The organism is Sphingomonas sp., from assembly GCF_013816785.1.
GTDB lineage: Bacteria > Pseudomonadota > Alphaproteobacteria > Sphingomonadales > Sphingomonadaceae > Sphingomicrobium.
On the sequence record NZ_JACDDV010000010.1, the window covers coordinates 1 to 48,248 of the forward strand.

Annotated in this window: 52 protein-coding genes; 19 read left to right on the top strand and 33 right to left on the bottom strand. The window is 65.9% G+C overall.

What is annotated here, in order from left to right; genetic code table 11:
* The 10 genes from H0W65_RS03770 to H0W65_RS03815 all read left to right on the top strand — a co-directional run.
* Positions 1–654, top strand: a 654-nt coding sequence (locus tag H0W65_RS03770) for a CpaE family protein (protein WP_367120117.1), incomplete at its 5' end; no start/stop codon positions are given.
* A gap of 80 nt (positions 655–734) precedes the next feature.
* Positions 735–2,045, top strand: a complete 1,311-nt coding sequence (locus H0W65_RS03775) for a CpaF family protein (RefSeq protein WP_367120119.1) — start codon at positions 735–737, stop codon at positions 2,043–2,045.
* Positions 2,042–3,043, top strand: a complete 1,002-nt coding sequence (locus H0W65_RS03780) for a type II secretion system F family protein (protein ID WP_294004027.1) — start codon at positions 2,042–2,044, stop codon at positions 3,041–3,043. Before H0W65_RS03775 ends, H0W65_RS03780 begins: the two co-directional genes overlap by 4 nt.
* 5 nt (positions 3,044–3,048) lie before the next feature.
* Positions 3,049–4,023 (top strand): type II secretion system F family protein, encoded by a 975-nt coding sequence (locus H0W65_RS03785; protein ID WP_294004030.1) that lies wholly within the window; start codon positions 3,049–3,051, stop codon positions 4,021–4,023.
* Position 4,024: 1 nt separating this feature from the next.
* Positions 4,025–5,026 carry a LytR C-terminal domain-containing protein gene (locus H0W65_RS03790; RefSeq protein ID WP_294004033.1) on the top strand — a complete coding sequence of 334 codons (1,002 nt, stop codon included), beginning with the start codon at positions 4,025–4,027 and terminating at the stop codon, positions 5,024–5,026.
* The gene (locus H0W65_RS03795) at positions 5,026–5,877 is read left to right on the top strand and encodes a tetratricopeptide repeat protein (RefSeq protein ID WP_294004036.1); all 852 of its coding nucleotides are present in this window, start codon (positions 5,026–5,028) and stop codon (positions 5,875–5,877) included. The genes H0W65_RS03790 and H0W65_RS03795 overlap by 1 nt, the downstream gene beginning before the upstream one ends.
* Positions 5,874–6,362: a prepilin peptidase gene (locus tag H0W65_RS03800; protein ID WP_294004039.1), complete on the top strand. Its 489-nt coding sequence runs from the start codon at positions 5,874–5,876 to the stop codon at positions 6,360–6,362. Before H0W65_RS03795 ends, H0W65_RS03800 begins: the two co-directional genes overlap by 4 nt.
* 8 nt (positions 6,363–6,370) lie before the next feature.
* Complete coding sequence (locus H0W65_RS03805; protein WP_294004042.1) at positions 6,371–6,844, top strand: hypothetical protein; 474 nt, start codon at positions 6,371–6,373, stop codon at positions 6,842–6,844.
* 25 nt (positions 6,845–6,869) lie between these two features.
* Positions 6,870–8,066: a 23S rRNA (adenine(2503)-C(2))-methyltransferase RlmN gene (gene rlmN / locus H0W65_RS03810; RefSeq protein WP_294004045.1), complete on the top strand. Its 1,197-nt coding sequence runs from the start codon at positions 6,870–6,872 to the stop codon at positions 8,064–8,066.
* 43 nt (positions 8,067–8,109) lie between these two features.
* Positions 8,110–9,330: a cyclopropane-fatty-acyl-phospholipid synthase family protein gene (locus tag H0W65_RS03815; protein ID WP_294004048.1), complete on the top strand. Its 1,221-nt coding sequence runs from the start codon at positions 8,110–8,112 to the stop codon at positions 9,328–9,330.
* Between the two features lie 21 nt (positions 9,331–9,351).
* Here the strand turns inward: H0W65_RS03815 and H0W65_RS03820 are convergent, their stop codons facing one another.
* A complete protein-coding gene (locus tag H0W65_RS03820) occupies positions 9,352–11,406 on the bottom strand; it encodes a S46 family peptidase (RefSeq protein WP_294004051.1) in 2,055 nt (684 codons plus the stop codon).
* Between the two features lie 96 nt (positions 11,407–11,502).
* Positions 11,503–12,147, bottom strand: a complete 645-nt coding sequence (locus H0W65_RS03825) for an EF-hand domain-containing protein (protein ID WP_294004054.1) — start codon at positions 12,145–12,147, stop codon at positions 11,503–11,505.
* Between the two features lie 127 nt (positions 12,148–12,274).
* On the opposite strand from H0W65_RS03825, the gene H0W65_RS03830 reads away from it, so the two are divergent.
* The gene (locus H0W65_RS03830; RefSeq protein ID WP_294004057.1) at positions 12,275–13,495 is read left to right on the top strand and encodes an argininosuccinate synthase; all 1,221 of its coding nucleotides are present in this window, start codon (positions 12,275–12,277) and stop codon (positions 13,493–13,495) included.
* Positions 13,492–15,123: a hypothetical protein gene (locus H0W65_RS03835; protein WP_294004060.1), complete on the top strand. Its 1,632-nt coding sequence runs from the start codon at positions 13,492–13,494 to the stop codon at positions 15,121–15,123. The genes H0W65_RS03830 and H0W65_RS03835 overlap by 4 nt, the downstream gene beginning before the upstream one ends.
* Here the strand turns inward: H0W65_RS03835 and H0W65_RS03840 are convergent.
* The 3 genes from H0W65_RS03840 to H0W65_RS03850 are packed head-to-tail and all read right to left on the bottom strand — an operon-like array spanning position 15,044 to position 17,170.
* The gene (locus H0W65_RS03840) at positions 15,044–15,790 is read right to left on the bottom strand and encodes a class I SAM-dependent methyltransferase (RefSeq protein WP_294004062.1); all 747 of its coding nucleotides are present in this window, start codon (positions 15,788–15,790) and stop codon (positions 15,044–15,046) included. The genes H0W65_RS03835 and H0W65_RS03840 overlap by 80 nt on opposite strands.
* Positions 15,790–16,737, bottom strand: coding sequence for a glycosyltransferase family 2 protein (locus H0W65_RS03845; RefSeq protein ID WP_294004065.1), 948 nt, complete (start codon positions 16,735–16,737; stop codon positions 15,790–15,792). The genes H0W65_RS03840 and H0W65_RS03845 overlap by 1 nt, the downstream gene beginning before the upstream one ends.
* Positions 16,738–16,747: 10 nt before the next feature.
* On the bottom strand, positions 16,748–17,170 hold the full coding sequence (locus H0W65_RS03850; RefSeq protein WP_294004068.1) for a GtrA family protein: 423 nt from the start codon (positions 17,168–17,170) through the stop codon (positions 16,748–16,750).
* A 60-nt stretch (positions 17,171–17,230) separates the two neighbouring features.
* Between H0W65_RS03850 and H0W65_RS03855 the strand changes: the two genes are divergently transcribed.
* On the top strand, positions 17,231–19,045 hold the full coding sequence (locus H0W65_RS03855) for an AcrB/AcrD/AcrF family protein (protein WP_294004070.1): 1,815 nt from the start codon (positions 17,231–17,233) through the stop codon (positions 19,043–19,045).
* Here the strand turns inward: H0W65_RS03855 and H0W65_RS03860 are convergent.
* From H0W65_RS03860 to gluQRS, 9 genes are read right to left on the bottom strand one after another with little or no spacing between them, the layout of a single operon-like run.
* A complete protein-coding gene (locus H0W65_RS03860; protein ID WP_294004073.1) occupies positions 19,042–19,674 on the bottom strand; it encodes a MarC family protein in 633 nt (210 codons plus the stop codon). The two genes, H0W65_RS03855 and H0W65_RS03860, sit on opposite strands and share 4 nt — an antisense overlap.
* Positions 19,671–20,312, bottom strand: a complete 642-nt coding sequence (locus H0W65_RS03865) for a hypothetical protein (RefSeq protein WP_294004076.1) — start codon at positions 20,310–20,312, stop codon at positions 19,671–19,673. The genes H0W65_RS03860 and H0W65_RS03865 overlap by 4 nt, the downstream gene beginning before the upstream one ends.
* Positions 20,309–21,181, bottom strand: a complete 873-nt coding sequence (folD, locus tag H0W65_RS03870; RefSeq protein WP_294004079.1) for a bifunctional methylenetetrahydrofolate dehydrogenase/methenyltetrahydrofolate cyclohydrolase FolD — start codon at positions 21,179–21,181, stop codon at positions 20,309–20,311. The genes H0W65_RS03865 and folD overlap by 4 nt, the downstream gene beginning before the upstream one ends.
* Positions 21,178–21,480, bottom strand: coding sequence for a YggT family protein (locus H0W65_RS03875; RefSeq protein WP_294004082.1), 303 nt, complete (start codon positions 21,478–21,480; stop codon positions 21,178–21,180). The genes folD and H0W65_RS03875 overlap by 4 nt, the downstream gene beginning before the upstream one ends.
* A 56-nt stretch (positions 21,481–21,536) precedes the next feature.
* Entirely contained in the window at positions 21,537–22,496 is a 960-nt protein-coding gene (egtD, locus tag H0W65_RS03880) for an L-histidine N(alpha)-methyltransferase (protein WP_294004085.1), read from the bottom strand.
* Positions 22,480–23,715, bottom strand: a complete 1,236-nt coding sequence (gene egtB, locus H0W65_RS03885; RefSeq protein ID WP_294004087.1) for an ergothioneine biosynthesis protein EgtB — start codon at positions 23,713–23,715, stop codon at positions 22,480–22,482. Before egtB ends, egtD begins: the two co-directional genes overlap by 17 nt.
* Positions 23,685–24,257 carry a cob(I)yrinic acid a,c-diamide adenosyltransferase gene (locus tag H0W65_RS03890; protein WP_294004155.1) on the bottom strand — a complete coding sequence of 191 codons (573 nt, stop codon included), beginning with the start codon at positions 24,255–24,257 and terminating at the stop codon, positions 23,685–23,687. The genes egtB and H0W65_RS03890 overlap by 31 nt, the downstream gene beginning before the upstream one ends.
* A 16-nt stretch (positions 24,258–24,273) precedes the next feature.
* Positions 24,274–24,480, bottom strand: a complete 207-nt coding sequence (locus H0W65_RS03895; RefSeq protein WP_294004090.1) for an HIG1 domain-containing protein — start codon at positions 24,478–24,480, stop codon at positions 24,274–24,276.
* Positions 24,481–24,492: 12 nt separating this feature from the next.
* On the bottom strand, positions 24,493–25,329 hold the full coding sequence (gluQRS, locus tag H0W65_RS03900) for a tRNA glutamyl-Q(34) synthetase GluQRS (protein WP_294004158.1): 837 nt from the start codon (positions 25,327–25,329) through the stop codon (positions 24,493–24,495).
* 188 nt (positions 25,330–25,517) lie between these two features.
* Between gluQRS and H0W65_RS03905 the strand changes: the two genes are divergently transcribed.
* Together H0W65_RS03905 and H0W65_RS03910 are read left to right on the top strand one after the other, a co-directional pair.
* Positions 25,518–26,084, top strand: a complete 567-nt coding sequence (locus H0W65_RS03905; protein ID WP_294004093.1) for an HNH endonuclease — start codon at positions 25,518–25,520, stop codon at positions 26,082–26,084.
* Positions 26,085–26,128: 44 nt separating this feature from the next.
* A complete protein-coding gene (locus H0W65_RS03910) occupies positions 26,129–26,680 on the top strand; it encodes a PleD family two-component system response regulator (RefSeq protein WP_294004096.1) in 552 nt (183 codons plus the stop codon).
* Here H0W65_RS03910 and H0W65_RS03915 read toward each other — a convergent pair.
* The 3 genes from H0W65_RS03915 to argH are packed head-to-tail and all read right to left on the bottom strand — an operon-like array spanning position 26,677 to position 29,236.
* Positions 26,677–27,534: a UTP--glucose-1-phosphate uridylyltransferase gene (locus H0W65_RS03915; RefSeq protein WP_294004099.1), complete on the bottom strand. Its 858-nt coding sequence runs from the start codon at positions 27,532–27,534 to the stop codon at positions 26,677–26,679. The genes H0W65_RS03910 and H0W65_RS03915 overlap by 4 nt on opposite strands.
* On the bottom strand, positions 27,531–27,857 hold the full coding sequence (locus tag H0W65_RS03920; protein WP_367120118.1) for a hypothetical protein: 327 nt from the start codon (positions 27,855–27,857) through the stop codon (positions 27,531–27,533). Before H0W65_RS03920 ends, H0W65_RS03915 begins: the two co-directional genes overlap by 4 nt.
* Positions 27,854–29,236 (bottom strand): argininosuccinate lyase, encoded by a 1,383-nt coding sequence (gene argH / locus H0W65_RS03925; RefSeq protein ID WP_294004160.1) that lies wholly within the window; start codon positions 29,234–29,236, stop codon positions 27,854–27,856. The genes H0W65_RS03920 and argH overlap by 4 nt, the downstream gene beginning before the upstream one ends.
* A gap of 16 nt (positions 29,237–29,252) precedes the next feature.
* Here argH and H0W65_RS03930 point away from each other — a divergent pair, with 16 nt between their 5' ends.
* On the top strand, positions 29,253–29,801 hold the full coding sequence (locus H0W65_RS03930) for a TlpA disulfide reductase family protein (protein ID WP_294004102.1): 549 nt from the start codon (positions 29,253–29,255) through the stop codon (positions 29,799–29,801).
* Here H0W65_RS03930 and H0W65_RS03935 read toward each other — a convergent pair.
* The 3 genes from H0W65_RS03935 to H0W65_RS03945 all read right to left on the bottom strand — a co-directional run bounded on the left by H0W65_RS03935 (position 29,798) and on the right by H0W65_RS03945 (position 32,379).
* Positions 29,798–30,793 carry a DMT family transporter gene (locus H0W65_RS03935; protein WP_294004105.1) on the bottom strand — a complete coding sequence of 332 codons (996 nt, stop codon included), beginning with the start codon at positions 30,791–30,793 and terminating at the stop codon, positions 29,798–29,800. The genes H0W65_RS03930 and H0W65_RS03935 overlap by 4 nt on opposite strands.
* 99 nt (positions 30,794–30,892) lie before the next feature.
* Entirely contained in the window at positions 30,893–31,711 is an 819-nt protein-coding gene (gene dapD / locus H0W65_RS03940; protein WP_294004108.1) for a 2,3,4,5-tetrahydropyridine-2,6-dicarboxylate N-succinyltransferase, read from the bottom strand.
* Positions 31,708–32,379 (bottom strand): pyrimidine 5'-nucleotidase, encoded by a 672-nt coding sequence (locus tag H0W65_RS03945; protein WP_294004110.1) that lies wholly within the window; start codon positions 32,377–32,379, stop codon positions 31,708–31,710. Before H0W65_RS03945 ends, dapD begins: the two co-directional genes overlap by 4 nt.
* Before the next feature lie 109 nt (positions 32,380–32,488).
* Here H0W65_RS03945 and H0W65_RS03950 point away from each other — a divergent pair, with 109 nt between their 5' ends.
* A complete protein-coding gene (locus H0W65_RS03950) occupies positions 32,489–34,822 on the top strand; it encodes a S8 family peptidase (RefSeq protein ID WP_294004113.1) in 2,334 nt (777 codons plus the stop codon).
* 39 nt (positions 34,823–34,861) lie between these two features.
* Here H0W65_RS03950 and H0W65_RS03955 read toward each other — a convergent pair whose 3' ends face one another.
* The 8 genes from H0W65_RS03955 to H0W65_RS03990 all read right to left on the bottom strand — a co-directional run bounded on the left by H0W65_RS03955 (position 34,862) and on the right by H0W65_RS03990 (position 40,630).
* A complete protein-coding gene (locus H0W65_RS03955) occupies positions 34,862–35,227 on the bottom strand; it encodes an iron-sulfur cluster assembly accessory protein (RefSeq protein WP_294004116.1) in 366 nt (121 codons plus the stop codon).
* On the bottom strand, positions 35,224–35,679 hold the full coding sequence (locus H0W65_RS03960) for an SUF system Fe-S cluster assembly protein (RefSeq protein ID WP_294004163.1): 456 nt from the start codon (positions 35,677–35,679) through the stop codon (positions 35,224–35,226). Before H0W65_RS03960 ends, H0W65_RS03955 begins: the two co-directional genes overlap by 4 nt.
* Positions 35,680–35,681: 2 nt before the next feature.
* Positions 35,682–36,872, bottom strand: a complete 1,191-nt coding sequence (locus H0W65_RS03965) for a cysteine desulfurase (RefSeq protein WP_294004119.1) — start codon at positions 36,870–36,872, stop codon at positions 35,682–35,684.
* The gene (locus H0W65_RS03970; RefSeq protein WP_294004122.1) at positions 36,869–37,603 is read right to left on the bottom strand and encodes a SufD family Fe-S cluster assembly protein; all 735 of its coding nucleotides are present in this window, start codon (positions 37,601–37,603) and stop codon (positions 36,869–36,871) included. The genes H0W65_RS03965 and H0W65_RS03970 overlap by 4 nt, the downstream gene beginning before the upstream one ends.
* A gap of 136 nt (positions 37,604–37,739) precedes the next feature.
* Positions 37,740–38,483 carry a Fe-S cluster assembly ATPase SufC gene (gene sufC / locus H0W65_RS03975; RefSeq protein ID WP_294004125.1) on the bottom strand — a complete coding sequence of 248 codons (744 nt, stop codon included), beginning with the start codon at positions 38,481–38,483 and terminating at the stop codon, positions 37,740–37,742.
* Positions 38,470–38,745 (bottom strand): hypothetical protein, encoded by a 276-nt coding sequence (locus H0W65_RS03980; RefSeq protein ID WP_294004128.1) that lies wholly within the window; start codon positions 38,743–38,745, stop codon positions 38,470–38,472. Before H0W65_RS03980 ends, sufC begins: the two co-directional genes overlap by 14 nt.
* Positions 38,742–40,229 (bottom strand): Fe-S cluster assembly protein SufB, encoded by a 1,488-nt coding sequence (gene sufB / locus H0W65_RS03985; protein WP_294004131.1) that lies wholly within the window; start codon positions 40,227–40,229, stop codon positions 38,742–38,744. The genes H0W65_RS03980 and sufB overlap by 4 nt, the downstream gene beginning before the upstream one ends.
* Positions 40,226–40,630: an SUF system Fe-S cluster assembly regulator gene (locus tag H0W65_RS03990; RefSeq protein WP_294004134.1), complete on the bottom strand. Its 405-nt coding sequence runs from the start codon at positions 40,628–40,630 to the stop codon at positions 40,226–40,228. The genes sufB and H0W65_RS03990 overlap by 4 nt, the downstream gene beginning before the upstream one ends.
* A gap of 67 nt (positions 40,631–40,697) precedes the next feature.
* Between H0W65_RS03990 and H0W65_RS03995 the strand changes: the two genes are divergently transcribed.
* Entirely contained in the window at positions 40,698–41,729 is a 1,032-nt protein-coding gene (locus tag H0W65_RS03995) for a quinone-dependent dihydroorotate dehydrogenase (RefSeq protein WP_294004137.1), read from the top strand.
* On the opposite strand, the gene H0W65_RS04000 is transcribed toward H0W65_RS03995, so the two are convergent.
* Complete coding sequence (locus tag H0W65_RS04000; protein ID WP_294004140.1) at positions 41,726–43,468, bottom strand: gamma-glutamyltransferase family protein; 1,743 nt, start codon at positions 43,466–43,468, stop codon at positions 41,726–41,728. The two genes, H0W65_RS03995 and H0W65_RS04000, sit on opposite strands and share 4 nt — an antisense overlap.
* A gap of 137 nt (positions 43,469–43,605) precedes the next feature.
* On the opposite strand from H0W65_RS04000, the gene H0W65_RS04005 reads away from it, so the two are divergent.
* Positions 43,606–45,327 (top strand): long-chain fatty acid--CoA ligase, encoded by a 1,722-nt coding sequence (locus H0W65_RS04005; protein WP_294004166.1) that lies wholly within the window; start codon positions 43,606–43,608, stop codon positions 45,325–45,327.
* 3 nt (positions 45,328–45,330) lie between these two features.
* On the opposite strand, the gene H0W65_RS04010 is transcribed toward H0W65_RS04005, so the two are convergent.
* The 4 genes from H0W65_RS04010 to H0W65_RS04025 all read right to left on the bottom strand — a co-directional run.
* Positions 45,331–45,756 carry a hypothetical protein gene (locus H0W65_RS04010; RefSeq protein WP_294004143.1) on the bottom strand — a complete coding sequence of 142 codons (426 nt, stop codon included), beginning with the start codon at positions 45,754–45,756 and terminating at the stop codon, positions 45,331–45,333.
* A 55-nt stretch (positions 45,757–45,811) separates the two neighbouring features.
* Positions 45,812–46,534 carry a hydroxyacylglutathione hydrolase gene (gene gloB, locus H0W65_RS04015; protein WP_294004146.1) on the bottom strand — a complete coding sequence of 241 codons (723 nt, stop codon included), beginning with the start codon at positions 46,532–46,534 and terminating at the stop codon, positions 45,812–45,814.
* Positions 46,535–46,544: 10 nt separating this feature from the next.
* Positions 46,545–47,603, bottom strand: coding sequence for a nitronate monooxygenase (locus tag H0W65_RS04020; protein WP_294004149.1), 1,059 nt, complete (start codon positions 47,601–47,603; stop codon positions 46,545–46,547).
* A 2-nt stretch (positions 47,604–47,605) separates the two neighbouring features.
* Positions 47,606–48,248 (bottom strand): hypothetical protein (locus H0W65_RS04025; RefSeq protein WP_294004152.1); only part of this gene is annotated, 643 nt, incomplete at its 5' end.

The following is a 48,248-nucleotide window of genomic DNA, read 5'->3' on the forward strand; positions in this document are numbered from 1 at the left end:
CGCGAAGCCTGCCTGATCGATCTCGACATCCAGTTCGGCGACGCCGCCTTCCAGCTCGGCCTGCGCCCTCATTTGACCTTCAGCGACCTACTCGAGGCCGGCAAAAGGCTTGACGGCGAACTGATGCGGTCGATCGCCGCGACCCATGCCAGCGGGCTCAAGGTGATCGCCGCGCCGCGCGACATCATGCCGCTTGAATCCCTATCGAGCGACCAACTGCTCGGCATCGTCGACCTCGCCACTTCGCAATTCGGGACGGTGTTCGTGGATTTGCCCATGAACTGGGCCAACTGGTCGCTGTCGCTGCTGGCGCGATCCGATGTCGTGCTGCTGGTGACCGAATTAAGGGTGCCGAGCCTGCACCGCGCGCGGCGCCAGATCGACCTTCTGGAATCGCAGGAAATGGGCAACCTCGACGTGCGCATCGTGCTCAACCGAACCGAAAAGGGTCTGTTCAAGACGATCGACGCGAACGACGCCGAACGCGTGCTCCGGCGGCCGATCGCCTTCACCATCGCCAATGATCACGCGACCATGACCCAAGCAATTGGCCGCGGTATTCCGGTTGCGGAAGTGCGTCGGAAGTGCGCGCTCGGCCGCGATCTCGACGCGATGGACAAGGGTCTCACCGCGGCCCTCGGGCTGGAGCATTAATCATGTGGCAAATCCGCAAACCAAATGTTGACGGCGCCCCCGAGGACGGACCCGAACGGGCGGAGCAAGATCGTAAGCTGATGACCGTCGGCGACGCCGGAGCCTTTGCGACGGCCGACCTGCACACCGACCTGAAGGTCGAGCTTCATCAGCGGTTGCTCAGTCTGATCAACCTGTCGGCCCTAGAGAATATGTCGCACGCGCAGATCGCCGACGAGGTCGGCGACATCGTCCTCGAGGAGCTCGACAAGCAACGGCACGCTCTTAATCACGGCGAGCGGCGGCAGTTGGTCGACGACGTGCTCGACGAATTGCTCGGCCTCGGCCCGCTCGAGCCTCTGCTCAAGGACGGTACGATCACCGACATTTTGGTCAACGGCCACGACACGGTGTTCGTCGAACGATACGGCGTGCTCGAACCATCGGCGGTGCGGTTCAAGGACGAGCGCCATCTCATCCGCATCATTCAGAAAATCGTCTCGGCGGTCGGGCGCCGGGTGGATGAATCGGCGCCGATGGTCGATGCCCGGCTCGCCGACGGCAGCCGCGTCAACGCCGTCGTGCCTCCGCTGGCGCTCGACGGCGCGCTGTTGTCGATCCGCAAATTCGCCAAGACCCCGATCAGCATGGGCCGGCTGGTCGAGATCGGGTCGGTCCCGTCGCAGGTATCGGATGTTCTCAAGGCGGTCGTTTCGGCACGGTTGAACGTGCTCATTTCGGGCGGCACGGGTTCCGGCAAGACGACCATGCTCAACGCCATGTCGGCGTTCATCGACAATCGCGAACGGATCGTGACGATCGAGGATTCGGCGGAGTTGCAGCTGCAGCAGGAGCATGTCGCGCGATTGGAAACGCGCCCACCCAATATCGAAGGCAAGGGCGAAATCGCCCAGCGCGACCTGGTCAAGAATTCGCTGCGCATGCGTCCCGACCGGATCATCGTTGGCGAAGTCCGCGGCGGCGAGGCGTTCGACATGCTGCAGGCGATGAACACCGGCCACGACGGGTCGATGACGACCGTTCACGCCAACAATCCGCGCGATGCCCTCAGTCGCGTCGAACAGATGATTGGCATGAGCGGAATCGACATTCCGGCGCGGTCGGCGCGCGCGCAGATTTCGTCGGCGATCCACGTCGTCGTTCAAGTGGCACGGCTGTCCGACGGGCGGCGCAAATTGGTCAGCCTGGCCGAACTGAGCGGCATGGAAGGCGACGTCATCACCATGCAGGAAATCTTCCGCTATCGTCAGACCGGCGTATCGGAGGATGGCGTCGTGCAGGGCCGGTTCGAGGCGACCGGCATTCGCCCGCGCTTCCTTGATCAGGTCATGGCGCACGGCGTCACACTGTCTCCCGACCTGTTCCGTCCGGACCGGAATTTCGAGCAATGACCGGAAACTGGCTTCGCGCCCTGGCCCTCATCCTGGTGTTCGCCGCGGTGGTTTTCGCGGTCGAACGGCTAGTGTCAGCAATCGTCGCGCGGCAGATGCAAGGCCGGGCGATCAACCAGCGGCTCGATCTCATCGGGCAAGGCGTATCGCGCGGCGAGGCGATGCAGCGGCTGCGCCGGCGCGCGACCAACGTCCCGGAAGGCCTGCCCCCGTTCCTCGCCGGACCGGCAATGCGGTTCGAAAAGACGCTGATGGCGGCGGGCGTGACGATGGAAACCGGCAAGTTGATGCTGGCGCTGCTGGTGGCGCCGTTCGCGCTGTTCCTGCTGATCGTCCTCATCGTTACGCTCGGCGGCGGCCTGCTCGGCGGCGGCCGGGTCCTGCTGATTGGCACTTTCGCGCTGATTGTCGGGCTCGGCATCCCGATGTTCTATTTTCAGACCCGTGCGGCGCGCATGCGCAAGAAAATTCAGGACCAATTTCCGGTCGCCCTCGACGTGTTCGTTCGCGGTCTTCGCGCCGGTCATCCGATTGCCGCCGCGCTTGATCTGCTGACGGTCGAAATGCCCGATCCGATTGGCAGCCAGTTCGGGATCGTCGTCGACGAAGTGACGTATGGCGCCGACCTGCGCGATGCGTTGACCGGCATGGCCGACCGCTGGGATCTGGAGGATATGCGGATGTTCGTCGTCAGCCTGTCGGTGCAGAGCGAAACCGGCGGCAACCTTGCCGAAATACTCGAGAATCTGAGCAAGGTTATTCGTGAACGGGCGTCGATGATGCTCAAGGTGAGGGCCTTGTCGAGCGAGGGCCGCATGTCGGCGGCGATGCTCACCGGGCTGCCCGTGCTGACCTTTGCCGGCCTGTTCATCGGCAACCCGAAATTCTTTCTCGACGTAGCCGACGATCCCTTCTTCATCCCCGGTTATGTCGCCCTAATCCTGCTCTACGCGGTAGGCTTTTACACCATCCGCCGCATGATCGACCTGAAGGTGTAACGGCGATGACAGACTTCCTCTCCAATGACCTGGTCCGCATTTCGATGCTGTTCCTGCTGTTCATGGCGGTCGTGGTGGTGACCTTCGCGGCGGTCGCGACGCTGTCCGATCGGCAGCAGGTTCGAACGCGGCTGACCGGTGAGAAAGGCTCACTCGACCTCAGCGACGCGGCGATGATCGGCGGGCTGCGCACGCACGATGCCCGGGGCGCCTGGGTGGCGATGGTGACGGCGCTCGAGCGGGCCGGTGTATCGCTGGTCGACACCAAGGACGCGACGCTGCGCAGCCGGCTGATCGCCGCCGGATACCGTCAGGATTATGCGCCCCGCATCTATTCGCTGGCGCGGCTGATCATGGTCATCGCATTGCCATTGTTCGTCTTCGCCCTGCTATGGCTGAGCGGTAGCTCGCCTTCCCTGTTCAAACTTTACCTTATCGGCGCGGTCGCCGCTTTGCTCGGGCTTTATTTCCCGTCCTTGTGGGTGCGCGCGCGGGCCAGTGGGCGGCAGCGTGAAATCATCAACGGATTTCCGGACGCGCTCGACCTGATGCTGGTGTGCGTCGAGGCCGGACTGGGGCTCGAATCCGCTTTCAGCCGGGTCGGCATGGAGATGACGCGATCGCATCCATTGCTCGCCGAGCAGCTGGGCACCGTCGTGCTTGAGCTTCGCGCCGGACGCAGCCAGGAGGATGCCCTGAGAAGGATGGCCGACCGCGCCGGGGCCGACGAGATACGCGCCTTCGCGACGCTGCTCATCCAGTCGCATAAATTGGGGTCGTCGGTCGCGCAGACGCTGCGCACCTATGCCTCGGAAATGCGTGAACGGCGGCGGATGCGTGCCGAGGAAAAGGCCCACCGTCTGCCGGTGCTGCTGTCTATTCCGTTGGTGGTGTGCATGCTGCCAGTGATGATTGGCGTATTGATGCTGCCGGCCGTCATTCGGACCATCCGCGTGATTATTCCGGCCATGGGGGGCTGATATGAATCGCAACTACACGACCGGCCTGTGTCTGATCGCTTCACTTGCGGCCGCCGCGTGCAGCAAACAGGTCGAGATTCGCTCGATCGCCTCGACCCTGACGCCAGGCCCGCAGCCGGCCAACATCCGGGTGGCGGAAGGCACCGCCCAATATGCGCTTGGCAACACCGGACTGGCTCTCGAAGCCTTTCGCAAGGCGCTGCGCGAACAGCCGGGCAATGTCGAGGCGATGGTCGGGCTGGCGGCCTGTTACGACCGGATGGGCCGGTTCGACCTGTCGCGAAAGAATTACGAAATGGCTCTGGCGGTCGCTCCGACCGACACCGCTTTGTATACAGCGTTTGTGCAATCGCTCGAGCTTCAGGGGCAGTTTCCCGAAGCCGCGCGGGTCAAAGCCGAGCTGGCCGAACGCATCGTCGCCCCCGAGGCGATGCGTGCCGTGCCTGGATCGGTCCCCGTGCTGCCGCCGCCACCGGCGCCCAGCGTGACGGTCGCGCTTGCGCCGCCGCGCTCCGCGCCGGTGGCGGTTGAGCCGGCCAAGGTCGACCAGCCAAAACTTTCGTCGATGGCCCCGGCCGGACCGGCGAGGACTGCGGCCAGGCTCGAACGGATGTCGGTGGGCGAAGTCGCGCTGATCACCCGCGCCGAGCCGCGCTGGGCGGCGCGTACCGTTGCGCGCAGCGCGACCAGCACCACGATACGATTCGAACCCAGGCGCGAGGCGGCGGTGACCCTGCTCAATGCGGCACGGGTGCGCGGGCTGGCCGCGCGGACGCGCGCCTATCTTGCGGCGCGCGGCTTCACGGGCGCGGCCATCGGCGACGCGCCCAGCGCCCGTCAGCGGAGCGCGATCCTGTTTGGGGCCGGCGAGCGACCACGCGCCGAGCGGCTGGCCTTGCAATTCGGCTTTGCTCTCGAGCGGCAACCGTCGGCAGGCGGGCTGGTCGTGCTGCTTGGCCGCGACGCGGCGCGCGATGATTCGCTGACCCGGCCGAGCGCCTGATGATCGCCTTCGCGCTGGCGCTCGCGCTTGCGCAAGGGGCGCCGGCTCCAGTCGCGCCACTGCCAGCCGCGCCAATGCCCATTCTTGCACCGCAGATCCCGGCGGCGCTATCGCTTGGCGAGGCCGGCCATGCAATTGCCGCTGGGCGGCTTGACCAGGCCAAGGCGATGCTGGCGGCAGCGGTGGCCGCGGGCGCCAAGGGCGATCCGGTTGACCGGCTGCTCGCCGACCTCGCCTTCGCGCGAGGCGAAAACTATCAGGCGCGATCACTTTACCAGGGGCTGTTGACCGCTCACCCCGACGAAGCGCTGCTGCTGGAACGTGCCGGAATCGCCTCGCTGAAACTGGGGCGGACGGAAGAAGCGACGGCGTTGCTCGACCGGGCGACGCGCAGCAGCGGAGCCGGTTGGCGGGCATGGAACGCGCTAGGCGTCGCGGCCGACCGGCAAGGACGGTGGAACGAGGCCGATGCGGCCTATGCGAGCGCGACTGCGCTTGACCCGATGCGGGCCGAAGTGTCGAACAACCAGGGCTGGTCGCTGATGCTGCGCGGGCGGTGGGCGGACGCGATGGAGTCCTTCCTCCGCTCCGCCGCACTCGACCCTAATTCGCCGCGCCTGGCCAACAATCTCGAGCTGGCGCGGGCTGCGATGGCGGCCGACCTGCCGCGGCGGATGGCGAGCGAAGGCGACGAGGCGTTCGCGGCGCGTCTCAACGACGCCGGAGTCGTTGCGGCGGCCAGTGGCAATTCCAAATTGGCTCAGGCCGCCTTCGCCCAGGCGATCGAGCTCAAGAGTCACTGGTTCGCCCGCGCCGCCGATAATCTGGCTGCGTTGGGGACGCCCAAATGACGTTGCTGATGTCGGCCCCGACGTGGCTGTTGGCAATTGTCTTCCTGCTGTTCGTGCTGGCCGCGATCGAAGACATGTGGCGGCTTCGAATCCACGACTGGGTTTCGGCGGGGATCGCGGTCGGGGCGTTCGTTGCGATAGCGCTCGACGGGCCGATTGTCGGCCTGTGGGAAAATTTGCTGTTGTTCTCCCTGATCCTGGCCATCGGCACGCTGATCTTCGCGCTCGGACTGCTCGGCGGCGGCGATATCAAGCTGTTGGCGGCGTCGGCACTTTGGGTAGACCTCGATCATGGCTGGAAAATGCTGGTGGCGGTGGCGCTCGCTGGCGGGGTAGAGATGCTCATCGTGACCGTTATCCGTTATCTGCCCTGGCCCGACTCCTGGCGAGAGCGCGGCGCCCTTCTCCGGCGCGGCGAGGCGATCCCCTACGCGCTGGCGATCGGTGTCGGCTTTGCGGGGATCAGCTGGGTCGCGCGTCTGTGAGGTGGCCGATGCTGCTGATCGCGTTAGCACCGGCGCCGGCGCTCGCCTTGCCGCGGCTGGTCGGGGCAAGCGGCCAATGGGCGGCGCTGGTCGAAGGCCGGACTTGCGAGGCCGCGGCGCGTTCGATCCGCGCCCCGCTCAAGGGCCGCCAGACGGCGCGGGCCAGCCTGTCGTTCGATGCCGGGGGTCCACGGCGCGGCCAGTTCGCCGCGCGCTTGTCGCGGGCTCCGCGGGCCGGGGCGAGCGTACTGCTGACCATCGGCCAGCAGCAGTTTCTGCTGATGAGCGCGGCAGACATGGCCTGGAGCCGCGGCCCGGCGCAGGAGGTGGCGATCATCGCCGCGATGCGCCGCAGCGGCGAAATACGGATCGAGGCGCGCAGTCCTGACGGGGGGCGGATCGTCGACCGATACAGCCTCGACGGAGCCCCGCTGGCGATCGACGCCGCCGCGGCCTGCGCCGCGACGCTGGCAAATCGCTGACGTTTCACCTACATGACCCGCTCTCATGAGCGCCGACACGTCCCTGATGCCGATTCCCGGCCCGATCGATCCCGTGCCCGTTCCGCGCGCCGCATCGCCGCGCGCCGATGGCAAGGTCGAGCTGATCGGACTTTCACGGGACGCGATCCGCGCCGAGCTTGAGGCGGCCGGGTTCGAGCCGAAGCAAGCCAGGCTTCGCTCCAAGCAAATCTGGCATTGGATCTACAATCGCGGCGTCAGCGACTTCGCCGCGATGACCGACATCGCCAAGGCGCAATCGCCGCGGCTGGCCGAGCGGTTCGCCATCACTCGGCCTATCGTGGTCGAGGCGCAGGTATCGACCGACGGCACGCGCAAGTGGTTACTGCGGACCCACGACGGCCACGACTTTGAAATGGTGTTCATTCCCGACGCCGACCGGGGCACGCTGTGCGTGTCAAGCCAGGTCGGCTGCACGCTAAACTGCCGTTTCTGCCACACCGGGACGATGAAACTGGTCCGCAACCTCGACGCGGCGGAGATCGTCGGCCAGGTGATGCTGGCGCGCGACGCGCTCGGCGAATGGCCGTCCTCGCCCGACGGCCGGATGCTGACCAACATCGTGATGATGGGCATGGGCGAGCCGCTCTACAATTTCGAAAATGTCCGCGATGCGCTGAAGATCGTCATGGACGGCGACGGGCTAGGCCTGTCGAAGCGGCGGATCACCTTGTCGACCTCGGGCGTGGTGCCGATGATGGCCCGCGCCGGCGAGGAGATCGGGGTCAACCTCGCGGTCTCGCTTCACGCGGTGACCAAGGAAGTGCGCGACGAGATCGTGCCGATCAACAAGAAGTACGGCATCGACCAGCTGCTCGCCGCTTGCGCCGCCTATCCCGGCGCCAACAATGCGCGGCGGATCACCTTCGAATATGTGATGCTCAAGGACAAGAACGACAGCGACGCCGACGCGCGCGAGCTGGTGCGGTTGATCCGGCACTACAAGCTGCCGGCCAAGGTCAACCTGATCCCGTTCAACCCGTGGCCGGGCGCGCCCTACGAATGTTCGAGCGACGAGCGCATCCGGGCCTTTTCGACGATCGTCTTCCAGGGCGGCATCTCCGCCCCGGTGCGCACCCCGCGCGGCCGCGACATCGACGCCGCTTGCGGTCAATTGAAGACGACTGCCGAAAAGCGCTCGCGCGCTGACCTCGACCGCGAGGCCGCGGCCCAGTTGGCATAGGGCCCGCCTTGCGGCTCGGACGGGCGCATGTCATGTCGGCGCCATGTCGATGATCCACCGCCTCGCCGCCCAGCTGATAAAGCGCGGGCGGCTGCACATGACTCTCCCCAACGGCTCGCGCGAGACGTTCGGCCCGGGCGGCGGCCCCGAGGTCAGGGCACGGCTGACCGACCGCGCGGCGCTGGTCCGGCTGATCAGCTATCCACGCCTCGCGCTCGGCGAGCTTTACCTCGAGGGGCGCCTCATTCTCGAGCAGGGGACGATCCTCGACCTGCTCGAGATCGTGGTCGGGTCCAATCCCTGGGAGGACGGCGCCAAGCGCGGCAAGACGGCGATGAGCAAGCGCAGCCTGGCGCCGCTGATGGCGCTGCTCCGGCGAAACCGGCCGAACAAGTCGCGCAGCAACGTCGCCCATCATTACGACCTCGACGACCGGCTCTACGACCTGTTCCTCGATCCATGGCGCCAATATAGTTGCGCCTATTTCCTCACGCCCGACATCGGTCTCGACGAGGCCCAGCGGCTGAAGCTGGCGCATATCGCCGCCAAGCTCGACCTTCGCCGCGGCCAGCGGGTGCTGGACATCGGCTGCGGCTGGGGCGGGCTCGCCATCTACCTCAACCGCGTCGCCGGGGTCGAGGTGCTCGGCGTTACCTTGTCGACCGAGCAGCTCGGCTATGCCCGCGCCTGGGCCGACCGCGAAGGCGTCGCCGACAAGGTCAAGTTCGAACTGATCGACTATCGCCATGTCGAAGGGACGTTCGACCGGATCGTCTCGATCGGCATGTTCGAACATGTCGGCGCCGCTCATTACGACGAATTCTACGCCGCTTGCGTGCGGCTGCTCGACCCCGACGGGGTGATGCTGCTCCACACCATCGGCAAGTTAGGCGGCGCCGGTGCGCCCGACCCGTTCACTGACAAATGGATCTTCCCCGGCTATCATGTCCCCAGCCTCGCCCAGATGTGTTCGTCGAGCGAAAAGGCGCGGATGGTCGTCGCGGATGTCGAGACATTGCGGCTCCATTATGCTTACACACTGCGCCACTGGCTGCGGCGTTGCGAAGCCAGGCGGGCCGAGATCGTCGAATTGTATGACGAGCGGTTCTACCGGATGTGGGAATTTTATCTGGCCGGCGCGATCATCATGTTCGAGGCCGGCACCGGGTGCAATTTTCAGGTGCAATATATCCGTAGCCGCCGGGCGTTGCCGATCACCCGCGATTATATGGCCGACGCCGAAGCTCGCTACCGGGCGAGTTGACGCCCGCCCGGTCGGGCGTTCCTACTTTTCGTGCAACTCGGCCAGCAGCGCGGGCGCGGGATAGATGTGCTTGAGCGCTTCCTCAAGCGCCGCGGTCGACACCGCGACGGTGCGGTTGTTCGACCCGTCATAGCCGTAATTGCCCGCCAGGCTGTGGATGTTGCCGTCGAACGCCGCACCGATCACGGCGCCGCTCCTGTCGATCACCGGCGATCCGGAATTGCCGCCGATGATGTCGTTGGTGGTGATGAAGTCATAGGTAATGCGGGGGTCGATCCTGGCCCGGTTGGTGACGAACGCGGTCGGCAGGTCGAACGGCGGCGCCCCGGTGGCGCGGTCGTAGATTCCGCCCATTAGCGTGCGCGTCGGCACCATCCGGCCGCGCTCGTTCCAGCCCGCGACCTTGCCGTAGCTGATGCGCAGGGTGAAGGTCGCGTCGGGATAGAGCGTGTCGCCATAAGCGGCGAAGCGCGCGTCGGCGATCTTGGCCCGCGCCGCGGTGAGCGGGCCATCATAGCGTTCGTCGGCCAATGCCTGGAGCGCGCGGTCGCGGAGGTCGAGCCGACGCGCAAGGACGATCATCGGGTCGGTCGATGCGTCGACCGCCGCCTTGCCGCCGACCCACAGCTGCTTGCGATAGGCCGGGTCGCCCATCCGCGTTCCGGCGACCAGTCGCGCGGCGAGCCCCTCGGGCGATTCCTTGCCGAGCATCAGCTTGGCGTCGGCATCGTCGGGCCCGAGATATTCGCGCGCCTTCGACAGGCTCCATTCAAGCATCAACTGATCGACCCAGGGCGTGATCGGCCGGTCGTCGAGCACTTGCTTTTCGATCAGCGGCAGCGCGCTGTCGCTGTAGCCGGGAAGCCTATGGTCGTTGGGCTTGGCGCGCTCCTCGCTCGCCCGGACCAGCTTCGAAGCATAGCCATATAGGTCGCCTTGCGGCCGAATGAAGCGGGTCGGCAGATAAAGGTCGCGATAGGCCGCGACGGCCGTAGCGGCGTCGGCCCATGGATCGCCGATCGCCGCATTGCCGGCGCTCTTCGCCCGCAAATCGGCCTCGGCCGCGGCGATGCGGCCCATGAAGACCGGATCGTTGAACGCCTTTACCCGGCCGATATAGACCTTGAGGCTGTTCTCGACTCCGTCGAGTTCCTCCTTGCCTTGGCGGAACCGCTCGGGGCTTTGCGCCATCGCCGCGATCAAGCGACCGCGAAGCTCGGAATAGATGGCGACGTTGATCGGTGCGCTGACTTCCTTGGCGAAGGCGAGCTGCGCGCCGGTCTGCGATCGCTGGGTCGACCCGGGGTTGCCGACGACAAAGGTCGCTTCGCCGTCGGATGGTGCGCGCACCGCCCAGGTCAGATGTTGGGGGGTCGTCACCGGTTTTCCGTTTTCATAGGCGCGAAGAAAGCTGCCATCGAGCGCATAGCGCGGGAAGTTGAAATTGTCGGGGTCGCCGCCAAACTGTTCGGCGCGCGATTCGGGCGCCCAGACGATGCGCACGTCGCTATATTTGCGATAGGTGTAGAGCTTGTACTGGCCGCCGCCGTAGAGTGTGACGACCTGGCAGCGGGTGGTGGCGGTGTCGGGGCATCCCGCCGCCTCGGTTCGCGCGATCGCCGCGGTGCGCGCCTTGACCGCCGCCAACCCGCTGGCTGTCCCGATCGCGGCCTTGACGGCCCCGCTGACGTCGCGGATCGCGGTCACCACCTCCGCCTGCTGGCCCGGGCACAGGCGCTCCTCGTTGCGGCCGTGTGCGATATAGCCGTCCTTGAGATAATCGCTGCCGTCGCTCGAGAGATCCTGGAGGCATGACGCGACGCAATGGTGGTTGGTGAGGATCAGGCCGATCGCGGAGACGAAGCTGGCCGAGCAGCCGCCGGTCAGCCGCACCGCCGAGGCGCGCACACGATCGAGCCAGGCCTGGTCGGGCGCGAAGCCATAGTCGGCCTTCATCTTGGCGGTCGGAAAGGCGTCGAACGTCCACATCCCCTCGTCGGCGCGCGCCGCGGCAAGCGGCAGAGAAAGGATGGTGATGAAGGCGGCGGCGCGAGCGGTGCGGGGGATACGCGGCATGGACCAGAACTCCGGTTTGAAAAACGCGCCATCGTGCACGAAAAAAGGCCCGGCGCAAGCGAAGCGCGCGGCCATGCCGGCGGTACGGCGAAGGAGCTAACCGGCGGTCCGTTTTTCCCTGAATTGCTTGATCATGAGCGGGCGCCCGGCACGACGTTCGTCGCGGGTGACGCGGCCGTCGCGATCAGCATCCATCTTGTCGAAATGCTGGAGCGCCATCGCCTCGGCCTCGGCCAGCGTGACGCGGCCGTCATGATTGCTGTCGGCCATGGCGATCATACGTCCGCCGCCCATGCCCATGCCCATGCCCATGCCGCCGCGGTGCACGCGCATCTGCCGCTTTCCGCCGCCCTTTCGGCCGTTAATGGCGACGCGCTTCTCCATCCGCATTTCGCGACCCTTGGCGAATTCGTCGCGGCTGATCATGCCGTCCTTGTTGGCATCGAGCCGGTCGAATGCGGCGGCTGGATCACCGTGGCCGCCGCCGTGCATCATAGCGCGCGGACCGCCATGGCCGCCCATCGCGCCATGCAGCTGGGCAATTTCAGCGGTGCTGATGGTGCCGTCCTGGTCGGCGTCGAAGCGCGCGAAATGGTCGCGCACCTTCGCCTGCACTTCGCCACGAGTCATCACATGGTCGGCCATCCGCACGAGCGGAGCGGCTGCTGCCGGCGGCGCGGTCTGGGCGATGGCGGCGCCGGCGCACAGCGCGAGCCCGGCCGCGGTGAGAGTTTTCAGCATGGATCGGCCCTCCTGTAAACGGGAAGTGAATGCTATGCCGCAAATCCTGTATGACGCTTGAACGGCGGGGGGCATGGTGGCAAGGCGCGCGCCAGCCGCGCCAGAGCAACAAGGACCGTCCCCCGCCATGCCCGACAAGATCAACCGCGTCGTGCTGGCCTATTCGGGCGGCCTCGACACGAGTGTGATCCTGAAGTGGCTGCAGCAGACCTACGCTTGCGAAGTGGTGACCTTTACCGCTGATCTCGGCCAGGGCGAGGAGCTGGGGCCGGCGCAGCGCACGGCCGCGCTGATGGGGGTTAGGCCCGAGCATATCTTCATCGACGATTTGCGCGAGGAATTCGTCGCCGATTACGTTTTCCCGATGATGCGCGCCAACGCGCTCTACGAAGGGCTGTACCTGCTCGGCACGTCGATCGCGCGGCCGTTGATCGCCAAGCGCCAGGTCGAGATCGCGAGCGCGGTGGGGGCGGACGCGGTGGCCCACGGTGCGACCGGCAAGGGCAACGACCAGGTTCGGTTCGAGCTCGGCTATTATGCGCTCGCTCCCGACATCAAGGTGATCGCGCCGTGGCGCGAGTGGGATTTGACCAGCCGCACCGCGCTGATCGAGTTCGCCGAGAAGAACCAGATCCCGGTGCCGACGGACAAACGCGGCGAAAGCCCGTTTTCGACCGACGCCAACCTCCTCCACACATCGAGCGAAGGAAAGGTTCTCGAGGATCCGTGGCAGGAAGTGCCCGGCTATATCTATTCGCGCACCGACGATCTGCTGGCCGCGCCGGATAGGCCTGAGGAAATCACGATAGAATTCAAAGGTGGCGACGCGGTGGCGGTCAACGGCGAGGCGCTGAGTCCCGCGGCGCTGCTGACCAAATTGAATGCGCTGGGCAAGCGCCACGGGATCGGCCGGCTCGACCTAGTCGAGAACCGCTTCGTCGGGATGAAAAGCCGCGGCATGTACGAGACGCCGGGCGGGACGATCTATCATGCCGCCCACCGGGCGATCGAGCAGCTGACCCTCGACCGCGGCGCCGCGCATTTGAAAGACGAACTCATGCCGCGCTACGCCGAGCTGATCTACAACGGCCTCTGGTTTTCGCCCGAGCGCGAGATGCTGCAGGCAGCAATCGACCACAGCCAGGCCATGGTCGACGGGACGGTGCGGATGAAGCTCTACAAAGGCGCGGTGCACATCACCGGGCGTAAGTCGCCGAACAGCCTTTACAGCGAGACAGTGGTGACCTTCGAGGATGATGGCGGCGCCTACGACCAGCGCGACGCGGAGGGCTTTATCAAGCTGAACGCGCTGCGCCTGCGGCTCCTCGGACGGCGCGACCGCGCTTGATCCCGACGCCTCACCTGGTCGCCGACGAGGCCGCACCGGCACCCGCGCCCAAGGGTGCGCCGCGGCCGTGGTGGGAAGGACGGCCGTTCGTCGTGGCCATGATCCTCCTGGCGTTCGTGCCGCTCCTTTGGCCGTCGATCCCGCCGCTGGTCGATGTCGGCGGTCATATGGGACGCTACAAGGTCGCACTCGACGGGGCGAACAGCGCAGCGCTGCAGCAATGGTATCAATTCCACTGGTTGCCGATCGGCAACCTGGGGGTCGACCTGCTGGCGGTGCCGCTGGCCAAGTTGATTGGGCTCGAAGCGGCGACCAAGCTGATCGTCATGTCGATCCCGCCGATGACCGTCGCGGGCATGTTGTGGGTCGCGCGCGAAGTTCATAATCGCCTGCCACCGACGGTCGCCTTTGCGCTGCCGCTGGCGTTCGGACATCCATTCATGTTCGGCTTCGTCAATTTCTCCCTGGCGATGGCGCTGGCGCTGCTGGCCTTCGGGCTGTGGCTAAGGCTCGGACGGCTCGACCGGATACGCCTCCGCGCGATCCTGATGGTCCCGATCAGCTTCGTCATCTTCTTCGCCCACACCTTCGGCTGGGGGACGCTCGGCCTACTGTGCTTTTCGGCCGAAGCGGTGCGACAGCATGATCGCGGGCGCAGCTGGTGGCTGTCGGGACTGCGCGCGGCCTATCATGCGCTGGCGCTGGCGCTGCCGGTGCTGGCGATCGTGTTGTGGCGGACCGAGGCAACCGGCGGCCTTACCCAGCGCTGGTTCGACTGGGCGTTCAAGTGGGAGTATCTGCTGCGCATGTTCCGCGATCGGTGGGAGACGTTCGACATCGTCTCGGCCGCAATCGCGCTGGCGGTGCCGCTATTCGCGCTGGTTCACCCGCGGCTGACGCTGTCGCGCAACCTTGCCTTCTCCGGGCTGGTGCTGGCGCTAACCTATGTGCTGCTTCCCCGCGTCGTGTTCGGTTCGGCCTATACCGACATGCGGCTGGTGCCGTTCGCGGTGGCGATCTTCATCCTCGCTATCCGCTTCAAGGCCGAGACGCGATTTCCGCTGGCCAGCTGGCTCGCGGTCGCGGCGGTCGGGTTCATGGTGCTTCGGCTGGGCGGGACCACTGCCAGCATGGCCATTGCCGGGGCCCGCCAGAATGAGCAACTCAAGGCCCTCGACCATGTGCCGGTGGGGTCACGCGTCGCGGTGTTGGTATGGGACCGGTGCAGGCAATGGGCGCTCAGGCGTTCGGATCATCTCGGCGCGATGGCGACCGTGCGGCGGGACGCTTATACCAACGACCATTGGCCGATGGCGGGGTCGAGCATGATGGTGGTCGACTATCCGGCCGCCGGCTGGTTTCAGCGCGATCCATCGCAAATCGTCCGAGATCCCGGCTGCCGGTTCGAAGGCTGGTCGGTCGAGCGGGCGCTCGACCACCTTCCCGCGCCGGCGTTCGACTATCTGTGGTTGCTTGATATGCGTCCGATCCCGCCCAAATGGACGCAAGGCTGGCGGCCGGTGTGGTCGGGTGAAGGCTCGCAGCTGTTCAGGCGCGAGCCGTTGGACCAGGACGCCGAAGCACCGCCACCAGCGAAACGCCGAACGGCAGCGGTACCCGCCCGATAAGCGACCGCTCCAGCCCGAACAGCGTGTCGAGGGTGCGATTGACCAGCGGTCCGGGCATGGCGTCGTCGCTATTCTGGTCGCCGCGCAGCCGGCCGATGAAGCGCGCCGCGGCGATCGGCGGGAACAACAGGCTGTTGAACGGCGACAGCAGCTCGATCGCGAACCCGGCCGCGCGAGCCAAGGCGGCGATCTCGCGTTTGCGATAGCGGCGATGATGATGGTGGGCGACATCGTGCGCGCTCCACATCCAAGGATTGGCGGGGACGGTTACCAGCAGCGCGCCGCCCGGTTTCAGCCGTTCGAAAATGGCGGCGAGCGAGGCCTTGTCGTCTGCGACATGTTCGAGCACGTCGAGCAGCGCGATAAGGTCGTAGGACGCGGCCGGGAACATCGACAGGTCGGGCAGCGCGGCTTCCTCAACCGGCTTGCCCAGTCGCTCGCTGGCGAGCTCGCGTGCTACGGGATCGAGCTCGCTCGCCTCGATCGTGCCGAAGCGCGACAGCATGGCAAGGTTGTGGCCGGTGCCGCAGCCGACCTCGAGGATGCGCGCGCCGGCGGGCGGGCGGACGATCCGCTCGATCAGCCCGTCGAGGATGCGGCGGCGCGCGGCGAACCACCAATGGTTGCGGTCGAGCGCCGCCATTTGCTCGAACACCTTGCGCTCCATCAGTCGGCGCCGATCTTTTCGCGTACCACATAAAGCGGTCGCGCTTTGGTTTCGGTCAGGATGCGGCCGACATATTCGCCAAGAACGCCCAAAGAGAGCAATTGCAGACCGCCGAGGAACAGCACCGCGACCATCATCGAGGCGTAGCCCGGCACTTCGATGCCCGAGGTCAGCGTGCGGATGATGATGAAGATGGCGTAGCCGAGCGCGCCGAGCGCGACAAACGCGCCGAGATAGCTCCAGATGCGCAGCGGAACGGTCGAGGCCGAGGTGATGCCGTCGATCGCCAGCGTCCACAGCTTCCAATAGTTGAATTTGGTGCGGCCGACCTTGCGCTCCTCGCGGTGGTAGCTGACCGCCGCCTGGCGAAATCCGGCCCAGGCGAACAGGCCCTTCATGAAGCGGTTGCGCTCGGGCATGCGGCGGATGACGTCGACCACGCGCCGGTCGAGCAGGCGGAAGTCGCCGGCATGCTCGGGGATCTTGTCCTGGCTCAGCCAATTATGGGCGCGATAGTAAAGGTCGGCAGTCAGCCGTTTGGGCAGGCTGTCGGTCTCCCGATTGTCGCGCACCCCATACACCACGTCAAATCCATCGCGCCACTTGGCGATCATCGGTGGCAGCACTTCGGGCGGGTCCTGCAGGTCAACATCGAGCGGCACCACCGCACTCCCCCGCGCCGCATCGAGCCCGGCCGACAGGGCGGCCTCCTTGCCGAAATTGCGCGACAGCGACAAGCCGCGGACGCGGGTGTCGGCGGCGTTCGCCTTGCGAATGATTTCGAGCGTGGTGTCCGAGCTGCCGTCGTCGATGAACAATATTTCGAACGAACCCGCCACCGGATCGTCGAGGGCTTCGAGCACAGGCACCACCCGCGCCAGAAATGGACCGATCGCTGCTTCCTCGTCCCTGACCGGAACGACCAGGCTGAGTTCGACGGTGGTCATGCGGGGGGACTCATGAATAGACGAAGCGGCGGTGGAGCCAGAAGGTCAAGAGCGGGGTCACGAAAATCATCGGGATGGTCGGCCACCAAGTTGGGCCGTGCAGTTGCTTGACCAGCGTCCAGATGAAGCCCTGGTTGACCAGGAAGCCAAGGATGTTGACGGCAAGGAAGCGGCCCATGCGCGCATGATGGCGGTCGCGCGCGCCATGATCGCGGAAGCTGAACGCGCCGTGGGCAACATAGCTGACCGCCGAAAAGAACAGGAAGACGATGGTCAAGCTGATCATCGGGTCGACCGACAGATATTCGCTGATCGCCCAATAGCTTGCGGCGACCGCCAAAGTGATGGCGAAGCCGGCGAAGGCATAGCGCGCCAGCTGGAACAGCATGGCGCGGCGCTCGGCGCCGATCGAGTGGAGGGCCGAAGAGAACATCGGCTTGCTCTCTAGTGGCTTGCCGCTAGGACACAATCTCGAAAAGCGGGGCGGGCGGGCATGATCAGCGACGATCGGGTGAAGCAGGAATTCGGTCGGCTGGCCGAGTTATTCGATCGCCGCTGGCGCCTAGTGATCGTCGTCCTATGGCTGACTTATGCCGCCTGGATCATCTTCAGTCGCTGGGCGGCGATCCGCGGCTTCGCCCTGCCCGACACCGACGATAATCTGCGGTTGGCCGAGGTTCGCGCCTGGCTGGGCGGACAAGGTTGGTTCGACCTTCGCCAGCATCGTTTCGACCCGGTCCATGGCGGGGCCAATATCCACTGGTCGCGGCTGGTCGATCTGCCACTCGCCGGTCTGATCCTGCTGTTCAAGCCGCTGGTCGGCGGCGCCGGCGCTGAGCGGGTCGCGGTCACCGTTGCGCCGCTTCTGCCGCTGACCCTGCTGCTGTTCTCGCTGGCGCTGACGACGAAGCGGCTGGTCGGCGAGCGGGCGTGGCCGCTGCCAGTGCTCGGCATGCTGTGCGCCTATTCGACCCTCGCCATGTTTTCGCCGCTGCGCATCGACCACCACGGCTGGCAACTCGCGCTGTTAGGGTTGGCAGTGACGGGCATGGCCGACCCGCGCCGAGCGCGCGGCGGGGCGGTAACCGGCGTGGCAACGGGCCTATCGTTGACGATCGGGCTGGAGATGCTGATCTATCTGGCGCTGCTTGGCGGGGCGAGTGTGTTGCTGTGGGTGTGGCGGCGCGATCAGCGGCGGCGGCTGGCGGCCTATGCCGCGGCGATGGTTGCCTCGACCGGCGCCGCCTTCCTGCTGTTCGCGTCGAATGACAACCGGCAGGCGGTGTGCGATGCACTGTCGCCGGTGTGGCTGAGCGACGCCGCGGTCGGGGGCGCGGTGATGCTGGGCCTCGCCTGGCTCAAGCTCGATGGGTGGAAGGCACGGCTGGGCGCAGCGGTCGCGGGCGGCGCGATGGTGGCCGGATTCCACACGCTCGCCTGGCCGCACTGCCTGTCGCGGCTCGAAGGCGTGTCGCCTGCGGCGACCGCCCTGTGGCTCGACCATGTGCGCGAGGCGCGACCGTTCTACCGGCACGGGTGGCGGGTGGCGACGATCGTTATGGCACTGCCGGCGACCGGCCTCATCGGCTGGGCGCTCCTCTTTTGGCGAGCGTGGAAGCGTGGCGGCGAACCGCACGACTTGCTTCCCCGAACCCTGGCCGTGGCGCTGCCGTCGATCGCCGCGCTGGTCCTGCTGTTCTGGCAGGTCCGGACCGGTCCGGCGGCGCAGATGCTGGCGTTGCCGGCGGCGACCGCGCTGATCGTGCTGGTTGCGGGGCCTTGGCTCAACTCGCCCAAGCTGTGGCTGCATGCGGTGGCCATCCCGTTGGTGCTGCTCGGGTTCGGGGCGCTGATCCCGCTGATCATTCAGGTTGTGCCGCAGGAACAGACCAACAAAGCGTCCAAGCGAGTGTCAGGCGCCGATCGCCGTTGCCCCTCCCTGGCGGCGCTGGCGGCGGTGCAGCGACAGCCCAAGGGCGTGGTGTTCACCTTCCTCGATCTCGGCCCGCGGCTGATCGTCGCCACTCATCACGACACCATAGGCGGGCCCTATCACCGCAACGACCAGGCGATCGCCGACGTGATGACCGCGTTCCGCGGCGACGCGAGCCAGGCCCGGCGGATCATCACCGAATATGGCAGCGACTATCTGCTGGTCTGCCCCGACATGTCGACCGCGACGATCTTCATGGCCGAAGCGCCCAAGGGGTTTTACGTTCAGTTGGCCAAGGGCCAGGTGCCCCCGTGGCTTCAACCGATCGACCTTGGCAAGGGTTCGCCCTTCCTGATGTGGCGGGTGGTGCGTTAGCCTGCGAGCCCCGGCAGGCTGCGCTCCAGCCCGTCGAGCACGAACTGGGCAGCAAGCGCGGCCAGGATCACGCCGAGGAGGCGGGTGATCATCGCCTCCAGCTTGGCCCCGATCAGCTTCATCAGCGGACCCGCGGCGAGCAGCGCGGCCAGCGTCAGCAGGATCACCGCGGTCATCGCGGAAAGGACGATGAGGCCCGGGATCGTCCCGTCGGCTCGCGCCGACAACAGCATGATCGAGGCGATCGAGCCCGGGCCGGCGATCATCGGAATGGCCATCGGGAACACTGAAATATCGTCGGCTTCGGGTGTGCCTTCAATTTCCCGGGCGCGCTCCTCGCGCTTCTCGGTGCGTTTTTCGAACACCATTTCCAGAGCAATGATGAACAACATGATCCCGCCCGCCAACCGGAATGCGCTCAGGCTGATGCCCATGGTGCTGAGAAGCGGCTCGCCGAGCAGGGCGAAAAAGACGAGGATGCACCAGGCCACCGCCGCCGAGCGGACCGCCATCTTGCGGCGATGGGCAAGATCGGTGCCGCTGGTCAGCGATGCAAAGATCGGCGCGCACCCCGGCGGATCGATGATCACCAGCAAGGTGACGAACGCCGAAGTGAACAGTTCGATCATTTCGGCGGGGCGGCAACGCGCTGGTCGAGCACCGTCACATAGCGCCGGCCGTTCCATTGCTTCGCCTGGAAGTGGCGAGCGCCGTTGACGGCGACCGTCCATGACCAGCTAAGCGTGCCATCGGCCGATCGACCCTGCCCGGCATCGGCCGGCGGCTTTCCCGCGATCCGTTCGATTGAGGGCGTGATTGCGGCATAGACAGCGCGCAGCCGGGCAAGTCCGGTGCATGTGGCGCGCCGGACGAGCGGCCGGACCGGGCGGGCAAGCGGGGCCTTCAGCGTGTCGCCGCCATCCATGCTCCACTTCCAGCCGCCATCCTTCTGCCGCGACCAGACGGTGGTAAAATAGCCGTTCTGGCCCGCCGCGTTACGCGACGGACCGGTGTTGACCGCGAGGTTGCTGTCGCAAGACACGAAGCTGCGCGCTGGCCACCATATGACCGATCGCGGCGGATCCTTGCGGCCCTCCAGGAAATCCTGGGCCCAAACCGTCTGCGGCGTGAACATCACCGCTGTTGGTTCGGCATATTCGCGAAAGGCAGTCCACTGGCCAACTTTTTGCGCACGTGCGGCGAAAGCACGTTCCGCATCGATTGCGGTCGGCGTGGCGGCGGCGGCAAGCAACAAGGCGGCGATCATAGGCTTTTCCCATAGCTAAAATTCTCGCGCCGGGCGGCGGAGACGAAGGTGTTACGTAGTAGACAGGCGATTGTCATTGGTCCGACCCCGCCCGGGACCGGGGTGATCGCACCGGCGACGTCGCTGGCCGAGGTGAAATCGACGTCGCCGACCAGGCGTCCTTCGATGCGATTGATGCCGACGTCGATGACGGTCGCGCCGGGTTTGAGCCAGTCGCCCCTGACCATCTGCGGCTTCCCGACCGCGGCGACGACGATGTCGGCCTGGCGGACAACGGCGGGCAAGTCTTTCGTGCGGCTGTGGGCGATGGTGACGGTCGCGCTGTCACCGAGCAAGAGCAGCGCCAACGGCTTGCCGACTATGTTCGAGCGGCCAATGACAACGGCCGATTTGCCCGACAGATCGCCAAGCTCGGCGCGGAGCAACTTGAGGCAGCCGAGCGGCGTGCAAGGAACGAATCCGTGTAGCCCGATCGCAAGCCGCCCGGCGTTGACGGGTGAAAAGCCGTCGACATCCTTGTCGGGGTCGATGCGGGTGATGACCTTGTTGGCGTCGATCTGCGGCGGCAGTGGTAGCTGGACGAGGATGCCGTCGACCGCCGGGTCGGCGTTCAGGCGATCGACCAGCGCAAGCAGATCGGTCTCGCTGGTGCCGGCCGAAAGGCGGTGCTCGAAGCTCTCCATTCCGGCCTCGACCGTCGCCTTGCCCTTGGCGCGGACATAGACGGCGGAGGCGGGGTCGTCGCCGACCAGCACCACCGCGAGGCCCGGCGCGCGGCCCTCGGCAGTTCGGAACCGGGCAACCTCGGCGGCGACCTCGCCGCGAAGGGCGGCGGCGGCGGCCTTGCCGTCGATGATTTTCGCGGTCACGTCAGCGTCGGGCCCGCTTCAAGCGCGAGGCCGGCATTGACCTTGCGCAAAATCTGGATCGCCAGGATCAGGACGATCGGCGAAAAATCGATCCCGCCGAAGTCGGGCATGATTTTGCGGATTGGACGGTACAGCGGCGCGGTGATCCGTTCGAGCACGTCGAGCAGGGTGCGGACGAACCCCGAACTGGTGTTGATGACGTTGAACGCCACCAGCCAGCTGACGATGACCTGGGCGATGATAATCCACACCAGGACTTGAAGGATCATGTCGATGATCGAAAAAAGCGCGTAGAGCATGGACGCTCGTCTAGCGGGCGCGCTCCTGGCGCACAACGACTGTTAAGGCGGGATTGTTACGGGGCGAAGCGGTTGCGTTGCGCCTCTGCCAGAATCAGCGCGAAATCGCCCGCCGGGTCGGTCCATTCGGCGAGCGGGGTCCAGCCCCCGGCCAGCAGCAGGAGACGGGCGCCGCGTGGGCCATATTTGTGGCTGTTCTCGGTGTGAATGCTCGCGCCCTTGGCGAAAGCGAAGCGCTGCCCGTCGATCTCGAACGCGACATCGCACTGCGCGACGAGATGCATTTCGATGCGCCCTTTCATGTCGTGCCAGCGCGCTTCGTGAGCAAATGCGTCGACGGGAATGTCGGCCTCGAGCTCGCGGTTGATCCTGCGCAGAATGTTCAAATTGAACGCGGCGGTGACGCCCTCGGGATCATCATATGCCGCGATCAAGCGCTCGACCGGCTTAATCCGGTCCATCCCAATCAGCAGCTTGGCGCCGGTGCCGAGGATATGGCGAAAATGGCGCAGCAGGTCGGTCGCAGTACGGGGAATGAAGTTTCCGATCGTCGATCCAGGAAAGAAGCCCAGCCGCGGCAGCCCGTCGATCGCGGCGGGAAGCACGACCTGCTTAGTGAAATCCGCCTCGACCGGGTGGACCGGGATACCGGGGAATTGGGCGTCGACCCGCGCGGCGCTCTCGCGCAAATAGTCCCCTGAAATGTCGATCGGGACATAGGCCCGGGGCTTCATTGCGCTGAGCAGCAGCGGGGTTTTGGTCGAGCTGCCCGACCCGAACTCGACGATCGCGCCGCCAGCGCCGGCGAGTGCAGCGATTTCGCCCATCTTAGCTTCGAGCAACGCGGTCTCGACGCGCGTCGGATAATAGCTCGGTAACCGAGTGATCGCGTCGAACAATTCGGAGCCGCGCAGATCGTAGAGCCAGCGCGCGGGTATTGCCGGGGTCAGCTCGGCGAGACCCGCGAGCACGTCGCCGCGAAACGCCGGATCGACCTCGTCAACGATCTTGAGCAAGGCGGACTCCGGTGAACTGCCAGCGCGCGGCGGGCGGGAAGAAATTGCGGTAGCTCGCCCGGCTGTGGCCGCGCGGGGTCGCGCAGCTTGCGCCTTTCAGGACGAACTGCCCGCACATGAACTTGCCGTTATATTCGCCGACCGTGCCCGCTTCGGTTACAAATCCGGGGTAAGCGAGATAGGCCGACTGGGTCCATTGCCAGACGTCGCCGAAGGGGCCGCCGCCGGGGCGGGGCATGATGGGGGCGGCCCGGTCCAGCTGGTGGCCATCGCGCGGGTCGGCGCTTGCGAAGGCGCTCTCCCATTCGGCTTCGGCCGGCAACCGAGCGCCGGCCCAGCGGGCAAAAGCATCGGCCTCGTAATAGCTGACATGGGCGACTGGCGCAGCGGGATCGCGCGGCCGGCGGCCGGCGAGGGTGAAGTGGGTGCCGTCGTCGTGCCAATAGAGAGGGCCCGCAATGCCTTCGCGCACGACCCAGTCCCAGCCCTCGCTGAGCCACAGCGCGGGCGTGCGATAGCCGCCATCGACGATGAATTCGGCCCATTCGCCGTTGGTCACACAGCGGTCGGCGATGGCATGAGGATGGAGCAGCGCCTGGTGGCGCGGCCGCTCGCAATCGAAGGCGAAACCGCCGCCGCTACCGATCTCGACCAGCCCGACGCAGCCCTCGATCCAGCTTAGCGGCGGCGTAGTCGCCGCAGGCGCGGGATCGAAGTCAGCATAGGCCGGCTCAAGCGGATTTTGGGCGAAGGTGGCTAAGATGTCGGTGAGCAGCAGCTCCTGGTGTTGCTGTTCATGCTGGATGCCGATTTCGACCAGTGCTGTCGCTTCGGGCGGAAGCGCGGGAAGTGCCTTGGCGAGGCTCGCATCGACCGCGCCGCGCCAGTCGCGCACCTCGTCAAGGCTGGGGCGGCTGATCATGCCGCGCTTCGGCCGTGGATGACGATCGCCCTCGCCTTCATAATAGCTGTTGAACAGATACGGCCAGCGCTCGTCGTGGAGCCGATAACCCGGGACATGATCGCGCAGCACGAACGTTTCGAAAAACCAGGTCGTGTGGGCGAGATGCCATTTGGCGGGTGAGGCGTCGGGATGGGGCTGGATGGTCGCATCGGCGTCGCTCAACGGTGCGGCGAGGTCGAGCGTGAGCGTCCGAACCGCGGCGAGGCGCGCCGCAAGCGTATCGTCTAACTGTTTCGTGTAGCGCCGGGTTGCCACAGCACGTCGCCTCCCTCCGATGCCGCCACCCAACGCGCGGCGACGAACAAATGGTCCGACAGGCGATTGAGATAAGCAAGGGCGTGCGGGTTGACCTGCTCATCCGTGCCCAGCGCGACCGCGGCGCGTTCCGCGCGGCGAACGGTGGCGCGGGCCAGGTGCAGCTGCGCGACCGCCATTGACCCGCCGGGCAGGATGAAGCTGGTCAGCGGCGACAGATCGGTGTTCATCGCGTCGATCTCCTCTTCGATCCTGGTCACCTGCCGAGCGACGACGCGCAGTGCATGTTGTTCGAAATCGGTTCCGAACGGAGTGGCAATGTCGGCGCCAAGATCGAACATCTCGTTCTGAACCCGGCGCAGGCCAGTCGCGAGATCGCCGTCTGGCAGCGCGGCGATGGCGACGCCGATCGCGCTGTTGGCCTCGTCGACCTCGCCGATCGCCGCCATGCGCGGGCCGGCCTTGCTGACGCGGCTGCCGTCGACCAGCCCGGCGCTGCCCTCGTCGCCGGTGCGCGTGTAGATTTTGTTGAGCTTGACCAGGAGTTTTAGCCCTTGCTCAGCCCCGTCCGCCGCTGGCGAGGGCAAGAATGGCGATGACGATGACGATTGCGATGCCCTGATAGAGGACACGCCTTTGCATATATTTCTGCTGGATTTCGCCCGATGCGTCCTTGCCGTTGGCCATGGCGATCACTCCGCGGACAAGGACATAGGCAGTCGCGCCCATTGCGACGACGAGGGCGATGATGAGGAGGATGTTCATGACGGCTCCTATCTAGGACTGCGACAGGCGGAATCCTAGAGGGAGCTGGCCGGCAATCAGCTCGGCCGCCAGCTGCCTCCCGTCGCATCCCGCGTCGCGCATCGCCGCCAGCGTCGGCGCTAAATCGCGCTTGGCGAGGCGCCGGCCATCGCCATGGGTAACAAGCGGGTGGTGGAGATAGGCCGGTTCGGGCAAGCCGAGCAGCGTCTGGAGCAATCGCTGGATGGGGGTCGAGGGGCGCAAATCCTCAGCGCGTACGACCAAGGTGACGCCCGAAGCGGCATCGTCGACAACGCAGGCGAGATGGTAGGAGGATGGCGCGTCCTTGCGCGCTAGGATAACGTCGCCGATGTACTCGGGGCGTGCTTCGAAGCGGGTGCCGCCTTCCTCTGTCCAACCGGGCAGACCGGCAACGGCAACTGCCTTCGCCGCGTCGAGCCGCCAGCTGTGCGAAGTCGAGGCGCGGCGGGTAGGATTGTCGGGCAGCCGGCGGCAGGTGCCGGGATAGGCGCTTGCGGCGTCACCGTGTGGCGCAGTCAACGACGCGGCGATGTCGGCTCGGGTGCAGAAGCAGGGATAGACCAAGCCGAGCGCCCGTAACCGGTCGAACGCCTTGCCATAGACGGCGACCCGGTCCGACTGGACCAGCGGCTCCCCATCGACTGCGAGGCCAAGCCAATCGATATCCTCGAAGATGCCTTCGACATATTCGGGACGGTAGCGGCCGGGATCGAGATCCTCGATCCTCAGCCGAAAGCGATGACCGTTCGCGCGGCTCAGGACCGCCGAATAGGCGTGGCCCAGGTGCAGGCGTCCGGAGGGCGATGGGGCGAAGCGTGTGACGGTCAGGACTCACTCCGGGACAAGGCGGCTCTTGACGACGATTCGCCAATTGTGGTGTCATGGCATCGTCACTCCGGCTTGGCATCCGGGTGGTCACAAGGGAAGACGGGCCGGATGCCCTCTCCATCTTGCGTGCGACAGGGCCTGGAGACGGTGTTCGGAACCGAGCGAACACTGGAGGCTTGCGTCAACGCATGTATCACCCCGACATTCTTCGCCACCCCGATGGTTGCCCCGCGCTGGTCCTCAACGCCGATTATACGCCTTTGAGCTATTATCCCCTGTCGCTTTGGCCATGGCAAACCGCGATCAAGGCGATGTTCCTAGAACGGGTCGATGTGGTCGCCCATTATGATCGAGAGGTGCATAGCCCGAGCCACACGATGAAGCTGCCGTCGGTGATCGCCTTGAGGCAGTTCGTGCGGCCGAGCGAGCATCCCGCTTTCACCAGATTCAATCTGTTCCTGCGCGACCGCTTTCGCTGCGTCTACTGCGGCAGCCACAGGGAATTGACCTTCGATCATGTTTTGCCGCGCGCTCAAGGCGGGCGGACCAGCTGGGAAAATGTCGCCACTGCCTGCGCGCCGTGCAATCTGAAGAAGGGCGGGCGCACCCCGCGGCAGGCGCATATGCATATCGAGCGCGAGCCGATCCGGCCGACCAGCTGGCAATTGCAGGATCATGGCAAAAGCTTCCCGCCCAACTATCTACACCAAAGCTGGCGCGACTATCTTTATTGGGACGTCGAGCTGGAAGCGTAACGTTCTAACCGCTCGTTAACCATTTTTGGCTTAGCTGTTCAACGATGACCGAGATCCTTTCTTCCGCCCCGCGCCCGCCCGAGCGCTCGCGCCTGCTGATCGTCGAACCTAATCGTAGCGCCTTGGCCGTCATGGCCCGGCGGCTCGGCGAGGCGGGCTATCGCATCGTGGCGTGCGACAACCCCGCCAATGCGATCGCCGAAATGCGCCGCGCGCCGATCGAGCTGGTCGTCGCCGAGCTGCGGATGAAACCCGTCAGCGGGGTCCAGCTGACCCGCCTGATCCGCGACGACACGGTGCTGCGCGACACGCCGATCATTCTCATCACCGGCAGGTCGGACAGTGCCGGCGCGGTCGACGGGTTTGGCGCGGGCGCCGAAGATGTGGTCGCCAAGCCATTCCATTTCGAAGTGCTCGAGGCGCGCATCGCCCGGCGGCTGGCGCGGGCCAGGTCGATCAAGGAATTGCGTCACGACAATGCGGCGCTCGACGCGCGGGTCGTCACCCGGGCGATCGAGCTGGGTGAAACCCGCGCTGAACTGGTGCGCGTGGAGGCTGAACGGCTTCGGCTTGAGCGGCTGGTCGGTCGCAGCTAGCGCCGGGCCAGATAATCCTCGATCAGCGGCGCGAGATCGGGGCGATCGAGCGCGATCGCCAGATTGGCAAGCACGAAGCCCGCCTTGTCGCCGCAATCGTGACGGACCGCTTGGACCGTCAACGCGTGGAAAGGCTGGAGGCCGATCAGTTCCGCCATGGCGTCGGTCAGCTGAATCTCGCCGCCGGCGCCGGGCTCCGCTCGTCCGATGATGTCCATCACTTCGGGCTGGAGGATGTAGCGGCCGACCACGCCGAGGCGCGACGGTGCGTCCTCGGGCGCGGGCTTTTCGACCAGACCGAGGACTTCGGTCGCCCGGCCCTTGATCTCTCCCGGCGTGATGATGCCGTAGTTGCGGGTGCGATTCGCCGGCACCTCCTCGGCGCAGACGATGTTGCCGCCCAGATCGGCATAAGCGTCGACCATCTGCTTGAGGGCGCCCGGTTGCCCGATCATCAGATCGTCGGGCAGCAGCACCGCAAACGGCTCGTCGCCGACGATGTGCCGCGCGCACCAGACGGCGTGTCCGAGGCCGAGCGGCCGCTGCTGGCGAACCGACACGATCTCGCCATAGTCGGCGCGCGAACAGTCTAGCTTGTCGAGGCTCTTGCCGGCGCTCTGCATCGCCACCTCCAGCTCGAACCCCAGGTCGAAATAATCGACCAGCGAGCTTTTGCCGCGGCCGGTGACGAAGATGATTTGCTCGATGCCCGCCTCGCGCGCCTCGTCTACCGCATATTGGATCAGCGGCCGGTCGACGATGGTCAGCATTTCCTTGGGCATGGTCTTGGTCGCGGGCAGCAGGCGCGTGCCGAGCCCGGCGACTGGGAAAACGGCCTTGCGGACCGGCTTCACCGTTTAGGTCCCTCGGCGTTGGCGGGACCGGTTGTGCTGGTCGTCGGCTTGTCTGCATCGGCGGGAGGGAGCGCGGCGGTGCCGTCGGGCGGCGGCAGGTCGAAGCGGTCGGCCTTGCGCGGCGATCCCCGCTTGCCGAGCTCGTCGACCCGGCCGGGCCGGGCGTAGGTCGGCGGGGTCAGCAGCTCGTCGGCAGTCAGCGCACGGGCGGCCAACGCCGGCTTTTGCGGCAGCGACTTGCCCGCCGGAGGCCGCAGGTCGGCGACATTGCCGCAGGCGGCGAGCGCCAGTCCGGCCGAAGCGATGATCCACCGGCGTGTCATTGTCCCTCCCGCGCAGCCATCGCGGCGCGCGCCGCGGCGATCGCCTGTCCTACCCGCTCGGGAGCCGTCCCGCCAGCCGAGCGGCGCGCGGCGACCGACGCTTCCACCGACAGACGCGGTAGGACGCGCGCGTCGATGCGGTCGTCAACGGTCCGAAGCTCATCGAGGCTCAGTTGGTCGAGCGCCTTGCCCGCGTCTTCAGCGGCGGCCACTGCGTGGCCGGCGATATGATGCGCCTCGCGAAACGGAACGCCTGCATCGGCGACCAGCCAGTCGGCGAGGTCGGTCGCCGTGGCATGCCCCGCGGCTGCGGCGGCGCGCATCCGTTCCGGCACGAATTCGAGGTCGGCGATCATACCGGCCATTGCCGCCAGGCTTAAGCCAAGCAGGTCATGCGCGTCGAACAGCGGCGGCTTGTCGTCCTGAAGATCCTTGGCATAAGCCAGTGGCAACCCTTTAAGCAGCACCAGCAACGCGACGTGATCGCCGATGATCCGCGCCGAATGGCCACGAACCAGCTCAGCCGCGTCGGGGTTGCGCTTGTTGGGCATGATCGACGAACCGGTCGACCAGGCGTCGGGCAGGCGAACGAAGCCAAATGGCTGCGATGCCCACAGGACGATCTCCTCGGCCAGCCGCGACAGATGAACCGAGGTCAGCGCGGCGGCATGGAGATAGTCGACGACGAAATCGCGGTCGCTGACCGCGTCGATACTGTTCGCGGTCGGCCGGTCGAAACCCAGCGCCCGAGCCGTCGCCTCGCGATCGATGTCGAACCCGGTTCCGGCGAGCGCGGCACTGCCAAGGGGTGATTCGTTCATTCGGGCGCGGGCCTCGGAAAAGCGGCTGCGATCTCTCGTGAGCATTTCGCGATAGGCCATCAGATGATGACCGAGCGTCACCGGCTGTCCCGATTGTAGGTGGGTGAAGCCCGGCATGACGGTCGCGGCATGTTCCTCGGCGCGGTCGATCAGCACGGCTTCGAGCGCGCCAATCCCGGCGATCGCCTCGTCGATGGCGCGGCGCACAAACAGCTTGAAGTCGGTCGCCACTTGGTCATTGCGGCTGCGCGCCGTGTGCAGCCGCCCGGCAGGCTCGCCGATCAGCGCCGCCAGGCGGTGCTCGACATGCATGTGGATATCTTCGAGCGACGGGTCCTCAGCAAGGTTACCCGCCCCGATTTCCAGTCCGACTTCGGCCAGCCCCTCGTCGATCGCCCGCGCATCGGCTTCGCTCAAAATGCCTTGCCTGCCGAGCATCGCGGCGTGCGCGCGGCTGGCGGCGATATCCTCGCGCCACAATCGCTTGTCGATCGCTATCGAGGCATTTATCTCGCGCATCACCGCGGCCGGGCCATCTTGAAATCGCCCGCCCCACATTTGATTGGAATTGTCCGTGCGGCTGATCGCCTTGCTCCTCGTCGCCCTCATCGCCGCTGCCTGCGATAGGCAAAAGGCGGAAGCGCCTCAAGCACCCGCGGGGGAACTCGACAGCGGCAAAGGTCTGGACCGCAGCCACAAAGGGCAGCCGACGCCGACGGTCGTGTTCAAGGATCCGGACGGCGCGGATTTTGACCTGACTAAGTTCAAAGGCACGCCGGTGTTGGTCAATCTGTGGGCGAGTTGGTGCGCGCCCTGCGTCAAGGAACTGCCGACGCTGCAGCGGCTGGAGGCGGCGCAGGCCAAGGACGGAGGGCTGGGCGTGATTGCGGTAAGCCAGGACGCCGCACCACAGGGCTCGGTCGAGGCCTTCCTCGGCGAGCGCGACATTGGCCGCTTCGCCGCCTATCACGATGCGGACATGAAGCTGACCGACGCGCTCGTCATTCAGGTCATGCCGACGACATTGCTGTATGACTCCCAAGGGAGGGAGGTATGGCGCTTCGTGGGGGATCAGGACTGGACGAGCGAAGAAGCGAAGACGCTGCTCGCGGAGGTGCGCTAGGCGAACGTTTTCTTACGAAAAGCAGCGAACAATCGTCCGTCGATCACGGCAAGCCCGAGGGCAATGAAGCCCAGCCCCATGAACTGCGCCCCGGTCAACCGCTCACCGAGCAGCAGGCCGCCAAGCAGGATGGCGGTCGGCGGGACGAGTAATGTCACCAAAAGCGCATTAGTCGCCCCCGCTGACTCGATCAGCTTGAAATAGAGAATATAGGCGAAGGCGGTGCAGACCAGTGCCAATGCCGCAATCGCTCCCCACGCTTCGATCGGCGGGAATGGCCGAAGCCACGGCTGATCGACGATCAACGCGATGGGCGACATGACAGCCGCGCCGGCGAGAAGCTGACCGGCGGCGACCTTGATCGGGGTCACGCCCAGCCGCTTGAAGCGTCGTGCCCAGACTCCGGCAACGGCATAGCAGAAGGCAGCAGCGAGGCAGGCAAGTTGAGGGACAAGTCCTCCGCCGTTCGACAATAGGCCTGGCCCGATCATCGTCGCTACACCGGCAAAGCCGATCACCACACCCAGCACCTTGGCCGGGGTGATTCGCTCGTCACGGGTCGCCAGATGCGCGACGATCACGCCCCAGATCGGGGTGGTGGCGTTGAGGATCGAGGCAAGGCCGCTGGCGATATGCCGCTGTCCCCATCCAAACAGGACGAACGGGATCATGTTGTTGAGCAATGCAAGGACCAGGATCGCGCCCCAAACCTCGCGAGGGAGGTTCAGGCGATCGCCACGGTAGCGCAGCAACAGCCACAGTGCCGCCGCGGCGATCGTCAGGCGCAGCCAAACATAAGTCAGCGGGTCGACATGGGTCACCGCAACCTTGATGAAGAAGAAGGCGGCGCCCCAGATCAGCGCAAGCGCAAGCAGGATTCCCCATTCGCCGCGGTTCATGACATTGTGGATCATCGATGTTGAATGACGGGCTGCGAGCGCTTCAGCTTCCCCCATCTTGCTGTCAAAGATTCGGTCGCTCGGGGTGGCCATGCAAAACTCCTGCTCGGCGATGGAAGATAGGGGCCTGGGCCTCCGCGTCCCAATGAAAGCAGGCTTCAAGGCGACAAGGTCAGCTTATGATCGAACTGACTAATCGCGCAGCAACTCGTTGATGCTTGTCTTGCTTCGCGTGCGCTCGTCGACTTGCTTGACGATTACCGCACAGGCCAACCCTGGAGCGCCGTCCTTGCCTGGCATGGCGCCCGGCACGACCACCGAGTAAGCGGGAACGCGGCCATAGATCACCTCACCGGTGGCTCGGTCGACAATCTTGGTCGAGGCGCCAAGGAACACGCCCATCGACAGTACCGCGCCTTGCTCGACGATTATCCCCTCGGCGACTTCGGAGCGCGCGCCGATGAAGCAATCATCTTCGATGATCACCGGCCCGGCCTGAAGCGGCTCGAGCACGCCGCCGATCCCCGCGCCGCCGGATATGTGGACGTTCCGGCCAATTTGAGCGCAGCTGCCGACTGTGGCCCAAGTGTCGACCATCGTCCCCTCACCGACATGGGCGCCCAGGTTGACGAAGCTCGGCATCAGCACCGCGCCGGGTGCAACATAAGCGCCGCGTCGGACAATCGCGCCGGGCACCGCGCGGAACCCGGCTGCGGCGAATTGCTGCGGTCCCCAGCCGAGGAATTTGGACGGCACCTTGTCCCACCATGGCGCTCCGCCGGGGCCGCCACCGATCGCCTCCATCGCGTTCAGGCGGAAACTCAGCAGCACCGCTTTCTTGAGCCATTGATTGACGTGCCACTGGCCGGCGACCTTTTCGGCCACCCGCGCCTCGCCCGAATCGAGCAGCGAGATCGCCGCCTCGACCGCCTCGCGCAGCGCGCCGCCGGTCGACGTCGCAACGTCGTCGCGCTCCTCCCACGCGGCCTCGATGATCGATTGAAGGGTCATTCTGTCTCTCCAAGCATCTCGTCGAGCCACTCGCCGACATCGAAAATCGTCAAATCCATGAAATCGGGGTGATGGCCGTGATTGCCACGTTCGGAGCCGTTGTCGACCCAGATGGTGGTCATCCCGAGCATTTTCGCGGGCTTCAAATTCTGCGCCATGTCCTCGATCATCGCGGCGCGCGCCGGATCGATCCGGTGGCGGTCAAGCAGCAGGCGATAGCCATGGATATCCGGCTTGGGGCGAAGCTCGGCGGCGTGGATGTCGTGGATATGGTCGAACTGGTCGCCGATGCCGATCGCGGCGAGCACGCGCGCCGCATAGGGCGCATCGCCGTTGGTGAATATCAGCTTGCGGCCGGGCAGGCGGGCGATCCCGCGGGCCAGCCGCTCGTCGGGCGCGATTCGATCGAGCGATATCGAATGGACGTCGTCCAGGAAGTGGTGCGGATCGACGTCATGATGCTTCATCAACCCGGCCAGCGTCGTGCCATGTTCGTGGAAATGGGATTTCTGAATGCGCTTGGCCTCGGCCGGAGCGCAATCGAGCAGCCGCTGGATGTAGGCACCCATCCGCTCGTCGATCAGCGCGAACAGGCCGGTCGAAGCCGGATAGAGGCAATTGTCGAGGTCGAAAATCCAGGTTTCGACGCGGGCGAGGGCGACATTCATCCCGCACGGCCTTAGGCAGGGTTGAGGTCTTCAGCAAAATGAAAGCTTTATGGCGTCATAGTGCGTACGGGAAAGCCGTTGAATTCCAGCGACTTGGCGGGACGAGACCATGAACAAGCTTCTAATGTCGAGCAGCGGATGCGCGCTGATGCTGGCGCTGTCGGCGTGCGGCGGTGGCGGCGGTGGCGGTGGAGCGGCGCCGACGCCTCCTCCCCCCTCGACGCCTACGCCCACACCCACGCCTCCTCCCCCCTCGACGCCTACGCCCACACCCACGCCTACTCCCACCCCTACGCCTAGCAGCTTTAACACGGCTGAATATCAGCGCTCGAACGGCGCCATCAGCTCGGGCGCCGTCACCGCGTGGCAGAGCGGCGCGACCGGCGCCGGGGTCAAGCTGGCGGTGGTCGACAGCGGCATCAACCCGGCGCTGCCCGAATTCGCCGGCCGGATCGACCCTGCCAGCGGCGATGTTGCTGGATCTCGCGGGCTCGGCGATGACGATGGCCACGGCACGGCTGTTACCGCCACCGCGGTCGCGGCGCGCAACGACGCCCAGAACGTTGGCGTGGCGTTCGATGCCACGATTCTCTCGTTCCGCGCCGATTCGCCGGGGAGCTGCGCAGATACGGTTAAGGAAGGCTGCGAATTCTTCGACGGCGCGATTTCCCAAGGCGTCGATGCCGCGCGCATCGCCGGCGCCAAAGTCATCAACCTGTCGCTCGGCGGGTCCGCTCCGGGAAGCCAACTGTTGCTTGCGATGCAGCGCGCGGTCAACGCTGGGATCATCCTGGTCATTTCGGCCGGCAACGACGGCGAGGATGCAGCCAAGAGCGGGAATGCCGATCCCTTCGCCCTGGTCCCGGCGCAACAATTTCCGGGCCAAGTGATCATCGCCGGGTCGGTCGGCGTTCCGATCGACCCGGCAAACCCGTCCGCTGGAACGGATATCAACCAGCTCTCGATATTTTCCAACAAGGCGGGACAGGGGCAGAACTGGTATCTGACTGCTCTCGGCTATCGCGTGCGGACGATCGACCACACCGGCGTCGGTTACCTTTATTCGGGGACTAGTTTTTCAGCACCGATTATCTCAGGTGCGGTCGCGCTGGTCGCGCAGGCTTTTCCCAATCTCACCGCGGCGCAGATCGTCGATCTGCTGTTTCGCACTGCCGACGACCTTGGTGCGCCGGGCGACGATGCGGTGTTCGGCCAAGGCCGGCTCAACATTACGCGCGCCTTCCAGCCCGTGGGCACCACCAGCCTAGCCGGGACCGCGGTGGCGGTGACCGACGCAAGCGTTTCGAGCGGACTGCCCGAAGCGGCCGGCGACGGCGGCACCCAGGGCGGCCTCGGCGCGATCATCCTCGATGGCTATAGTCGGGCCTTTGCGATCGACCTCGCCCGCGGCCTTCACCAAGCACAAGCCCGCAAACCGCTCGAACGCGCGCTCGGCGGCCATGTCCGCGCTTCATCGGTCGAGGCCGGCCCGCTGTCGATTGCGCTGACCGTCGCCCAGCGGCCCGGCACGCCAGGCGTGTTCGACGTCGCCCGCTTCGGCATCGGACCCGAAGACGCGCGCCGCTCCCGGCTTGTCGCCGGGTCGGCGATCGCCCGTCTCGATGTCAAGACCAAGGCTGCGTTCGGTTTCTCGACCGGGGCCAAAGCGATTGAACGGCAATTGACCGGGGCCCAGCCCGGCGCCTTCCTCATCGCGCGCGACATCAGCGGCGATCCGGGTTTCCAGGCGCGGCACGGCTCAAGCGTGGCGCTGCGCCGCGACCTCGGATTTGCCGGGCTGACCGTCGCCACCGAGCAAGGGAGCGTGTGGCGCGATATCAGGACCAACGCGGCCGACGATCCCTATCGCTGGACCGGCCTGACGCTCGATCGCCAGTTCGGACAGCGGACATGGATTTCGGCCGGAATCAGTCGCCTCCAGGAAAAGCGCACTCTGCTGGGCGGCAGATTGGGCGAAGTGTTCGGCGACTCGGGGTCGAGTAGCCTGTTCCTCGATCTCGAAGCCAAGCGCGAGCTTGGTGCGGGGTGGTCGGCGACGCTCGCCGGCCGGCGCGGCTGGACCAGTTTTTCGGGCGGCAGCTTCCGCAGCGGCGCCTATGCCTTCGACCTGGCCAAGCTTGGCGTGCTCGGCGTTAGCGACCGCTTCGGCCTGCGTCTATCGCAGCCGCTGCGGATCGCGCAGGGCGGCATCGCGACCCTGCTGCCGACCTCCTATGATTATGCGACGACAAGCGAGACGAATACATTGTCGCGGCTGAGTTTCACGCCGTCGGGGCGCGAAATCGATGCCGAGGCGAGCTATTCGGCGCTGCTCGGTCGCGGCTGGATCGGCGGCAACCTGTTTATGCGGCGTCAGCCGGGGCACATTGCCGACGCCAATGCCGACATCGGCGCGGCGATCCGCTACAACCTGGACTTCTAGAAACTGATCGACTGATGAGAAAGCACTGAGGGCTTCCGGCTAGACGGTGAAGCTCTCACCGCAGCCGCAGGCGCCCTTGGCGTTGGGGTTTTCGAACGTGAAGCCCGCCGCGAAATCATCCTCGCGCCAGTCCATCACGCTGCCGATCAGGTAAAGGATCGATCCACCGTCGACGTAAAAGGTGCCGCCCGGGGTTTGGATTTTCTCATCGAGGCCGACTTCCTCGGTGACATAGTCGACCGAGTAGGCAAGCCCTGAGCAGCCGCGGCGCGGGGTCGATAGCTTTACGCCGATTGCATCGGCCGGAGCGCGCGCCATCAGGTCGGCGATGCGCTGCTCGGCGGCCGGGGTGAGGGTGATCGCCGCCGGGCGAGCGCGAGGTGCGGTGCGGGTAGGCGCGTTCATAGCATCCCCAATTCCAGGCGCGCTTCGTCGCTCATCTTGCTGGGATCCCAGGGCGGATCCCACACCAGCTTGACCTCGGCGTCGCGGATTCCGGGGACCGACAGCACGCGCATCTCGACCTCGCCCGGCATCGATTCGGCGACCGGGCAGTTGGGCGTGGTCAAAGTCATGGTGACGATCGCGTCGCCGTCCTCGTCCACCGCCACGTCGTAGATCAAGCCGAGCTCATAGATATCGACCGGAATTTCGGGATCGTAGATCGATTTGAGCGCCTCAATCACGGCTTCTTGTAGTTCGCCCCCGGGCGCGGTTGGATCGAGCGGCGGCTTCTCCTCGGCTAGGAAGCCGGCGAGATAGTCGCGCTTGCGCTCGAAGTCGGGCGTGACGCGCGCGCGCGGCGGCGTGTCGACCGCTTCGACTTCCTCAACTTCGATCTTCTTTTCCTCGCCCATCGTCATCCGAAAATCCGTTTCACCTTATCGAGGCCGCGCACCAGTGCCTCAATGTCCGAGCTGTCGCTGTGCGCCGCGAAGCTGGCCCGCGCGGTCGCTACAACGCCGAGGCGCTCCATCAAAGGCTGCGCGCAATGATGGCCGGCGCGCACGGCGACGCTTTCGTCATCCAATATGGTGCCGATGTCGTGCGGATGCACCCCGTCGAGCGCGAAACTGACGATACCGGCGCTGTCCTCCGGGCCGAACAAAGTTATTCCGTCGATCTCGCGCAGCGCGTCACGGCACTCGGTGACCAGTGAGCTTTCGTGGGCGTGAAGCGCATCGAGGCCTATTGCTTGCGTCCAATCGATGGCCGCGTGAAGGCCGATCGCGCCGACAATGTGCGGCGTGCCCGCTTCGAACCGCGCGGGCGCGGGAAGGTAGGTTGTCTTCTCGAAGGTCACGCGGTCGATCATCGCCCCGCCGCCCTGCCACGGCGGCATCGCGTCGAGCAGCCCGGCCCGGCCCCATAGAGCGCCGATGCCGGTCGGGCCGTAGAGCTTGTGGCCGGAGAACGCGTAATAGTCGCAGTTGATGCTGCCGACGTCGACCGGCAGCCGCGGCACGGCCTGGCAGCCGTCGAGCAGCAGCTTCGCGCCAACACCGTGGGCGATCTCAGCCGCGCGTTTCGCGTCGAGGATCGATCCGAGCACGTTCGACACATGCGCGAAGGCGACGATGGCATGATCTTCGCTCGCCATGCGCTCGGCGGCGTCGAGGTCGATCTGGCCGTAGTGAGTGAGCGGAACAACGTCGATCTCGTAGCCGGCGATCTGCCACGGAACGATGTTCGAATGGTGCTCGAGCGCCGACAGCAGGACACGGCTGCGGCCGCCTTTCGGATGGCGCTGCGCGACGAGGTTGATCGCCTCGGTCGCCCCTCGCGTGAAGACGATTTCACTCTCCGCCCCTCCAATCAGCGCGGCGGTCGCGGCGCGGGCGGCTTCAAAGCTTTGCGTCATGCTCGCCGAGCGTTCGTACACGCCGCGATGCACCGTGGCATAATCGCGGCCATAGGCATTGGCGATGGCGTCGATCACCGCCTGCGGCTTCTGCGCGGTGGCCGCGGAGTCGAGATAATGCCAGCCGGCGATGGCGGGGAATTGGTCGCGCACGGCCAGCGCCGATTTAATGGGCGTCGCAATGTTCATGCGATGGCCCTCAATGCGGCGCGCGCCAACTCGGCAATTTCCTCACCGCCGTCCGCATCGTCCCACAATCCGCCAACGAAACCTTCGAGCAGCAACGCCCGGGCGCTCGCCGGGTCGAGACCGCGCGCGGCGGCATAGAAGAGTTGCTCGCGATCCAATTCGCCGACCGTCGCGCCGTGCGCGCATTTGACATCGTCGGCGTAAATTTCGAGCTCGGGCTTGGCGTTGGCGGTCGCCCCGCGATCGAGCAGCATCGCCTTGATCGATTGGATGCTGTCGGTCTGCTGCGCGCCGCGCGCCACTGCAACTTTGCCTAGGTAGGAGCCGGTCGCCTTGCCACCGAGCACGCTGCGCACGGTTTGCGAGGAGGTTGCCGATGGTTCGAGGTGGCGGACGATAGTGACGATTTCGAGCGTCGAACTGCCGCCGCCGATGTTGGCGGCGTGGAACGAAAAGTCGGCGCCTAGGTGGAGCGAAACATCGAGTTCGATGCGGCCATAACGCGCCGCGGTGTTTAGCGCGAAAATGCTTGCCGACGCCCCCGCTCGAAGCGTCATTTCGACGCGGCGGATTTGAACCTCTTCATCGCCCGGCATCCAGACTTGCTGCACCTTTTGCTGCGCAGCAATGTCGATACGCTCGGGCGTGGCGAGGTCACGCCAAACCTCGCCAAGCGCGACGATATCGGCGTATCGATACGCTTCCAGCTTGCGGGTCGGGAGTGCGGTCATGCCCCTCTCCCCTTGCGGCAGAGGGAGGGGCCCGCGCCGCAGGCGTGGGAGGGTGAGGGCCGTGCAGCCCCCTCACCCCGCTCGGCTTCGCCGAGTCGCCCTCTCCCGCGAGGGGCGAGGGGTTGGATCAAGCGCCTCACGCCGCCGCCTCCACATATCCCTCACGCTCGAGCTCATGCGCCAGTTCGGGCCCGCCGCTCCGCGTAATCTTGCCGCGGTCAAGGACGTGCACGCGGTCAGGCGTCACATAATCGAGCAGGCGCTGGTAATGGGTGATCAACAGCACCGACTTGTCGGGCGCGCGCATGATCGAGTTGATCCCCGCGCCGACCGCTTTCAATGCGTCGATGTCGAGCCCGCTGTCGGTCTCGTCGAGGATTGCAAGGCGCGGCGCCATGATGCCCATCTGGACCATCTCGGCGCGCTTCTTCTCGCCGCCCGAAAAACCGACGTTGACCGGGCGCTTGAGCATTTCAGCGTCCATCCCCATCGTCGCCGCCTGGGCCTTGGCGAGGCGGATGAACTCGGCGCCGCTGAGGTCGGCTTCACCACGAGAGCGCCGCTGCGAATTCAAGCTCTCGCGCAGGAACTGCAAATAGGACACGCCGGGGATTTCGACCGGGTACTGGAAGCCGAGGAACATCCCCGCGGCGGCGCGCTCGTGCGGTTCCATCGCGAGCAGGTCGCCGCCGTCATAGGTCACCGAACCTTCGGTCACCCCATACCCCGGCCGCCCGCCAAGCACATAGGCGAGCGTCGACTTCCCCGCCCCGTTCGGCCCCATGATCGCATGGATTTCGCCGGTCGGAACGGTCAGCGTCAGCCCGTTGAGGATCGCCTTGCCGGCGACGGTCGCGTGAAGGTTTTCAATTCGAAGCATTGGTTTGGCGCTCATTCTTACCGAACCGTCGGCTTGAAAGCAGCGCCCACGGCAGCATTGTAATGGGCGCGAGCAGCAGACCGATGATGACAAGCCACAACACCAATCCAACGAGCCATAGCGGTCCATCGTCGGGCATTGGCGGTGGATCAGGGAGTGAGAGCAAAGGTTTCCCGTTGAACCCCATGGTAAACCACCAAAAGGCCGGCGCGGCAATCATCCAGATGCCGCAGCTAATTTTATACCAATTGGGTAGTTTCATCCAACGCTCCCCTCTAGGCTAATCCCCAGCAGCTTCTGCGCCTCGACCGCGAATTCCATTGGCAGCTGTTTTAACACCTCGCGGGCGAAGCCGTTGACGATCAGGGCCACCGCGCTTTCGGGGTCGAGGCCGCGCATCTGGGCGTAGAAGAGTTGGTCGTCGCTGATCTTGCTGGTGGTCGCCTCATGCTCGATCTGCGCGGTCGGGTTCTTGACTTCGATATAGGGCACGGTGTGCGCGCCGCTTTCGCTGCCAAGCAGCAATGAATCGCATTGGGTAAAATTGCGGACGTTTTCGGCCCCCGCGAGAACCTTCACCAGCCCGCGATACGTGTTGTTCGAACGGCCCGCACTGATCCCCTTCGAGACGATCGTCGAGCGGGTGTTGGCGCCGATGTGGACCATCTTGGTCCCGGTGTCGGCCTGCTGGCGGTTGTTGGTCAGCGCGACCGAATAGAATTCGCCGACGCTGCCCTCGCCCTTCAAAATACACGACGGATATTTCCAGGTGATGGCGCTGCCGGTTTCGACCTGAGTCCAGCTGACCTTTGACCGCGCGCCGGAGCACAAAGCGCGCTTGGTGACAAAGTTGAAGATGCCGCCCTTGCCTTCGGCGTCGCCCGGGTACCAGTTCTGGACGGTCGAATATTTGACCTCGGCATCCTCGTGCGCGAAAATCTCGACCACCGCGGCGTGGAGCTGGTTTTCGTCGCGCATCGGCGCGGTGCAGCCTTCGAGATAGCTGACGTAGCTGCCCTTTTCGGCGACGATCAACGTGCGTTCGAATTGTCCCGTATTTTCGGCGTTGATCCGGAAATAGGTCGACAACTCCATCGGGCAGCGCACGCCCTCGGGCACCAGCACGAAGGTGCCGTCGCTGAACACCGCGGCGTTCAAACAAGCGAAGACATTGTCGCGCTGCGGGACGACCGAGCCGAGGTATTTTTTGATCAGCTCCGGATACTGCTGAATCGCCTCGGAAATGCTCAGGAAGATCACCCCTGCGCGCAACAATTCCTCGCGGAAGGTGGTCGCGACCGACACGCTGTCGAACACCGCGTCGACCGCCACTTTCCGCGCGCCCTCGACCCCGGCGAGCACCTTCTGCTCCTCGATCGGGATGCCGAGTTTCTCGTAGACCCGCAGGATTTCGGGATCGACCTCGTCGAGGCTGCCGAGCTTGGGCTTGGCCTTGGGCGCGGCGTAATAATAGCTATCCTGATAATCGATTGCCGGAATGTCGAGCTTGGCCCAGTCGACCTCTTCCATCGTCAGCCACGCGCGATACGCCTTCAAGCGCCACTCGAGCATCCACTCGGGCTCATTCTTCTTGGCCGAGATGAAGCGGACGGTGTCTTCGCTCAATCCTTTGGGCGCGAACTCCTGCTCGATGTCCGAGCTGAAGCCCCACTCATAGTCCTTGGCGATGGCCTCCTTGAACTGGGCATTTGGCGCCTGGGCGTTGGTGACGACTTGCTCGTTCATGACGCCAGCTCCTGCAAGCTGACTGCGCCGAGCGCCCCGCGCACTTTTTCGCCGACGACCCCCATGTGCGGCTTGAGCCGGCAATGGGCATCGAGCGCGCAGTCGGACGGTTCGTCGGAGCCGCTGCACTGGGTCATGGCGATCGGTCCTTCGACCGCTTCGACGATGTCGGCCAGGCTGATGTCGCTCACAGGGCGGGCGAGCGCGTAGCCGCCCCCGGATCCGCGCGTCCCGACCAGCAGCCCCGCAGCGGCGAGGCGCTGCATCAGTTTTTGCGCGGTGGGGAGAGGAACGCCGGTCTCGTCGCTGAGCTCGGTTGCCGACAGGCGCGAGGCTGCTTCGCGGCGCGCGGCCGCGGTCATCATCACGACCGCATAGTCGGCAAGGTGGGTGAGTCGCATCGAATAGGAGCTTTCCAGTCCTATTTAGGCGCTTGGCGGGAAAACCGCAACCGTCTAGGCGCGATCCATGGCGCTCTATCCGCTCCTCCGCCCGCTGATGTTCGCGTTCGATTCGGAAGCTGCGCATTGGCTGACAATTCGGGCCTTGTCGGTCATGCCGCGATCGTCCCTGCCGGAATTCCCGCCCGAACTGGCGAGCGAGGTCGCGGGCCTCCGCTTCCCCTCTCCGGTCGGGCTGGCAGCCGGGTTCGACAAGGATGCCGAGGTGCCCGACGCGATGCTTGGGCTGGGGTTTGGGTTCGTCGAAGTGGGGACGCTGACCCCGCGCCCACAGACCGGCAATCCCAAGCCGCGGCTGTTCCGGTTGGCGCTGGACCGCGCGGTGATCAACCGCTTGGGGTTCAACAATGGCGGGCAGGCGGCGGTGTTGGAGAGACTAGGTAAGCGGGAGCGGCGGGGACTCGTCGGCGTCAACATCGGCGCGAACAAGGATAGCGCTGACCGCATCGCCGACTATGCCGCGGGGCTGAGGACGATGAGCCCCGTCGCCGATTATCTCACAATCAACATATCCTCGCCTAATACCCCGGGTCTGCGCGACCTTCAGGCGAGCGGCGAGCTCAACGAATTGCTGGCGGCGGTGCGCGAGGCGCGGAGCGGGGCGATCCCCATCTTCCTCAAGGTCGCGCCCGATCTCGAGGCAGGGGATCATCAGCGCATCGTCCGGGCGGCGATAGATCATGACATCGACGCGCTGATCGTCGCCAACACGACCGTGTCGCGGCCCTTACTCCTATCGCACCATACAGAGGAAGCCGGCGGCCTGTCGGGACGACCGATGAAGACGTTGGCGCTCGAGCAATTGCGCGCATTCCGCGCCGAAACGGGCGGCGAACTGCCGCTTATCGCCGTCGGCGGGATCGAGAGCTCCGACGACGCGTGGGCGCGGATCGTCGCCGGGGCGAACCTAATCCAGCTCTACTCGGCCTTGGTCTACGAAGGGCCTGGCCTCGCCAAGCGGATAGGGAAGGGGCTTGCGCAGCGTCTGCGCGACAGCGGGTTCGCGAGCCTGTCCCAAGCAGTCGGGTCGGCCGCCTAGCGCGCGAACAGCACCACTCCCTCGCGGCGGGGATCGAACCCGCCATCGATCCGGCCATCGCGGATCAGAACGGCGTGAACCCCCGAATCCTCGCCTTGGCCGGGCTTGAGGTCGATGCCCCGCGCCTTCAATCCGGCGAGAACCTCGGGTGGGAATTTGGAGACCTCGCCTTGGAGGTTCGCCCCACGCGCGACGAGGTTGGGGAGCGCCAGCGCCTGTTGCATCGACAGTCCCCAGTCGATTGCCGCGACCAGCGATTTTCCGACGAACGCTAAGATCGACATCCCGCCCGCCGAGCCGATCGCGCCCGCGAACTGGCCGTCGCGAGTGAGCAGGATCAGCGGGGTCATTGACGAGCGCGGCCGCTTGCCCGGCGCGACGGCGTTGGCGATCGGGCGGCCTTGGTCGTCGACCGGGCTGAACGAGAAATCGGTGAGCTGATTGTTGAGGAAGAAGCCGTCGACCATTCGCCCGGTGCCGAAGATCGATTCGACCGTGGTCGTCATCGACACGACATTGCCGGCGGCGTCGCGGACGATGAAGTGGGAGGTGCCCGTGGGTTCGCGCGTGCGGTCCGGCGTCAGCATGCGGGCGCCGCGCGGAGTGCCCGCCGGTGGGGGGGCCGGCGAGGCGCTGCTGCCGATCTGCCGCGCCCGCTGATCAAGGTAAGCGGGGTCGAGCAGCCCGTCAACGGGCACGTCGACGAACGCCGAGTCGCCGACATACTGGTCGCGGTCGGCGTACATCAGGCGGCTCGCCTCGGCGAATAGGTACCAAGCCTGCGGGTCGCTCGGGCCGCGACCGGCGATGTCGGTCCGCTCGAGCAAGCCGAGCAATTCGAGCTCTCCGACCCCGCTTGCGGGGGGCGGCGCCCCACACACGAGGTAGATGCGATGCGGGCGGCACAGCGCCTGGCGCTTGACCGGGCGGTACGCAGCGAGATCCGCAATCGTCATCGATCCCGCGAGCGGCGCGTTATGGGTTCTCGCGACGATTTTTGCGGCGGTGCTCCCTGCGTAGAGCGCGGCCGACCCTTGCGCGGCGAGGCGGCGGAGGAACCCGGCATAGGGCGCGTTCCGAAGCCGGTCGCCCGCCTTCATGCGGCTACCGTCGGGGTTGCGGAAATAGGCGACCACATCAGGCGCGTGGTTCTCGGCATAGTTGCCGGCGATAAGGCGGCCGAGGCGGGGGCTGACGATGAAGCCGTCCGACGCAGTCCGTTCGGCGCTGCCGAACAGGGACGCCCAGGCGAGCTTGCCATGCTCGCGCTGCGCCTCGGCGAGCAGCGCGACCGCGCCGGGCACGCCCGTTGCGCGCCCACTCAACACCGCGGTGTCGAACGGCAGGGGCTTGCCGGCGGCATCGACGAACATCGACGGGCTAGCTTGGCCGGGGGCCGTCTCGCGCCCGTCATAGATGCTGACCGCGCGGCTCTTGGCATCGTAATAGGTCATGAACGCGCCGCCGCCGATGCCCGAGCTCTGCGGTTCGACCAGCGACAGCATCGCCTGAATCGCGACCGCCGCATCGGCCGCGCTGCCACCCCGCTCGAGTACCTCGATCCCGGCCTGCCCGGCGAGCGGATTGGCGGCGATGACGAAGGCACGCTTGTCTTCGGCGGTGGCCGGAGGCGCGAACGCTGTCGGGACACCGGCCGTCGAGACAGGCGCGGTCGGCACAGGGGCACAGGCGGCCAGCGGCACGGCGAGCAGCGGGATGAGACTGGAAAAGATACGCATAAGGCGTCGATAAGCCACTTGGCCGAAACCTGTCCATCGCGCATAGGAACCGACGCGCCCACCAAGAGGCGCTTGGGCGAGAGGGAAGACGAGCCGTGGAGCGGACGACGCTCGAACATTTCCCCAACCTCGTGACCATGTTTCTGACGCGGGCGCGTGAACGAGCCTCGGAGCCGTTCCTGTGGACGCGGCGCGACGGCCAGTGGCAGGCAACCAGCTATGGCGACGCCGCCCGCCAGGTCGCGGCGCTCGCCGACAGCCTCAAGAGGATCGGGCTCAAACCCGGCGACCGGGTCATGCTGGTCAGCGAGAATCGCCCCGAATGGTTGATCGCCGACCTCGGCATCATGGCCGCGGGCTGCGTCACGGTGCCGACCTACACCACCAACATGACGCGCGATCATCAGCATATCCTCGCCAATTCGGGCGCGGCGGCGGTGATCGTATCGACCCAGAAACTGGCCAAGGCGTTGATCCCGGCGGTGCTGTTCGCCTCCAACTGCCGGCATATCATTTCGATAGATCAGATCATCACCGGCCAATCGCCAGACATCGCGCAATTACATCTTTGGTCCGATCTGGTCGCGGGCGAGGCGGATATCGGCGCGCTCGAGCAGCGCATGGCCGGGGTCGGCCGAAGCGACCTTGCCTGCCTGATCTACACCAGCGGCACCGGCGGCGCGCCGCGCGGGGTCCGGCAGCACCATGGCATGATCCTCCACAATGTCGAAGGCTGCATCGACGTCATCGCCAACGACTTCGGCTGGGACGAAGAAGTGTTTTTGTCGTTCCTGCCCGCCTCTCACGCGTACGAACATAGCGGCGGCCAGCATTTCCCGATCGCGCTTGGGGCACAGATTTATTACGCGGAAAGCCTCGAAAAGCTCGCCGCCAACATCGAAGAAGTGCGGCCGACGATCATGGTCGTAGTGCCCCGCCTGTTCGAAATGCTGCGCGCCAAGATCCTGAAGCAAATTGGAAAGGACGGCGGCCTTCCGCAATATCTGATGAGCCGGGCCATCTCGATCGAGACCAAGCGGGTCGACGGTCGGTCGCGGCCGTGGGATCTGCCGATGGACGGCCTTCTCTCGCTGACCTTGCGCAAGAAGGTGCGGGGCAGGTTTGGCGGGCGGATGAAGGCGATGGTGTCGGGCGGCGCCCCCTTGAATCCTGATGTCGGCCTGTTCTTCCAGGCGATGGGAATGCCGATGCTGCAGGGCTATGGCCAGACCGAGGCCGGGCCGGTGATCAGCTGCAACCGGCCGAGCGCCGGCATCCGCATGGACACGGTGGGCCCGCCGCTCAAGAACACCGAAGTGCGCATCGCCGCCGACGGTGAGATCATGGTCCGCGGCGAGCAGGTGATGCACGGCTATTGGGACAATGACCAAGAGTCGGCCCGAGTACTCACCGATGGTTGGCTAGCGACCGGGGACGTTGGGCATCTCGACGAGAACAACCGGATCGTCATCACCGATCGCAAGAAGGATCTGATCGTTAACGACAAGGGCGACAATGTGTCGCCGCAGCGCGTCGAAGGCATGCTCACGCTGCAGCCCGAAATCCTTCAGGCGATGGTCCATGGCGACCGTCAGCCGCATCTTGTCGCCCTGCTGGTGCCCGATCCCGAGTTAGTGTCGGCGCACCAAAACGACCCGGCCGGGCTGGCGAAGGCGTTGTCGAAGGCGGTCGACCGGGTCAATGCGGAGGTCAGCGTGATCGAAAAGGTTCGGCGCTTCATCGTCGCAGACGAAGCATTCACGGTCGAGAACGAGCAGCTAACTCCGTCGATGAAGATTCGCCGTCACGTCATCGGCAAGGCTTATGGCGAGCGGCTCGACGCCCTGTTCAGGCGCTAAAAGCTACGATGGCTTAGTGAACGGGATGAACGGCCCGAACACGCAGCTGCCGCCACCCATGCCGGTGCGCAGGTCGACCACATGGCTGATGTCGCCTTCGCAGCTTTCGTTGCTGCCGAAATGGTGAGTCACCAACGTGTAGTTGCCGAAGCCGATTCCGGGGCAACCGCCACGCGGGTGCTGGACATAGACGGTGCGACCATCGCGGTAGAGGATCGTGTTGTCGTCGACGATTTCCATCTGATTGGTGCGATAGCTCGGCAGGCAGCGGACAGGCGCCCGCTGCGACCGGCCGGTGAGTGCCTCGGCCAGCTCGCGCTCGGCCTTGAGGCTACGCGCCTCCTGGATCGGTGCGGTCGAGCAGGACGCCATCAAGACAGCGGCGCCAGCCACGAACATAGTGAGTGCGGGGGAGGCTCGAACGGTCATGGCACGCTCCTGTTGTATCCTATGATCCCAATACACCCTTAGCCTGAACCGGGGCTTAGCGGAAATGATCCTTGGCGAGGCGGAGTTTCGCGAATTCGTCGACGTCGCGGGCACGGAGGAACGGATTGGTGGCGCGCTCCGCGGCGACATCGGTCGGAACGGTCGGCCGCCCAGCAGCTCGCGCCTCCTCGACAACGGTCAGCCGCTCGGCAATCGCCAGGTCGTCGGGGAAAGCTTGAGCCGCGAAGCGCGCGTTCGACAGCGTATATTCGTGCGCGCAATAAAGCGCCGTTTCCTCCGGCAGCGCGGCGAGGCGGCGCAGAGACTTGTGCATTTGCTCGGGCGTCCCTTCGAACAACCGGCCGCAGCCCATCGCGAACATCGTGTCGCCGACGAACGCGACTCCGTCGCCCGCGAACCAGTAGGCGATATGGCCAAGGGTATGGCCGGGAACCGCGATCACCTCGGCCTCCTGCGCTCCCAGGCTGACTCGGTCGCTATCGCCGAGCGGATGGTCGAGGCCAGGAATGCGGTCGGCCTCCCCGGCCGGGCCGTAGACGATCGCACCGGTCGCGGCCTTGACGGCCAGGTTGCCGCCGGTGTGATCGGGGTGCCAATGGGTGTTGAGGATGGTCGTGATACGCCAGCCGCGCGCCTCTGCAGCAGCCAGCACCGGCGCGGCGTCGCCGGGATCGACGACGGCCGTCTCGCCGCTGGCCGGATCGTAGACCAGCCACAGATAATTGTCGGAGAATGCCGGGACGGCAACGATTTCCATGGCTCGATTCCTAGGCCGGTCGGCCGAGGAGGGCCAGTGCATCCTCGGCGAGCTTGCGGGTGAGGTCGGCCGCCGGCAGCGCCTGCCCGAGAGGCGCCGATTGCCCGGCGAGGCTCGGCATGAAGCCAAAGTCGCGCTGCTGCTGCGCGGCGCGCCACAAGGGCATGGCGGCGGCGCCGGCGAGGGGATAGGACGGCGCCTCGCTTCGCACTGCACCGAGCTCGTCGACCAGGCGCCCGCGGACCGCCCGGGCAAGACCGCCGCTGTAGAGGTTGGTGAAGAGCGTCGGGCGCTCCTTGAGCATGTGCCGCTGCTCGGGCGCGAGAAGGGATTCGGGGCAGTGCAGATAGGCCGTGCCGATCTGCGCCGCGCTGGCGCCGAGCAGGAAAGCGGCAGCAATGCCGCGACCATCGCCGATGCCGCCGGCGGCGATCACCGGGACCGCAACCGCGTCGACGACCTGCGGCAGAAGCGCGAACAGCGTCATCGCTTCGGCCGGGTCGGCACCGAGGAAGCGGCCGCTGTGCCCGCCCGCTTCGATACCTTGGGCGATCACCGCGTCGACGCCGGCTCGTTCGAGCCAGAGCGCTTCCTCGACGCTCGTCGCGCTGGCGACGACGACGGTGCCGGCGGCCTTGACGCGATCGAGCAGAGCCTGTTCCGGCAGGCCAAAGTGAAAGCTAACCAACGCCGGTCGAACCTCTTCGACGACCGCGCAAGCCGCCTCGCCGAACGGCATGCGCGCTGGTCCGGGCGCGGCGGACTCTATACTGAATTGCTCGTAATAAGGCTTGAGCAAGGCGCGCCACGCCGAATCGTCGACCGCCGGCGGCGGCCGATGGCAGAAGAAGTTGAGGTTGATCGGGCCTTGGGCGCGCTCGCGCACGGCGCCCACCTGCGCTCGCAGTTCGTCGGGCGCGACCATTCCGCCGGGAAGCGAACCGACCGCGCCGCCGCGCAGCGCCGCGACGCACAGTTCAACCCCGCCGCCATTGGCCATCGGCGCCTGAACGATCGGCTGCTCTGACCCGACCAGGTCGAGAAAACACCGGTCCGGCCAGCCGCTCATGCCTATGGCTCGTTCCTATCCTGGCCTTCACCGTCGCCGTCGGGCCGCGCCGCGACCTGATTGGTGACGGTGAGCGGCACTCCGGCGACAGCGAGCGCGCGGCGCGCGGCCCGGCCCGCGGCGCCGTTGGGGTCGGCGGCCGCGGATTTGGTCCAATAAGCGCGGGCCCGGGCGTCCTCCCCCGCGGCCTGGGCGATATGGCCGGCCTCGAACATCACTTCGGGCGAATCCGGGGCCAGCCGCATCGCCCGGGCGATGGCGATCTTGGCGGTCGGGATATCATCCTCGCGCACCGCCAGCGCAGCCCAGAAGAACCATAGATAGGGGTCTTCGGCGATAAGCGTGGCCGCTTCGCCGACCTTGGCCCGGGCGATCTTCAAATTGCCCTGCGCCTCGGCCGCGCGGGCGCGGTCGAGCAGGGCGAGGCCGCGCTGCTCGGCCTGCAGGCCCTTGCCCGCCAGCGCCTTGTCGAGCGCGACTGCCGCCTTGGCCGGCTGACCCGCGGCAATCCACATGTTGCCGGCGGCAGCGAGCGCGCGGTCGCGCGCGGCATCGATCGCCGGGGTAAGCTCGGCGGCGCTTTCGAATGCTGCCGCGGATTGGGCGAAGCGGCCGGCCTTATTGGCCTCGACCGCGCGGCATGAC

Excerpts from the sequence above, each read along its gene's own strand:
- H0W65_RS03775 (WP_367120119.1), top strand. The coding sequence starts at position 735 with ATGACCGTCGGCGACGCCGGAGCCTTTGCGACGGCCGACCTGCACACC.
- H0W65_RS03780 (WP_294004027.1), top strand. The coding sequence starts at position 2,042 with ATGACCGGAAACTGGCTTCGCGCCCTGGCCCTCATCCTGGTGTTCGCC.
- H0W65_RS03785 (WP_294004030.1), top strand. The coding sequence starts at position 3,049 with ATGACAGACTTCCTCTCCAATGACCTGGTCCGCATTTCGATGCTGTTC.
- H0W65_RS03790 (WP_294004033.1), top strand. The coding sequence starts at position 4,025 with ATGAATCGCAACTACACGACCGGCCTGTGTCTGATCGCTTCACTTGCG.
- H0W65_RS03795 (WP_294004036.1), top strand. The coding sequence starts at position 5,026 with ATGATCGCCTTCGCGCTGGCGCTCGCGCTTGCGCAAGGGGCGCCGGCT.
- H0W65_RS03800 (WP_294004039.1), top strand. The coding sequence starts at position 5,874 with ATGACGTTGCTGATGTCGGCCCCGACGTGGCTGTTGGCAATTGTCTTC.
- H0W65_RS03805 (WP_294004042.1), top strand. The coding sequence starts at position 6,371 with ATGCTGCTGATCGCGTTAGCACCGGCGCCGGCGCTCGCCTTGCCGCGG.
- rlmN (WP_294004045.1), top strand. The coding sequence starts at position 6,870 with ATGAGCGCCGACACGTCCCTGATGCCGATTCCCGGCCCGATCGATCCC.
- H0W65_RS03815 (WP_294004048.1), top strand. The coding sequence starts at position 8,110 with ATGTCGATGATCCACCGCCTCGCCGCCCAGCTGATAAAGCGCGGGCGG.
- H0W65_RS03820 (WP_294004051.1), bottom strand. The coding sequence starts at position 11,406 with ATGCCGCGTATCCCCCGCACCGCTCGCGCCGCCGCCTTCATCACCATC.
- H0W65_RS03825 (WP_294004054.1), bottom strand. The coding sequence starts at position 12,147 with ATGCTGAAAACTCTCACCGCGGCCGGGCTCGCGCTGTGCGCCGGCGCC.
- H0W65_RS03830 (WP_294004057.1), top strand. The coding sequence starts at position 12,275 with ATGCCCGACAAGATCAACCGCGTCGTGCTGGCCTATTCGGGCGGCCTC.
- H0W65_RS03840 (WP_294004062.1), bottom strand. The coding sequence starts at position 15,790 with ATGGAGCGCAAGGTGTTCGAGCAAATGGCGGCGCTCGACCGCAACCAT.
- H0W65_RS03845 (WP_294004065.1), bottom strand. The coding sequence starts at position 16,737 with ATGACCACCGTCGAACTCAGCCTGGTCGTTCCGGTCAGGGACGAGGAA.
- H0W65_RS03850 (WP_294004068.1), bottom strand. The coding sequence starts at position 17,170 with ATGTTCTCTTCGGCCCTCCACTCGATCGGCGCCGAGCGCCGCGCCATG.
- H0W65_RS03855 (WP_294004070.1), top strand. The coding sequence starts at position 17,231 with ATGATCAGCGACGATCGGGTGAAGCAGGAATTCGGTCGGCTGGCCGAG.
- H0W65_RS03860 (WP_294004073.1), bottom strand. The coding sequence starts at position 19,674 with ATGATCGAACTGTTCACTTCGGCGTTCGTCACCTTGCTGGTGATCATC.
- H0W65_RS03865 (WP_294004076.1), bottom strand. The coding sequence starts at position 20,312 with ATGATCGCCGCCTTGTTGCTTGCCGCCGCCGCCACGCCGACCGCAATC.
- H0W65_RS03875 (WP_294004082.1), bottom strand. The coding sequence starts at position 21,480 with ATGCTCTACGCGCTTTTTTCGATCATCGACATGATCCTTCAAGTCCTG.
- H0W65_RS03895 (WP_294004090.1), bottom strand. The coding sequence starts at position 24,480 with ATGAACATCCTCCTCATCATCGCCCTCGTCGTCGCAATGGGCGCGACT.
- H0W65_RS03905 (WP_294004093.1), top strand. The coding sequence starts at position 25,518 with ATGTATCACCCCGACATTCTTCGCCACCCCGATGGTTGCCCCGCGCTG.
- H0W65_RS03910 (WP_294004096.1), top strand. The coding sequence starts at position 26,129 with ATGACCGAGATCCTTTCTTCCGCCCCGCGCCCGCCCGAGCGCTCGCGC.
- H0W65_RS03920 (WP_367120118.1), bottom strand. The coding sequence starts at position 27,857 with ATGACACGCCGGTGGATCATCGCTTCGGCCGGACTGGCGCTCGCCGCC.
- argH (WP_294004160.1), bottom strand. The coding sequence starts at position 29,236 with ATGTGGGGCGGGCGATTTCAAGATGGCCCGGCCGCGGTGATGCGCGAG.
- H0W65_RS03935 (WP_294004105.1), bottom strand. The coding sequence starts at position 30,793 with ATGGCCACCCCGAGCGACCGAATCTTTGACAGCAAGATGGGGGAAGCT.
- dapD (WP_294004108.1), bottom strand. The coding sequence starts at position 31,711 with ATGACCCTTCAATCGATCATCGAGGCCGCGTGGGAGGAGCGCGACGAC.
- H0W65_RS03945 (WP_294004110.1), bottom strand. The coding sequence starts at position 32,379 with ATGAATGTCGCCCTCGCCCGCGTCGAAACCTGGATTTTCGACCTCGAC.
- H0W65_RS03950 (WP_294004113.1), top strand. The coding sequence starts at position 32,489 with ATGAACAAGCTTCTAATGTCGAGCAGCGGATGCGCGCTGATGCTGGCG.
- H0W65_RS03955 (WP_294004116.1), bottom strand. The coding sequence starts at position 35,227 with ATGAACGCGCCTACCCGCACCGCACCTCGCGCTCGCCCGGCGGCGATC.
- H0W65_RS03960 (WP_294004163.1), bottom strand. The coding sequence starts at position 35,679 with ATGGGCGAGGAAAAGAAGATCGAAGTTGAGGAAGTCGAAGCGGTCGAC.
- H0W65_RS03965 (WP_294004119.1), bottom strand. The coding sequence starts at position 36,872 with ATGAACATTGCGACGCCCATTAAATCGGCGCTGGCCGTGCGCGACCAA.
- H0W65_RS03970 (WP_294004122.1), bottom strand. The coding sequence starts at position 37,603 with ATGACCGCACTCCCGACCCGCAAGCTGGAAGCGTATCGATACGCCGAT.
- sufC (WP_294004125.1), bottom strand. The coding sequence starts at position 38,483 with ATGCTTCGAATTGAAAACCTTCACGCGACCGTCGCCGGCAAGGCGATC.
- H0W65_RS03980 (WP_294004128.1), bottom strand. The coding sequence starts at position 38,745 with ATGAAACTACCCAATTGGTATAAAATTAGCTGCGGCATCTGGATGATT.
- sufB (WP_294004131.1), bottom strand. The coding sequence starts at position 40,229 with ATGAACGAGCAAGTCGTCACCAACGCCCAGGCGCCAAATGCCCAGTTC.
- H0W65_RS03990 (WP_294004134.1), bottom strand. The coding sequence starts at position 40,630 with ATGCGACTCACCCACCTTGCCGACTATGCGGTCGTGATGATGACCGCG.
- H0W65_RS03995 (WP_294004137.1), top strand. The coding sequence starts at position 40,698 with ATGGCGCTCTATCCGCTCCTCCGCCCGCTGATGTTCGCGTTCGATTCG.
- H0W65_RS04000 (WP_294004140.1), bottom strand. The coding sequence starts at position 43,468 with ATGCGTATCTTTTCCAGTCTCATCCCGCTGCTCGCCGTGCCGCTGGCC.
- H0W65_RS04005 (WP_294004166.1), top strand. The coding sequence starts at position 43,606 with ATGTTTCTGACGCGGGCGCGTGAACGAGCCTCGGAGCCGTTCCTGTGG.
- H0W65_RS04010 (WP_294004143.1), bottom strand. The coding sequence starts at position 45,756 with ATGACCGTTCGAGCCTCCCCCGCACTCACTATGTTCGTGGCTGGCGCC.
- gloB (WP_294004146.1), bottom strand. The coding sequence starts at position 46,534 with ATGGAAATCGTTGCCGTCCCGGCATTCTCCGACAATTATCTGTGGCTG.
- H0W65_RS04020 (WP_294004149.1), bottom strand. The coding sequence starts at position 47,603 with ATGAGCGGCTGGCCGGACCGGTGTTTTCTCGACCTGGTCGGGTCAGAG.